This is a genomic window from Streptomyces sp. GESEQ-35, from assembly GCF_017948485.1.
In the GTDB taxonomy this organism is placed as follows: domain Bacteria; phylum Actinomycetota; class Actinomycetes; order Streptomycetales; family Streptomycetaceae; genus Streptomyces.
In genome coordinates this window covers 1-55,764 of record NZ_JAFFSX010000014.1, presented here as the reverse complement: position 1 = coordinate 55,764, position 55,764 = coordinate 1, and the positions used below count along the sequence as shown (strand labels likewise).

Below are 55,764 nucleotides of genomic sequence, written 5' to 3'. Positions count from 1 at the left end.
GCCGTCCCGAACGGCCGTGGCCTCGGCGTCTTCTACTGGGAGGCGACCTGGACCGCGGTGACCGGCAACGGCTGGGACCCCACCGACGCCTCCTCCGGCAACGGCTGGGAGAACCAGGCCCTGTTCGGCTACGACGACAGGCCGCTCCCGGCGATGGCATGGTTCAGCCACCGCTGACCCCGTGACGGAAGGGCCCGGCCGCTGTGTGCGGCCGGGCCCTTCCCCGTCCCTGTGCGGCTACGTGCCGAGCGCACGGACGTTCGATATCGGACAAAGGTGGCGAAGTCCCGGACGTGGCGGTCTGAACTGCGGAAGAGTGGGAACACGCGGTCCGAGGAGGCCCGGACGGAGGGGGCGAGATGTTGAGGACTCCCGTCAGTGAACGGCGGCTGGACATCCTGGAGTGGCTCAAGGACCCGGCCGCGCACTTCCCGCCGCAGCGGCACGGAAACCCCGTCGAGGACGGAGTCAGCGCGGCCGCCGTCGCCGCGAAGCTCGGCGTGTCCCGTCAGGTAGCGGAAACCCACCTCGGCCTGCTCGCCGCCATCGGCCTGCTGCACACCAGGAGGATCCGGCTGCGCACCTACTACCGGCGGGACGAGGTGCGGATCGCCGAGGTGGCGCGGATGTTCGAGAAGGGCTGGTAGCGGCGCACAGCTCCGACGGCGAAGGGCAGGAACGCATGGACCGTCCCACTGCTCTCGTCCCCCGCCACTACGTCGCGATCGGCGGCCGCGGCCCCGAAGACGTGGTGGCCGACGCCCGCGGCCGCGTGCTGACCGGCGTCGAGGATGGCCGTATCCTGCGCCTCGACGGACTCACGGAGCCGTTCGCCGCGCGCGTCGAGGTCCTCGCCGAGACCGGAGGCAGGCCGCTCGGACTCGAACTCCTCCCGGACGACGCCCTGTTGGTGTGCGACGCCGTACACGGGCTGCTCCGCGTCGGACTCACCGACGGTGTCGTCCGTATCCTCGTCGACTCGGTGGCGGGGGAGCGGCTGCGGCTGTGCAGCAATGTGATCGCCCTGTCCGACGGCAGCGTCTTCTTCACTGTCTCCAGCCGCCGTTACCCCTTGGAGCACTGGATCGGCGATCTCGTCGAGCACACCGGAACGGGCCGCCTCCTGCGTCTCGCCCCGGGCTCGGACGCGCCCGAAGTGCTCCTTGAGGGCCTCCAGTTCGCCAACGGACTCGCTGCCGCCGGCGACGAATCGTTCCTGGTCGTCGCCGAGACCGGTGCCCGCCGCCTCACCCGCTACTGGCTCACCGGACCGAAGGCGGGACGCCCCGAACCGTTCGCCGAGGACCTGCCCGGCATGCCCGACAACATCTGGCGCGCCGGACCGGACGGGCCGGTATGGGTGTCCCTGGCCGGACCGCGTGTCCCTCCGCTCGACCTGCTCCACCGCGCCGGCCCCGCGGTCCGCCGCGGCGCCGCACGCCTCGCCGTGCGCGCACCGTACCGCCCGACGGCGTGGGCCGGCGTGCTGGCGTACGACGACGAGGGCACCGTCGTGCACCACCTCACCCGCCGCCACTCGCGCTTCCGTATGGTCACCAGCGTCTGCGAGACCGACGGCCATCTGATCCTCGGCAGCCTGTGGGAGCGGGGCGTGGCCGTGTGTGAGGCGCCGGTCACGAAGTGACCCCGGCGAACCGCCGGAGTTACGCTGATGGCCGGCCGCGATCACTCCTCGCGGCACGGCGGTGGGGCCCGCCGTACTCGAACCGCGGCACCGGCGCCGCCAACGGTCCCTACTGGAGACCGCAGTAGGAGACGCGCGACGTGACAGCCCCCAGGACCACAAGCCTCCGTACGCCACGCCGGACCGCCCTGCGCGGTCAGGCGCCCGTCGTCGCCGTCATCGCGCTCGGCGGAGGCATCGGCGCGGTGGCGCGCTACGCGGTCTCCCTCTGGTTGCCCGCGCACTCGGGCGATTTCCCTTGGGCGACCTTCTGGACCAACGTCGTCGGCTGTGCCGTGATCGGCGTGTTCATGGTGGTGATCACCGACATATGGGCCGCTCACCGCCTGGTGCGCCCCTTCTTCGGCACCGGTGTGCTCGGCGGATTCACCACCTTCTCGACGTACGCCGTCGACATCCAGAAACTGGTGGACACGGGCCACACCCATACGGCACTGGTCTACCTTGCCGCGACCCTGCTCGCCGCGCTCACCGCGGTGTGGCTCGCGGCCACGGCGACGCGCCGGGTGCTGAAGTGGAGGCAGTCATGACGAGGCTGACCGGCGGTGTTCTACGGGTGACCGTCTTCATCGGCGAGAACGACACCTGGCACCACAAGCCGCTCTACACGGAGATCGTGCACCGGGCCCGCGCGGCGGGCCTCGCGGGTGCCAGCGTCTTCCGCGGCATCGAGGGTTTCGGCGCGTCCTCCCTGATCCACACCTCGCGGCTGCTGTCCCTGAGCGAGGACCTGCCCGTCGCGATCGTGATCGTGGACAGCGAGGAGCGCGTCCGCGGATTTCTGCCGCAGCTCGACGAACTAGTCTCCGAAGGACTCGTCATCCTCGACGGCTGCGAGGTCATCCGGTACATCGGCCGCGACACCGGATCGGGCGAATCGGACGCGAAGGGTAAGAAGGCGTTGTGAACTGGCTGCTGGTCGTCGCGGGTGCCGTGGTCGGCGCCCCACTCCGTTACCTCACCGACCGCGCGGTGCAGTCCAGGCACGACTCGGTGTTCCCCTGGGGCACCCTCGCGGTGAACGTCGCCGGCTCCCTGATCCTCGGCCTGCTGACCGGTGCGGCGGCGGTCGGCGTCGCGAACTCCCACGTCCAGCTGCTGCTCGGCACCGGTCTGTGCGGGGCCCTGACGACGTACTCGACCTTCTCGTACGAGACCCTGCGGCTGACGGAGACCGGGGCGGGGCTCTACGCCGCCGCCAACGTCGCCGGGAGCGTGGCGGCCGGGCTCGGCGCCGCGTTCGCCGGGGTGTGGATCGCCCAGACGGTGTGGGCGTAGTCCCGCGGGATCACACCCGGGCGCGGTAAGACTGTTCACCGCACTGTCGGTCACCTCGCCAGAACTGGATCCCATGAGCGTCATCAACGTCGGTCAGGCCGTCGTCCTCGGAGCCGTCGAGGGGGTGACCGAATTCCTGCCCGTCTCCTCGACCGGCCATCTGAAGATCGTCGAGGGCCTCATGGGTATCCCTGTCGACGACGATGCCGTGGTCGGGTTCTCGGCCGTCATCCAGGTCGGTGCGATCGCCGCCGTGCTCGTGTACTTCTTCAAGGACATCGTGCGGATCATGTCCGCCTGGTTCCGTGGCCTCGCCGACCGGGAGGAGCGGTACCACCACGACTACAAGTTCGCCTGGTGGGTGATCGCCGCGACCATCCCGATCGTGGCGGTGGGTCTTGCCGCGAAACCGCTCATCCAGGGGCCGCTTGCCTCCCTCTGGGTGGTCGCGGGCTCGCTGATCGTCGGCAGCGGCGTGATGTGGGCGGCGGACCGGATGGGCCGGCACAAGCGAGGCGAGGACGACACGTCCTTCAAGGACGCGATGCTCGTCGGAAGCTCGCAGATCCTCGCCCTGCTCTTCCCCGGCTTCTCGCGCTCCGGCGCCACCATGTCCACCGCGCTGATGCTCGACCTGGACCGCGTGGCCGCCACCCGCCTGTCGTTCTTTCTCGGCATCCCCGCCCTGACCGGCGCCGGCATCTACGAGCTGAAGGACGCCCTCGGCACGGGTGCGGGTGCGGCCCCGCTGGTCGTCGGCACCCTGGTCTCCTTCGTCGTGGCGTACGCGTCGATCGCCTGGCTGCTGAAGTTCGTCGCCAAGCACTCGTTCAACGCCTTCGTCATCTACCGCATCGCCGTCGGTCTGCTGCTGTTCGGTCTGCTAGGCACAGGCGTCCTGAACAGCTGACGGCAGCGGCCTGAGCGGCCTCGGGCAAATGGGGCGCGGCAACGCACCCCATTTCCCCGAGCCCGCTTAACGACCGGTGGCAGCCGGTCGCGCCGGGGTGTGAGGTGGTATTCGGGCCTCACACCCCGTGATCTTCTGCTTTCACCCGCCTTGACAGCACCCACCCGCCGACCGGAGTATCTCTCCCGTGAACCTGTCAGACAGCCGGACAGCCAGTCAGCCTCCGCGACGCGTCAGCGCCATGGAAGCGGTGCTCGGCCACCTCCGCGACGCCATCGAGCGCGGCGAGTACGCCATCGGCGACAAGCTCCCCTCCGAGGCGGAGCTCTGCCGCACCCTGGAGATCAGCCGCCCCGTCCTGCGCGAGGCCCTGCGGGCTCTCCAGACGATGGGCCTGACCGTCTCCAAGACCGGCAAGGGCACCTTCGTCGTCGCCAACGCCGTCGAGGACCCCACCTTCGGCGACTACGCGGCCAGCGACCTCCTGGAGGTGCGCCGCCACGTGGAGATCCCGGTCGCCGGGTACGCGGCGGCGCGCCGCACCCCGGAGAACCTCGATCATCTGGCCCACGTCCTCGACCGCATGGAGCGGGAGACGGACACCACCGCGTGGGTCGCGATGGACACCCTCTTCCATCTGGCCGTCGCCGAGGCCGCCCAGAACCCGGTGTTCCGCCGGGTGATCGAGGAGATCCGCGACGCCCTGGCCCGCCAGTCGGCGTTCCTCAACGAGTTGGGCGGCCGCCGGGAGCAGTCCAACCGCGAGCACCGGGCGATCGTCGAGGCCCTGATCGACGGCAGTGAGCACGACGCGGTGGAAGCCATGGCCCACCACCTCGACCGGGTCGAGACGACCCTCACCGACATCGTGCGCTCCGCGCGCACGGACACCCCCACGGAAGGCGGACCCGAGGCGTGAGCGAGCAGTCCCTGCACGAGGGCATGCAGAAACGTTCCGTCCATGTCGATGCCGGAGACGAGGGCTACAGCAAGTCCCTGAAGTCCCGGCACGTCAACATGATCGCCATCGGCGGCGCGATCGGCACCGGCCTCTTCCTCGGCGCGGGCGGCCGCCTCGCCGACGCCGGACCGTCCCTGTTCATCGCCTACGCGGTCTGCGGAGTCTTCGCCTTCCTCGTGGTGCGGGCCCTCGGTGAACTCGTCCTGTACCGGCCGTCGTCGGGCGCCTTCGTGTCGTACGCCCGGGAGTTCCTGGGGGAGAAGGGTGCGTACACGGCGGGCTGGATGTACTTCCTCAACTGGGCGACGACCGGCATCGCCGACATCACGGCGGTGGCCACCTACACGCACTACTGGGGCATGTTCTCCGACGTCCCGCAGTGGTTGATCGCATTGATCGCCCTCGCGGTCGTGTTGACCGTCAATCTGATCTCGGTCAAGATCTTCGGCGAGCTGGAGTTCTGGTTCGCGATCGTCAAGGTCAGCGCGTTGGTGATCTTCATGTGCATCGGGATCTTTCTGCTGGTCACCCAGCACCCCGTCGACGGTGCCGCCCCCGGCCCGTCCCTGATCACCGACCACGGCGGCATCTTCCCCAACGGCCTGCTGCCCATGCTGCTGATCATCCAGGGCGTTGTGTTCGCCTACGCCTCCGTCGAACTGGTCGGCGTCGCCGCGGGCGAGACCGAGAACCCCGAGAAGATCATGCCGAAGGCGATCAACTCGATCATGTGGCGCGTGGGCCTGTTCTACGTCGGCTCGGTCGTCCTGCTGTCGATGCTGCTGCCGTGGAACAAGTACTCCGCCGGTGAGAGCCCCTTCGTGACCGTGCTGTCCAACATCGGCATCCCGGCGGCGGGCGGCGTGATGAACCTCGTCGTCCTCACCGCGGCCATGTCCTCGCTCAACTCCGGCCTGTACTCCACCGGCCGCATCCTGCGCTCCATGGCCATGAGCGGCTCCGCGCCCAAGTTCACCTCCGTGATGAGCCGCAGCCAGGTGCCGTACGGCGGGATCCTGCTGACGAGCGGTATCTGTGTCCTCGGCGTCGGACTCAACTTCGTCGTCCCGGCCGACGCGTTCGAAATCGTGCTGAACTTCGCCGCGATCGGGATCCTCGCGACCTGGGGCATGATCATGCTCTGTCACCTGCTCTTCTGGCAGAAGACCCAGAAGGGCGAACTGACCCGGCCGGGCTTCCGTCTGCCCGGCTCTCCCTGGACCGAACTCGTGACGCTGGCCTTCCTGGCCTGCGTCCTGGTCCTCATGTACGCCGACGGCGGCGCCGGACGCACCACCGTGCTGTGCCTGCCGCTGATCGCCGCAGCGCTGGTCACGGGGTGGTACGCCATCCGCGGCCGGGTCGCTCGCGCGTCGAGCGAGACCGAATCCACCAGCGCCGACGCGTGACTCGCGCGGCGCTTTGAGAGAAGCAGGAAGTGATGTTCAGCAGTTCCGTCGCGGCCGCACCCCTGACCCGCGAGCCCCTCCACGCCCCCGTCGCCCACCTGATACGCGGCGGGATCGTGGAGGGCATCCACTACGGCTCCGTCGTCGTCCTCGGCTCCGACGGACAGGTCCGGTTCCAACTCGGCGACGTAGAGGCCGCGTTCTATCCGCGCTCGGCGCTCAAGCCGGTCCAGGCCGTCGCCATGGTCCGGGCCGGGCTCCCGCTGGACGGCGACCTCCTCTCGCTCACCGCGGCCAGCCACTCCGGCGAGGAACGCCACCTGGCCGGGGCCCGGCGGATCCTGAAGCTGGCCGGGCTCACGGAGGACGCGTTGCGCAACGTCCCCGACATGCCGTACGACCCGGATGTGCGGGACGCCTGGATGCGGGAGGGGCGGCTGCCCTCGCGGCTCGCCCAGAACTGCTCGGGCAAGCACGCGGCGATGCTCTACACCTGCGTGCTCAACGACTGGCCTCTTGAGGGGTACCTCGATCCGTCGCATCCGCTTCAGCAGGCGATCGCCGAGATCGTCGAGGACCTCACGGGGCAGCGGATCGCGCGGGTGACCGTCGACGGGTGCGGTGCGCCGCTGTTCTCCGTCTCGTTGCACGGCCTTGCCCGTGCCGCCGCCCGCATCACCACCGCGGCGCCGGGTACGCCCGAGGCGCGGGTCGCCGACGCGATGCGTGAGCATGCGGAGATGGCCTCCGGCTCGGGGCGGGATGTGGCCGCGTTGATGCGGGCCGTGCCGGGGCTGCTTGCCAAGGACGGGTTCGAGGGCGTTCAGGTCGCCGCGCTGCCGGACGGCCGGGCCGTTGCCGTGAAGATCGCCGACGGGGCGAGTCGGGCGCGTGTGCCGGTTGCTGCGGCGGCGCTCGCGTGGGCCGGGGTTTCGCCGGATCTGCTCACGGAGTTCCAAGGAGAGGCGCTTCTTGGGGGCGGACACGAGGTCGGGTGTGTGCGGCCCGTTCGTTCGCTGGAACCGGTTGCTGTTTCGGCCTGCGCCTAGGGATTTGCCGGTCATCTCGTTCGGCGACTGCGGGCCGTCTGTGGCTGGTCGCGCAGTTCCCCGCGCCCCTGAAGGGGCGCTCACCCTCACCCCCTCAGAAAGAGGACCTGCACCTCATGAACGCCGCCACCCGTAGCGAACACGACCTCCTCGGCGACCGGGACGTCCCCGCCGACGTCTACTGGGGCATCCACACGCTGCGCGCCACCGAGAACTTCGCGATCACCGGCACCCCCATCTCCGCCTACCCACACCTCATCGAAGCCCTCGCCGCAGTCAAGGAGGCCGCCGCTCTCGCGAACGAGGAACTCGGGCTGCTGGAGCCGAAGAAGGCCGCTGTCATCGTTGAGGCGTGCCGTGAGATTCGTGAGGGGAAGCTGCATGACCAGTTCGTCGTGGATGTCGTGCAGGGCGGCGCCGGCACCTCGACCAACATGAACGCCAACGAGGTCGTCGCGAACAGGGCGTTGGAGCTGCTGGGGTACGCCAAGGGCGAGTACGGGCATCTGCACCCCAACGAGGACGTCAACCTCGGCCAGTCCACCAACGACGTGTATCCGACCGCGGTCAAGATCGCGACGGTGTTCGCGGTGCACGGGTTGCTCAAGGCGATGTCCGTGCTTCAGGACGCCTTCGCGCGCAAGGCCGTCGAGTTCCGCGATGTGCTCAAGATGGGCCGTACACAGTTGCAGGACGCGGTGCCCATGACGCTCGGCCAGGAGTTCTCCGCATATGCGGTCATGATTGACGAGGACCGCAGCCGCCTTGACGAGGCGGTCGAGTTGATCCATGAGATCAACCTGGGCGCCACGGCCATCGGCACCGGCCTCAACGCACCCGCCGGATACGCCGAGTCGGCGCGCCGCCACCTCGCAGAGATCACGGGACTCCCGCTCGTCACGGCCGCCAACCTGGTCGAAGCCACCCAGGACTGCGGCGCGTTCGTCCAGATGTCCGGCGTGCTCAAGCGGATCGCCGTGAAGCTCTCCAAGAGCTGCAACGACCTCAGGCTGCTGTCCTCGGGCCCGCGCGCGGGCCTGGGCGAGATCAACCTGCCGCCGGTGCAGGCCGGTTCGAGCATCATGCCCGGCAAGGTGAACCCGGTGATCCCCGAGGTCGTCAACCAGGTCGCCTTCGAGGTGATCGGCAACGACGTCACCATCACCATGGCCGCCGAGGCCGGACAGCTCCAGCTCAACGCCTTCGAGCCGATCATCCTGCACTCACTGTCGGAGAGCATCACGCACCTGCGCGCCGCCTGTCTCACCCTCGCCGAGCGCTGCGTGTCGGGCATCACCGCCAACACGGAGGTGCTGCGCGCGAGCGTGGAGAACTCCATCGGCCTCGTCACAGCCCTCAACCCGCACATCGGGTACACGGCCGCGACCGACATCGCCAAGGAAGCCCTCGCCACCGGACGCGGAGTGGCCGAACTCGTCCTGGAGAAGGGCCTGTTGCCCGCCGAGCGGCTCGCCGACCTGCTGCGGCCGGAGGTCGTCGCGGGCAGCGGCACACCTCTCGTCTGACCTGCGAAAGCGCACCAGGACCAGCCCGGAGGCACAATAGTGATCATGACGTCCCCGACCTTCGCACCGGTCCTGGAACGCATCGCCGACGAAATCCGGCGGCTGCCGGGCCGCGGCCGCCCCGCCGACTACATCCCGGCGCTCGCCGCCTGCGACCCGCGCAGCTTCGGCATGGCCGTCGCGGAGCCGGACGGCACCGTGTACGGCGTGGGGGACTGGCGGCAGCCGTTCTCCACGCAGTCCATCACCAAGGTCTTCACCCTCGCCCTGGACCTCGCCCGCGAGGGCGACGAGCTCTGGGAGCACGTGGGCCGCGAGCCCTCCGGCAACCCCTTCAACTCCCTTGTGCAGCTGGAGTACGAGAACGGCATCCCACGCAACCCGTTCATCAACGCGGGCGCGCTGGTCGTCACCGACCGCCTCCACACCCGTACCGGCGACGCGGCCGGCGAGTTGCTCGCCTTCCTGCGCGCCGAGAGCGGCAATCCGGACCTGAACTTCGACAAGGACGTCGCCGCCTCCGAAACCGCACACGGCGACCGCAACGCCGCCCTCGCCCACTTCATGGCGTCGTACGGCAACATCGACAACCCCGTACCGGTCCTCCTCGACCAGTACTTCCGCCAGTGCTCCGTCACCGCCTCCTGCGCCGACCTCGCCCTGGCCACCGCCTTCCTCGCCCGCCCCGGCATCCGCGCCGACGGCACCCGCCTTCTCACCCGCAGCCAGGCCAAACAGGTCAACGCGGTGATGCTGACCTGCGGCACGTACGACGCGGCAGGCGAGTTCGCCTACCGGGTGGGCCTGCCCGGGAAGAGCGGCGTGGGCGGCGGCATCATCGCCGTCGTGCCGGGCCACTGCACGTTGTGTGTGTGGAGCCCGGGTCTGGACGAGCGAGGCAACTCGGTGGCAGGCGTGGCGGCGTTGGAACGCTTCACGACACTGACGGGCCTGTCAGTGTTCTAGGAGGGGTTTGTGCAGCGCCGGTGAAGGGTGCGGTCGGTCCTCACCCACCCGCAGACGACCGACGACCTGCAACAATCACACACCGGTAACACGTCGGCCCCCGCCCCGTGGGCGGCTCGTCGCTTTCCGGCCACCCGACGTTGACACGCTTTCCGAGTGTTGGCCATGGCTTTCCCCGTCGATCTCCGTCGCTGCCAGGCTCTCGGTCTGGCCGGTACCGCCTTTCTCGCGCTGGGAGGTGAGACGGCGGGAGCCCTGCCGGTCCGTGAGCTGATCGCGCCCTCGTCCGCGCACGCGGCCCTGGGCGTGGTCGGCGTGTACTTCGGCATCATTCTGCTGATCGCCGCCTGGGCGCTGCTCGGACGGCTGATCCGCAGCGCGGAACCGCCCACCCCGCGCTCCCTGTTCCTCGTCCTCGCCGTCTGGGCGGCCCCCCTGCTGCTGGCCCCGCCGCTGTTCAGCCGGGACGTCTACAGCTATCTCGCACAAGGCGCGATGGTCGACGCCCATATGGACGTCTACGCGCACGGCCCGGCCCGGCTCGGCGGTCCGCTCGCGGACGAGGTGTCCCCGCTGTGGCAGCAGACCGGTGCGCCGTACGGCCCGGTGTTCCTCGCCGTCGCCTCCGCGCTGTCGGGTATCACCCGGGGCGAGATCCCGGCGGGGCTGTTCGGTATGCGGCTGGTCGCGCTGCTCGGTGTGGCGTTGATGGCGGCCGCGCTGCCCCGCCTCGCCCGGCACAGCGGAGCCGACCCGGCGGCAGCGCTCTGGCTGGGCGCCCTCAACCCGCTGGTGCTGCTGCACCTGGTGGCCGGCGCCCACAACGACGCCATCATGCTCGGACTGCTCGGCGTCGGACTGGTCGCCGCCCTCGGCCGGTGGCCGGTGCTTGGCGCGGTCCTCGTCACGCTCGCCGCGTTGGTCAAGGCGCCCGCCGTGCTCGGCCTCGCAGCGGTCGTGGCCCTACAGATCCGCGCGGGCCGCAATCCCGTACGGGCGGTGCTCTCCACGGGAGCCGCGGCGGCCGTCACCACCGTCGTGGCAACCACCCTGGCCGGAACGGGGTACGGCTGGATCGGAGCCCTGAAGACGCCGGTGTCCCCGCAGAACTGGGCGCTCACCAGCCTCCTCGGCCGTGCTACCGGCGCCGTGCTCACCAAGCTGGGCCTCAGCGATCTGGCTGCCCTCGCCGTGCCCGTCTGGCATGTGCTCGGACTCGTGGCCACCGCTGTGGCCATCGCCGCCATATGGCTGCACCGCCCGCGCTTCACCCCGGTCTACGCACTGGGCCTCAGCTTCGCCGCGGTGGTCCTCCTCGGTCCGGCGATCCGGCCCTGGTACGCCCTGTGGGGGTTGTTCCTCCTCGGCGCGGCGGCGCCCAGCACATCGCTACGGCACCGGCTGGCAGCGGTGACCGGAGTCGTCGCGCTGCTCGCCATGCCGAGCGGTCTCCCGGCGGGTACCGAGGAACTGGTGCTGGCCGTCTCCGGCGGAGTGCTCGCCGTCGTCGTCCTCTGGCAGGCCCATCAAGCGGCCCAGGCACCCTTGCGGGAGAGCACCGTATGAGACTGCCCCGCACGGACCGCGGGCGCGCGCTGCTCGTGGCCGCCCTCGCCGCCGTCGTCATCGTCTTCACCGCGACGGTTCCGCTGCTGCGCGACTGGTTCGACCTGCGGGTCTACTACGGGGCCGTGGACACATGGGTCCACCACGGCGGCCGGCTCTACGACTACCGGGTGCCCGGAACGACGTACGGCTTCACGTATCCGCCGTTCGCGGCCGTCTCCATGCTGCCGATGTCACTGCTCGGCCTGCACGCCGCGATCGCCGTCGCGCTGCTGCTCAATCTGGGGGCGCTCGCGGTCGTCGTGCGTGTCCTGGCCGGACGGTCCTGGCGGAAGTACGGCTGGTACGGCTGCGCGCTCGGCGTCTGTGCCCTGGCGCTGTTCGAGCCGCTGCGCGACACCTTCAGCTTCGGCCAGGTGAACATTCTGCTGCTGGCCCTGGTCCTCTTCGACGCATGGCTGCTGGCCACGGGGCGGGGACGCCTGGCGGGTGTGGGGATCGGCCTCGCGGCGGCGATCAAGCTCACTCCGGCGCTGTTCATCGGTCTGCTGCTGCTCGCCGGCCGCTGGCGTGCGGCCGCCGTCGCGACGGTCGTCACCGTCGCGGCGACGGGGGTCGCCGCCCTGGTGGCGCCGAACGCGTCGCGGTTCTACTGGACCGAGGCGATGTGGGACACGACCCGGATCGGCCGCCTCGACTATGTGTCGAACCAGTCGGTGCAGGGGATCCTGGCCCGGCTCGGCGAGACGGACCGCGCGGTCTGGGCCGCCGTGGTCGTGCTGCTGCTGGGCGTGTGGGTGGCTCGGGCGCGCCGGGCGGTCGCCGCCGGGGACTGGGCGGCGGCGTTCGCCCTCACCGGGCTGACCGCGTGCCTGGTCAGCCCGATCACCTGGGTGCACCATCTCGTCTGGCTGCTGCCGGCCTTCGCCGTGCTGGTCCGCGCCGGGCACGTCCGGGTCGCGGCCGGCTTGTACGCGGTGCTGTGCACCAGCGTGGTGTGGCTGTGGTTCGACGACGCGTCCGGCATCGACGGATTCCTCGGCAGCAACACCTACGCCTGGATCACGCTCGGTCTGCTCCTGTGGCTGCCGGTGGGTCAGTCCCGCACGATCCGGACGCCCATGAGCCGGAGCAACAGCGCCACCGCGGCGGCGCCCAGCACGGCCGCAGCGGTGATCACGCCGGTCGCCGCCCAGCCCAGCCCGGTGTCCGGGGCTGCCGCGGCGGCCACGGGCCCGGCGTCCGGAGCCGGCCTCGGCCTGACGCGCAACGCGTCGAGCGACCCCACCGGATCGACCCGCCCGGCGGCGTCGAACCCCCAGTCGAGCAACGATCGCGCCTCTTCGTAGACCGCGGTACCGCCGCCCGTCTGAGGGTTCATCACCGTGACGACGACGGCCTGCCCGCCGCGGCGGGCGGCGGCGACGAGCGTGTGGCCCGCGTTGCTGGTGTAGCCGTTCTTGATGCCGACCAGACCGGGGTACGGGTCCACGCCGTCGGTGCCGGTCAGCAGCCGGTTGGTGTTGTGGATGTCGTACGACCATCCGCCGCCTCCGGGGAACCGGGCCTCGGCCGTGGCGCAGTACCGCGCGAAGTCCCGGTGGCGCAGCCCCGCCCGGCCGAACACCGCCAGGTCGTATGCCGAGGACACCTGGCCCGGAGTGTCGTAGCCGTCCGGCGACAGGACGTGGGTGTCCCGGGCGCCGAGGGCGCGCGCCTTGGCCTGCATCCGCCGGGCCGTGGCACGCCAGCCGCCGTTGAGCCGGGCCAGGACGTGCACGGCGTCGTTGCCGGAGTTGAGGAAGACGCCGTTCCACAGGTCGCTCACCCGGTAGGTGCGGCCCTCGGCGACGCCGACCAGGCTGCTGCCGGGGCCGAGGTCCGACAGCTCCTCCTCGTCGACCGTGTGGCGGATACCGCCGGGCAGCGCGGGCAGCACGGTGAGGGCGAACAGGGTCTTGAGGGTGCTGGCGGGCGGCAGTTTCCGGTGCGCGTCGTGCGCGGCGAGGATCTCGCCGGTGCGGGCGTCGGCCACCACCCAGGACAGCGCGGAGACCTCCGGCACCTCGGGTACCCGGGGGTGCGGCCTCGCCTGTGTGCCGGAGCGGTAGAGCAGGGACGGCTGCGGTGCGGCCGGTCGCGACCCGGGCGTGTCCGGGTCCGCGCCGGGGTGGGCGGCGGTGCCGACGGGCGCGAGGGCGAGCAGGCCCGCTGTACAGAGCACGCAGGTCGACACGGCGACACGGGACGTAAATCCGAAAGTCATACCGGCAACCTAGGAACGCACCTGCCCTGAGCTGCGCTGCCCGGGCCGAGCGCGGCGTGTGAGCACCCGGATGCCGCACACGCCGGATCAGGCGGCGGGCAGCGTCGGCTGGATCCGGCGCAGGAACGTCGCGTTGTCCGGGGTGTCGCGCATCCGCTCCAGGAGCGTCTCCAGGCCGGCCTGACCGTCCCGTGACTGCAGGACCCGCCGCAGCCCGTGTACCGCCGTCAACTCGGCCTGGGGCAGCAGGAGTTCCTCGCGGCGGGTGCCGGAGGGGTTGATCTCGACGGCCGGGAACACACGGCGCGCGGCGAGCTCGCGGCTGAGCCGGAGCTCCATGTTGCCGGTGCTCTTGAGCTCCTCGAAGAAGAAGTCGTCGGCGCGGGAGCCGGTCTCCACCAGGGCGGTGGCCAGGATGGTGAGGGAGCCGCCCTCCTCGGCGAGGCGGGCGGCGCCGAAGAACCGCTTCGGGCCGATCAGCGCGGTCGCGTCGACACCGCCGCTGAGGGTGCGGCCACCGGCGGCGGCCGCGTTGTTGTGCGCCCGGCACAGCCGGGTCAGGGAGTCGAGGAGGATGACGACGTCCTCGCCGGCCTCGACGAGCCGCTTGGCCCGCTCAATGACGAGTTCGGCCAGAGCGATGTGCTGTTTGGGCGTCTTGTCGAACGTCGAGGCGTACACCTCGCCGTGCACGGAGCGCCGCATGTCGGTGACTTCCTCGGGGCGCTCGTCGAGCAGTACCACCATCAGGCGGGCCTCGGGGTGGTTGCCGGCGACGGCGGCGGCGATCTGCTGGAGGAGGACGGTCTTGCCCGTCTTGGGCGGGGCCACGATGAGCCCGCGCTGGCCCTTGCCGACGGGCGCGATCAGGTCGGCGACGCGTCCGGTGAGGCCGGCCGCCGGGTGTTCGAGGCGGAGCCGCTCGCGCGGGTGCAGCGGCGTGAGGTCACGGAAGTGACGGCGGCCGCGCAGCTCCTCGGCGGGGCGGCCGTTGACGCGTACGACTTCGGTCAGCGCCCGCTGTGTGCCGCGCACGCCGTCCACGAGGTCGCCCTTGCGCAGGCCGTGGCGGCGGATCAGCGCGGCGGGGACCTGGAGGTCGGAGGGGGAAGGCAGGCAGCTCTCGGCGCGCAGGTGGCCCTTTCCGCCCGCGTCGATGTCGAGGACGCCGGTGGCGGCCCGGGCCGGGAGTTCCTGCTGGAGGGGAGGGTGTTCGAGTGTGGTGGTCATGGTGGTCTGTCCTTTCACGGACGGAAGGCATGGGACATGCGGAAGGAAGGGGGGGAGAAGCCGCGAGCTGGAGGGCGTACGACGCGCCTCGGGGCGGCGGAGAACATCACCTCGGGTACGGCAGACGAACGCTGCTGCGAGGTGGTGTCAGGAAGCCGATGCACCGGTCCCGGAACGGGCGGGTGGTTCGGCGAACTGAAGAGAAGAACTGGCACCGGCGCCCATAGAGGGGCGAACACGAGTGCTGACGGCAGCGTACCACCCGGTGCGTCGCCGTGTCTGTGAGCTGAGACTCAGCGGCCGGCCAGCAGGCCGTACAGGAGAGGGATACGCGGCTCGGGCAGCCGCCACCAGCCGGAGGCTGTGCGCACCATCTGCGGCCAGCGCTGCCAGGGCAACTCGTCGCTCTCCCGCAGTCGCCGGACGGTCAGTCCCGCATCGGTCAACGCGTTGAGGACCTCGTCCATTCCGTGCATCCACTCGTAACTGTCGGTGGCGCCTTCGACCGCCGGACCGTCCGTGTAGGTGCGCGTCGCGTCCCGGTGCACGGGGCCGTCGCCGCGCAGGTAGTCGTGGCGCAGCAGCAGCTCGGGACCCTCGCCCGGAGCGGGCTTGGGGCCGAGGGAGTTGAGCAGCGGATGGAACTCGACCACGTACAACCGGCCGCCGGGCCGCAGGAGTCGAGCGACCACATTCGCCCAGCGATCGAGGTCGGGCAGATAGCACAGGGCGCCCTTTCCCGTGTACACGACGTCGAACTGCCGTCCCTCCAGGGCTTCTACGGCGTCGTACACATTCGCCTGTACGTAGGCGACGTCGAGGCCGGCCTTAGCCGCGATGCCGGTCGCCGCGGCCACGGACGCCTCCGAGAAGTCGAGGCCGACGGCCCGTGCGCCGCGCCGGGCGAACGCCAGTGTCTCGGTGCCGAGGTGGCACTGGAGATGGAGCACATCTTGGCCCGCCAGTTGGCCGAGGTCCTCCCACTCGAAGGCGGCGAACCAGCGGTCGGGGTCGAGGTCCTGGTCGAGGCCGTAGAACCGGCTGGCGAGGTGGACGGGGGTACGGGCGTCCCAGTTGGCCTGGTTGGCCCGCATCAGCCGCGTGGACTCGTCGGTGGTCATGGGGACATCCAACCGTGCACGCGCCCCGCATACCAGCCATACGAACCCCCGATGGCCATTCGGCGACGCATTTCTTGTTCTCGCCAAACAGCGCTCCCTACGCTGCCACCACCGCACTCCGGCGGCACGGGACAAGGGACTTCGTCAACATGGGTCGACTGGCCGGGAAAATCGCGTTCATCAGTGGAACCGGGGCCGGAATAGGTCGGGCCGCGGCACTCGTATTCGCCGAGGAAGGCGCCCGCGTATTCGGCTGTGACATCGACGGGGACAGTGCCGCCGAGACCGTGGAACTCGTCGGGAAGGCCGGGGGAGTCATGCGCTCCCTCGCGCCCGTGGACCTGTCCACCGAGGCGGGCGCGCGGGAGTGGATCGAGGCCGGGGTCGCGTCCTTCGGCGGCATCGACATCCTCTACAACAACGCGTCCGCACTGCGGAACGGGCCGTTCGGCACCATGCCCGCCGAGGACTGGTACTTCACCATCAGGAACGAGCTCGACATCCCGTACTTCTGCACGCAGGCGGCCTGGCCGCACCTGATCGCACGCGGTGGCGGGGCCGTTCTCAACGTCGCCTCCGTGGCCGCGGTGCGGGGAGCGGTCTTCATGCCGATGGTGCCGCACGGCGCCGCCAAGGGCGGTGTGCTGGCGATGAGCAAGCACCTGTGCGCGGCGGGCGCCCCGCATCGCATCCGGGTCAACACGATCGCGCCCGGCATGACCCGCACCTCGGCCACCGCCCCCTTCCTCGACGCTCCGGACGGTCCGAAGGCGCAGCTGGAGGCGCGGATCCCGGCCGGCAGGGTCGGCGAGCCGGACGACATCGCGCGCGTCGCTGCCTTCCTGTGCTCCGACGAGGCGGCGTTCGTCAACGGCGCCAATCTCATGGTCGACGGCGGCGACAGCGCGATGGCGGGCTGAGCGGACATGACCACTCGACTCGACCACGTGGGCGTCAACGTACGCGATCTGACCGCCCAAACCGCCTGGTATCAGCGGGCGTTCGGGCTGACGACCGTTTTCGACTTCCACCTCGAAGGCCCCGGCCTGACCGGCGTCGTCCTGGCGCATCCGCACGGCTGGCGTATCGAGCTGCTCGCCCGGCCCGGCTCCACACCGGGCCTGCGCGGGCCGGACCCGCTGACCGCCGCCCTCACCGAGGGATACGGCCACTTCGCGGTCACCACCCCCGAACTCGACCCCGTCTACGAGGCTCTGGCGGCCCAGGGGGCGGGCGAGGTCATGAAACCCGGGCCGTCCCCCGAACCAGGTGTGCGCATGGCCTGGGTCAGTGACCCCGAGGGAAATCTCATCGAACTCATAGAGAAATCGAACTCATAGAGAAGAAGTCACGATGACGCAATCGATCTCCCTGAAAAGACTCGACAAGGGAACACTCATAGCCTGTTGCCTCGCGGTCGCGGCGGCGCAACTCTGCATTACGGTCCCCTCGCCGATCAACGGAGAAATCCAGGCCGCATTCGGTGCCTCGGGTTCCCAAGTTGCCTGGGTCACCTCCGCCTTCATTCTGCCCACCGCGATTCTCGAGCTGAATTTCGGTGTGGTCGGTGACCTCTTCGGACGCAAGCGCCTGCTGGTGCTCGGCGGGCTCGTCCTGGCGCTCGGTGAACTCCTCAACGCCACCTCGCAGAACATCACCATGCTCTGGACGGGCCAGGCCCTGGCCGGTATCGGTGCCGCCGCCCTCTTCCCCAGCTCCCTCGCGGTCATCGCGGCGGCCACGCCCGACCAGAAGGACCGGGCGAAGGCGGTCTCCACCTGGGCGCTGAGCATCTCCCTGGCCTCGGCCGTGGGACCGCTGTCCTCCGGTCTGCTCGCCACCTGGGCCGACTTCCGCTGGGCGTTCGTGCCGCCGGTCGTGCTCGGTCTGGTGGTCGCGGTCACCTGCTGGAAGCTCGTCACCGACTCCAAGGCCCCCGAGGGGCGCGCGCTGGACTGGCCCGGCCAGATCACCATCGCCGTCGGACTCACGGCTCTGCTCTGGGGCATCATCGAGGGCGGCGAGCGGGGCTGGAGCAGCGCGGCGATCGTCGCGTCGCTGACGCTGGCCGCGGTGGCGCTCGTCGCGTTCGCTGTCGCCGAGCGGCGTGCCGCGTCGCCGATGTTCAACCTGGACCTGCTGAGGATCCCGTCGTTCGCGGCGGCGGCCGTGGTCGCGCTGGCCGGGATGTTCGGCTTCATCGGCACCGCGTACTGCGTGTCGATCCGGCTCGGCGCGGTGATGCATCTGAGCGCACTGCGGGCCGGCATGCCATTCGTGATCCTTCAGTTGATCCCGCTGCTCCTCGCACCGGTCCTGAGCAGGATGCTCACCCGCGTCGACGCCCGCTGGCTGCTGATGGGCGGTCTGCTGCCCATGGCCGCCGGACAGTTCTGGATCGCCGCCCTGCCGATCACCACGACGTCCCTGGCCGCCTTCATCGGCCCGGTGCTGCTGCTCGGCGTCGGCTTCATCTGCGTCGTCTCCTCGCTCACCTCCGCTGCCGTGAACGCCGTACCGATCCATATGACCGGCATGGCCAGCGGCGCCACCAGCCTGGTGCGCGAGTTCGGGCAGGGGCTCGGCCCCGCCGTGATCAGCACGGTCGCGATGAGTGCCGCGTCCTCCGCGCTGGTCGGCAAGCTGAGCGGCGCGGACGCGGGCATGGAGGCGGCGGCCGGCCCGCTGGCCGTCGTCAACGCGGGCAGCGACAGCGCCCGCGCCGCGGCCCAGACCGCGCTCGGCCACGGCATGGCCGTCGGCGTGGTCATCTGCGGTTGCGCCTCGCTGCTCGGCGCGGTGGTCACGCTGCTGCTGGTGCGGAAGAACACGGCCAGGTCGGCCGTCCGCGACGCGGCGGTGCAGACGGCGTCCGCGTGATGTGTACGGCGCGGCGAAAAAAATAGAAGGAGGCGATGTCGATTCGGCAGCGGTGCGTTCGTCGGTGGGGTGTAGGAAGCTCATGAGCACCGGGAGGACCCCATGAAGTACATGTTGCTCGTCTGCGGCGACGACACCGCTGACGCCTCCGGCATGGCCCCTGTCGAACCCTGGGTGGAGGACCTCGGCGACCGCGGCATCCGTCTGCACGGCCACCGCCTGGCCCTCCCCGCCGACGCCGTCACCGTGCGGGTGCGCGGCGGCGAGGTGCTGCGCACCGACGGGCCGTTCGCGGAGACGAAGGAGTACGTCGCCGGATACGACATCCTCGAGTGCGACAGCCTGGAGGAGGCGATCGATGCGGCCGCGAGGCACCCCGTGGCCACCATTGGAGCCATGGAGGTGCGCCCCTTCTGGCCGATGTCGGACGAGGAGGACGCCGAGACGTCGGTCCGCCGGCTCGACGCGGAACTGACCGACGCGGTCCGCGAGCGGGACATCGCACGCATGCTCGCCTGCTACGCCCCGGACGTCGACGTGTTCCACCCCATGACCGGGCTGGACCAACGGGGCATCGACGGCTTCCGTAAGGCACAGGAGTGGTGGTTCTCGACCGTGACCGGGCCCGTGGAGCGTGAGGTGCTGGAGTTCCGGGTGCGGGTGGACGAGAGCGTCGCGTTCAGTCACGCGCTCGTCCGCATGCGGGCGACGCTCACCACGGGGGAGCCGCTGGACAGCACCCTGCGGGTGACCACCGGCTACCGGATCCCGGCCGACCGGTGGCTCATCGTCCACCAGCACACGTCGGCCCCGTTCGACGCCGGAATCGAGGAGGCCCGGTCATGAAGTACGTGCTGTTGATCTGCACCCCCGTCGACGGCGAGGAGCTCAGCCCCGAGGAGCTCGCCGTGGACCCCCGTTTCACCGAGTACATCGACCTGGTGCGCAGCCGCGACATCGTGAAGGGCGGCGCACGTCTGCGCCCCTCCTCCGACGCGACGACCGTCCGCGTGCAGGGCGACGAAGTCCTGCTCACCGACGGGCCGTTCGTGGAGTCCAAAGAGTACGTCGCGGGGTTCGACATCATCGAGGTCGCCGATCTCGACGAGGCCATCGCCCTCGCCTCCCGGCACCCCGCCGCACTGGGCGGCGGCTCGGTCGAGGTCCGGCCGGTCTGGGAGTGAAGTCCACGGACGGCGTCGAGGAGGCGGTCGCGGCCGCCTTCCGCGAGGAATGGGGTCAGGTCGTCGCCACCCTCATCCGGGTGACCGGCGACTGGGACCTCGCCGAGGAGTGCGCGCAGGACGCCTTCGCCCAGGCCCTCGACCGGTGGCGGCGCGACGGAGTGCCGCGCCGCCCCGGCGCCTGGCTCACGACCACCGCCCGCAACCGCGCCCTGGACGTGCTGCGCCGGGAGGCCGTGGGGGCGGCGAAACTACGGGAGGCGGCGGTGCTGACACGCGACGGGCACGACGAGTACGACGAGAGCGGCGTCGAGGACGACCGGCTGCGGCTGATCTTCACCTGCTGCCATCCCGCACTCCCCATCGAGGCCCGCGTCGCCCTGACCCTGCGCACCCTCGCCGGACTGACCACCCCCGAGATCGCGCGCGCCTTCCTCGTCCCCGAGGCGACGATGGCGCAGCGCCTGGTGCGCGCCAAACGGAAGATCCGCAACGCCGGCATCCCCTATCGCGTGCCGCCCGCGCACCTCCTCCCCGAACGCACCACGGGCGTGCTCGGCGTGCTCTACCTGCTCTTCAACGAGGGGTACGCCGCCACGTCCGGCGCCGACCTCATGCGCACCAACCTCTGCGCCGAGGCGCTGCGCCTCACCCGTCTGCTGGCCCGGCTCATGCCCGACGAACCCGAGACGCTCGGCCTGCTCGCGCTTCTGCTGCTGCACGACGCCCGCCGGGAGACCCGGGTGGACGCGGCGGGCGAGCTGGTGACGCTGGAGGACCAGGACCGTACGGTGTGGGACCGCGCCGAGATCGACGAGGGCACCACGCTGCTGGAGAGCGCTCTGCGCCGGGGCGGTCCGGGGCCCTACCAGATCCAGGCCGCGATCGCCGCCTGTCACACCACCGCGGCCACGGCCGAGGAGACCGACTGGGCCGACATCGCCGCGCTGTACGGCGAGCTGACCCGTTTCGTGCCCTCCGCCGTGGTCCGGCTCAACCGTGCGGTCGCCGTCGGCATGGCGGAGGGAACGGACGCGGGCCTGACCCTGGTCGCGGAACTGGAGTCCGAGGGCGAGCTGGCCGGATACCACCTGCTGCCGGCCACCCGTGCGGATCTGCTGCGCCGCAGCGGTCGTACGAGCGAGGCGGCAGAGGCGTACGAGCGGGCTCTGGAGCTGGTGGAGAACGACGCCGAGAGGCGGTTCCTCGAAAGGCGGCTGGCGGAGTGTCGATCGGCGTAGGGGCCGTTCGTCGGTGGGGTGACAGCACCTCACCGACACCGGAGGTTCCGATGAACGCCCTTGTACGCAAGCTCCTGACCTGGCTGCGGCAGCCCGTCGCCCCACGTGAAGAGACGCCTCCGGGCACCCCGGACGTCTGGCTCGCCGGGCTGCGCCTTGGCGGCTGACCACGACCGCCGCCGCGCAGTGGGTCATGAGCGCCTGTCGGCCGAGGCCCTCAGGGCGAGTCGAGTGCGTTCGTGATCGCCTTCACGCCGCCGTGCGCCGCATACCCGCCGTCGACAGTGATCTCCGCGCCGTTGACGTACGACGACTCGTCGGAGAGCAGGTACACCACCAGCGGGGCGACCTCGTCGACGCTGCCCGGTCGGCCCTGCGGAGTCATGGAGAGGTGCGCCTGCACGAACACCGGGTTGGCCGTCGCCATCAACGGGGTCTCGATGTAGCCGGGGTGGATCAGGTTCGTCCGGATGCCGCGCGGCGCCAACTCCAGCGCCGCCACCTTCGACAGGCCCCGCAACGCCCACTTGCTCGCCGTGTACGCGACCGCGTGATGGGCCGTCAGACCCGCGACCGAGCCGACGTTCACGATGGAGGAGCCGGCCGGCATCAGCGGGGCGAGGGCCTGGACGCCGAGCATCGCGCCCGTCGTGTTGACGGCGAACGCCCGGTTCCAGTCGGCGAGTTCGACCTCGCCGAGCCGCGCCCGCATGGGGATCCCCGCGTTGTTGACCAGCCCCTGCACGACATCCAAAGACGCCGCGAGGCCCGCCCAGTCGTCCGGCGACGACACGTCGAGATGCCGATAGCGCACATCCAGACGGTCCGCGCGCAGGGAAGCGGCCAGCTTCTCGCCGGGCTCGTCGAGGACGTCGGTCGCCACCACCGTCGCGCCCTCCCGGGCTGCCGCCGCCACCTCGGCGGCTCCCTGGCCCTGCGCTGCTCCGGTGACGACGACGGTACGGCCCGCCAGACGTGTACGGCTCACGGCTTCCTCCACTGGGTGCGGGACTCCTCCCCTCCACGCTAGGAAGCCGGGCTCAGCTCCGGAAACACGCGATCGGCATGGGTGCCATCCGCGGCCGCGATCTCCCGCGGCACGGGCTCGTCGTCCAGTGCCGCACCCACCGCCCGCACGGTCTCCCGAAGCCAGCGGTGTGCCGGGTCGGCGTGCCGGTTGTGATGCCAGTGCATGGCCTCGACCAGCGGTACGTCCGGGAACGGCGTCGGTACGACGGCACAGCGCGCGAAACCCTCGTAGCGCCGGGCGAGCCGCTCTGGCACCAGGGCGACCAGGTCGGTGCCGCCCACCAGGAACGGCAGCACACTGAATCCCGGCGCGCTGACCTGCACCCTGGGCACGATGCCCAGGGTCTCCAGCTGGCGGTCCGCGGGCGTGAGGCTCTTGCCGAACGCGGACGCGGCGTGCGGCATCTCGGCCAGATCGCCCAACGTGAGCCGACCCTCGGCCAGGCGCGGATTGTCGGGGTCGACGATGCACACGAACCGGTCGTGCATCACGGCCTCGCTGATCCCGGGCAGCCGGTAGCCGAGCGGCACCACCATCAGGTCGTGGCAGCGCAGATGCGTCTCGTTCTCCGGCTGGCCGTGCACGAGCGGGTGGAAGTCGATCCGTACGCCCGGCGCCTCGCGTGCCAGGGCCCGCAGCAGCGGTTCGACGAGCACCGTCATGACGTAGTCGGACATCACGATCGAGAAGCGCTGCCTGCTCCGGGCCGGTTCGAAGTGCCGGGTCAGCGACAACGCCTCCTCGGCCTTGTGCAGGGAGGCCTGGACGACGGGCAGCAGTCGTTCCGCGAGCGGGGTGAGCTCGTACTCGCGGCCCACGCGCACCAGCAGCTCGTCGTTGAAGTGCCGGCGCAGCCGGGCCAGCGAACCGCTCATCGCGGACTGACTGGTGGAGAGACGGACACCCGCGTGCGTGACGTTCTTCTCCTCCAGAAGTGCTTCCAACGCCACCAGAAGATTGAGATCGATCGCTCCGAGACCCATACAGGTTCCTTCCGGCTGCGTCCTTGAAGCTCGGTGGAATCGGAGCGTAACGACCGGGTTCCGTCCGAGGAAGACTCCGGGAAGCAACACACAGGGATCCGATGGCAGCCATCGGATCCCCGGATATGAGCAGGTCACGAAGCTATGGGCGGGCTGTGCGCCCGCGCTTTCGGGCCCGCGGCAGATACACGTCGCTCCGCCCCGGGACGACCCGGTTGGAGAGGGTGCCCAGCCGCTCGACGGTCAGCGTCACCTCGTCCCCGGCCCGCAGCGGCGGCGGAGTGCGCTCGCCGAGGCGGCCCCAGAACTCCGCCAGCGCGCCCCATCCGCAGGTCCCCGAACCGAGAATGTCCCCGGGCCGCACCCAGGTGTCCCGGGCGGCGTAGGCGACCATCTCCTCGAACGTCCACGACACGTTGGCGAGCGTGTCCCGCCCGATCAGCTCGCCGTTCAGGGTGACCGTCATCTCCAGGTCGAGGAAGCCGTCCGCGTCCCGCCGGTCGTCCACCTCGTCCGCGGTGACCAGGTACGGGCCGAGCGTGTTGGCGAAGTCCTTGCCCTTGGAGAAGCCGAGCCCCAGGTTCTTCTCCGGCTTCTGCAGGTCCCGTGCCGACCAGTCGTTGAAGACCAGGTAGCCGACGATGTGCTCGCGTGCCTGCTCGGGGGTGAGGTCGCGGCCCTCGCGTCCGATGACGGCGCCGACCTCCAGCTCGAAGTCGAGCACCGAACAGCCCGCCGGGATGGGCACCTCGTCGTGGGCGCCGCATGCCGCATGCGGGTTGGTGAAGTAGAAGTTGGGCGCCCGATACCACTCCTCGGGCACGTGCTCCAGCCCGTCCAGCGCCTTCGACACACCCTCGATGTGTGCCTCGAAGCCGACGAAGTCACGGATGGCCGGGGGCCTGAGCGGCGGCAGCAACCGCACCTGATCCACCGTCAAGTCACTGTGCCGGCGCAGCGCTTCGGTGCCCGCGGCATGCAGCACATCCTGTTCGAGGAGGGTCAGGACGGTGATGCCCTCGGGCAGCGGATGGATCACGCCGTCCCGCACCGTACCCGCGCGCTCCACACCCTCGTACTCATACGTCGCGAAACGCATCGGCTCAACGCTCCCAGTGGTTGGTGTTGGTGACGTTCCCCGTGCTCAGACAGCCCGCGAACAGACCCTTCGGGTCACGCACGGCCCGGATCTCCTGGAGCCGGCGCCACTGCGCGTCCCCCATGAACTTCAGCTGCCGGACCGTGAAGTCCGAGTCCCCGAGGTACTGGCCCGCCGTCACCGGCTCCATCGCCGCCATCGCCCCGTCGAGCCAGGCACGCAACTCGGCGTCGCGCTCCGGCTCGTCGTGCACGACGTAGGTGGCGCAGTAGATCTCCGACTGCAACGAGAAGGCCATGTCGGGCAGTTCGCGCAGCGGGGCCATGGAGAACCAGATCGTGAAGGTCTGCCGGGTGGGGTGCTCGGTGAACGCCTTGCGGATCGCCGGGACGACCTGGTCGGCGGGCCCGGTCAGCCAGGCGTTGTCGACGAGATAGCGGTGGTCCTCCGGATTGGCGGTCCGCTGGCCCTGCAACTGCTCGGCGAGGGTGGTCGGTTGGGCCTCGACGCGGAAGAGGGCACGGTCCGCGTACGGGTTGGCGTGCAGCGGGGCCAGCGCCTCGGCGGCCTGCTCCGGAGTGTCGGTCATCGACACTCCCGTGACCAGCAGCACCGGCCCGTCGAAGCCGGGCAGCGGCGGTGTCTGCGTGAGCGCGACGATCTCCACCAGGTCGGAGACCGTGTGGTGCATTCCGTGCAGCCATGTCATCACCTCGTCGAAGAGGTCGAGCGGATACGCGTGCACGGTGTGCGCCAGATGCCCCGGCAGCGGACGTGTCCGCAGATGGAAGCGGGTGACGACGCCGAAGAATCCGGGCCCCGCGCCGCGCGCCGCCCAGAACAGGTCGCTGTTCCGCGTCCCGTCGGCACGCACCAGCTCGCCCTCGGCGGTGACGACGTCGATCGCGACGACGCTCTCCGCCGCCCAGCCCCAGCCGCGCGCGTTCCAGCCCTGCCCGCCCTGGAGCAGGAAGCCGCCGATGCCGACGGACGGACAGTGGCCGGCGTTGAAGAAGCGCCCGAACTCGCCGAGATACGGGTTGAGTTCGTCGCCTCCCTTGACGCTGGGGGTCGCCGTCGCCAACCCGGTCCGTGGGTCGTACGCCATCTCGCGGAAGTCCCCGAGGTCGATCAGCAGCGCCTCCTCGCGCACCGACCAGGCGGCCCAGCTGTGCCCGCCGGAGCGGACGGCGACCTGCCAGCCGCGCTCCAGGGCGAGCCGTACGCCTTCGACGACGTCCTGCTCGGTCGCGGCTTCGAGGACGGCGGCGGGCGTACGGTCCGACGGGCGGCGCGCGTTGAAGACCCGCCCGAAGCAGGCCTCCTCGAAGCTCTGGTCGCCGGGGAGGTGGAGGGTGCCGGTGAAGTTCATCGTCGTACTCACTTGACCGCGATCGGGTTGACCGGGGCTCCCACCGCTCCGGTCACCGGAAGCGGCGCCGCGACCAGCAGGAACTCATGGACACCGTCGGCCGCACAGTCCTCCGCCAGTGCTTCCAGGTCCCACATCTCGCCCAGCGGGAGGCCCATGTTCGGGATGGCGATCTGGTGCAGTGGCGACATCGCGGGCTCGGCGAACTCGTACGGCCGTACCTCGAGTCCCCAGGTGTCGGTGGCGATCGCCGCGATCTCCGTGCGGTGCAGCCAGCCGAGGGTGGTGAAGGAGAGGCCGGGCGCGTCACCGGCGGCGTAGCCGCCCCAGTCGCCCAACCGCCGTACCCGGCCGAGCTGTCCGGTCCTCACGAGCACGAGGTCGCCGCGGCGGACGGTCGAGGTGGCGCCCTGCGCTTCGATCGTGGCCCGCAGGTGTTTCTCCAGAATAGGGAAGCCGTCCGGGAGTTCGCCGTCGCCGACGGCCCGGCCCACGTCGAGGAGGACTCCGCGGCCGGTGAAGGCGTCCTTCATGTGCTCGATGCCGGTGACCGAGTCGCCGTTGCCGTTGACGATGGTGCACGGACGGCCGTTCCAGGCCTGCTTGTTGTCGTAGATGTGGCCGAGCCCGTCCCACTGGGTGGAGGCCTGTAGCGGCATCACGATGTGGTCGTCCGCGCCGCCGAAGCCGTGCGGGAAGCCCTGTGTGCCGGCGGCCGCGTCCGAACCGGTGTCCTTCATGTAGTGGACGGGGTTGATCCGGCCGCGGAAACCGCGCTGCGGACCGTCCTCGTTGAACTCCTGGGACAGCGAGAAGGCCCGCCCACGCCGGACCAGGCCCGCCGCGTGCGCCCGTATCGCGTCATCGATGAAGTTGAGCGTGCCGAGCACGTCGTCCTCGCCCCAGCGTCCCCAGTTCCGGTACGCGGAACGGGCCTTGGCGAGCTCCTCCTCGATAGGGCCGAGGCTCATCGGATACGTCCTTTCAGCAGCAGTTCGAGGGCATTGCCCCCGGCGACGGCGGCACGGTCGGCCGGGGACAGCCCGGCGGCGTCCAGACGGGCCAGCGGGTCGTCGACGCCCATGTCGAAGGGGAAGTCCGTACCGAGCACGACCCGGTCGGCGCCCACCTCCTCGACCAGGTGGCGCAGGGCGCGCGGGGTGTAGACCAGCGCGTCGAACCACATGCGCCGCAGATACGCACTCGGCGGTTCGGCGCAGCCGTGCGCGTCCTCACGGACCTGCCAGGCGTGGTCGGAGCGCCCGATGTACGTCGGCAGATAGCCGCCGCCGTGCGCGGCCACCAGTTTCAGGTCCGGGAAGCGGTCCAGGACGCCGGTGAAGATCAGATGGGAGAGCGCGACCGTGGTCTCGGCCGGCTGGCCGACGGTGTTGCCGAGGTAGTGGGTCGCCAGTCGCTCGCCGAGTGAGCAGCCCCACGGGTGCACGAACACCACCGCGCCCAGTTCTTCCGCCTTCCGCCACACCATGTCGTGGGCGGGGTCGGCCAGTTCGCGGCCGTCCACGGTCGTGGAGACGCTGATGCCGTACAGGCCGTAGTCGGAGACGGCCTTGTCCAGCAGGTCGACCGCCAGGTGCGGGTGCTGGAGGGGCACCGTGCCGAGCCCGTACAGGCGGTCCGGTTCGGCGAGGCAGTGCACGGCCACCGCCTCGTTGACCGTGCGGGCGAAGCGGTGCGCGAGATCCGGGTCGGCCCAGTAGTGGTGCATCGGCATGGGGCCGACCACCTGGATGTCGATGCCCATCGCGTCGAGGGCGGCGAGCCGGGCGGTCGCGTCCGTCAACATCGGCGCCAGGCGGTGGAGTTGGGCACGGTTGACGTTCAGCGAGGCGGGGGAGTGGGCGCGCTGTTCGGCGGCACGTTCCGCGGCGAGACCCTGAGCGCCCGCGACCAGCTCTTCGGCGGCGGGCACGGCCAGGTGACCGTGGAAGTCGACCGTTGGTGTACTCATGCCGCCGCCGTCAGTGAGTCCAGCGTCTCGGACATGATCCGCGCGGGGTCGGCGCCGGGCGTACCGGGGTTGATCTCCCACTGGGCCAGCTGGAGCGAGTTCTCCAGAACCATGCGGACACGGGGCAGCCGCCGGTCCATGAAGTGGTCGAGGGCCTTCTCCACCGGCTCGCCCCCGCGCACCAGTTCCGCCAGGAGCACCGCGTCCTCCATGCACATGGCGGCACCCTGCGCGATCAGCGGCGGACAGGCGTGCGCCGCGTCGCCGATGACCATCACGCGGCCGCGGTGCCAGGGCTCGGCGACCAGGATCGACTCGATCCACCGGTAGTCGACGGCCGTGTCCTCGGGCAGCGAGGCGAGGATCCGGCCCCAGGTGCCGCCGTATCCGGCACCGCGTTCGCGCAGCAGGGAGAGGGACGCGCGGGGGCCGACGAGGGAGGCGTCGAGGTTCTCGTCGAGGAGGTACGCGTAGCACTGGTCGGCGGAGATGGGGCTGTAGCCGGCCTTGAAGCGGGGGCCGCCGTAGTACACCTCGGCGCAGTCCATCTCGGCGGGCCTTCCGGCCACGACCCGGAAGATCGACATACCGACCGGGCGGGGCCGGACGTCGATGCCGATCAGCGCCCGCATCCGCGAATGGATGCCGTCCGCGCCCACCACCAGGTCGTACGCGCCCGCGGAGCCGTCGGTGAAGGTCACGTCCACGCGGTCGGGCGACGGGTCGAGGCGGTCGACGGTCACGCCGAGGCGGACGGTGACGCCGTGCGCGTGGACCGCGTCGCACAGCGCGTCCTGGAGGTCCGAGCGCAGGGCGCCCGCCGTCGACGGCAGATCGGGACCGCCCGTGTGCGGGGTCGGCAGCTCGGTGATCAGCCCGCCGTCGGCGCGGCGCAACCGCATCCGGTCGAAGGGCACCGCGCGGTCCAGCACCCGGTCCAGCACGCCCACCGAGCGCAGCGCCTTGAGTGCGTTGCCCTGGAGCGTGATGCCATGGCCGACACCGAACCACTGGGATGAGATCTCGACGAGCTCGACCTCGGCGCCCCGCTGGGCGAGCGCGAGACACAGCACGCTTCCGGTGATGCCGCCGCCGACGACGAGCACCTTGTGTACGGGCATGGGGGATCCTTGCGAACGTAGAAGAGGACGTCAGGGTCAGCCGCCGAAGCGCGGGCCGAGCTCGTGGTAGTGCTCGACGGCCGGCGGCTCCGCGAAGAACGGGCCGACCAGGGCCCGCCAGCGCTGGAAGCGCCCGGACTCCCTGAAGCCCACGGTGTGCGCCTCGACCGACTCCCAGCCGACCAGCAGCAGAAAGGTCCGCGGCCGCTCCGCGCAGCGCAGCAGCTCGGCCCAGCGGAAGCCGTCGGCCTCGGCGAGCACCTCGCGGGCCTTGCCGAAAACCTCCTGGAACTCCGCCTCCCGACCGGCTTCGACGGTCAGCTCGGCATGCTCGACAACCACGGTGATCTCCTCGGGACGGCGGTGCTCCGAGCCTGCGTGGCGGCCGACGCGAGGGTCAACGGATCGAGGCATCGGCAAGGGGGACGTCATCCATCCCGTAGGGCGATGGAGCAGCCGTCGAGGGCCCGGGCGGCGGGTGATGGCAGGCATCGCGGATGTCCATTTCCGCCCGCTCCACAGGGTGCCTAGCGTCGGAGCCGAGCAACCCACCCGTACGAGGAGAGCGCCCGTGTCCGATCCCCTGCCCACCCACGCCGGACCGTTCGCGCTCGGCACCTTCAGCAGCAGCGCTGGCGTCTTCCCCGGCCTGGTCGCCGGGACACGCGTGCGTGATCTGTCCCCCGAAGTGGCGTCCGTCCGCGCCCTGGTGGAGGACTGGGACACCTGGCTGCTGCGGCTGCACGACCTCACCCGGTCCGCGGAGGGCACCTGGCACGACCTGGCCTCGCTGCACGTCCACGCACCCCTCGAACCGGGCCAGGTCCTGCAGAGCGGCGCCAACTACCGCAAGCACGTGGTCGATCTGGTCGCCGCCGAGAAGGAGAGCGTGCACGGCGCCACCCCCGAGGAGGCCCGCGCCGACGCCGAGCGGATGATGGACGAGCGGATCCGGAACGGGGTGCCGTACGTCTTCCTGGGCTCGCCGCGCGCGATCTGCGGTCCGTACGACGACATCGTGCTGCCCGCGCTCGGCGAACAGCACGACTGGGAGCTGGAACTCGCCCTGGTCATCGGGAAGTCGGGCAAGGACATCTCCGTCGACCGGGCGATGCAGCACGTCGCCGCGTACACCGTCTGCAACGACCTCACCACCCGCGACCGTCTCTACCGGCCCGACCTCAAGGCCATCGGCACCGACTGGTTCACCGCGAAGAACGCCGACACCTTCCTGCCGACCGGCCCCTTCCTCGTCCCGGCCGCCTTCGTCGGCGACCCGTCCGGCCTGCGGATCACGCTGCGGCACAACGGGGTCGTACGGCAGGACGAGACGACCAGGGACATGATCTTCGACATCCCCAGGCTCATCGCGTACGTCTCCACGACCACCACCCTGCGCCCCGGAGACCTCCTGCTCACCGGATCCCCGGCGGGCAACGGCGCGCACTGGGGCGTCTTCCTGAAGCCGGGGGACGTGGTGGAGGCGGAGATCACGGGACTGGGCCGGCAGCGCAACACCGTCAGGAGCGGACAGTGACCCCCTTCCAGCCCATCACCCATCTGCGCCATGTCGACCTCGCCGTACCGGATTTCGACACCCAGCGCGCCTTCTTCACCACCACCTGGGGTCTGACCGAGGTGGTGAACGACACCGGGCTCGCCTTCTTCGCCGCCGAGGGCAGCCCCGAGCAGTACATCGTGCGGATCCGCAAGGACGAGCGGAAGCGGATGGACCTGGTGGCCTTCGGGGCGGTCTCGCCGGCCGCGGTGGACGAGCTGGCGGTGCGGCTCGGCCGGGCCGGAGTCCAACTCATCGACGATCCCGCGGAGTTGGAGACTCCGGGTGGCGGCTACGGCTTCCGTTTCTTCGACCCCGACGGGCGCGCCGTGGAGGTCTCCGCTGACGTCGCCACCCGCACCCACCGCAGGGTCGAGGAGCGCGAGGCGATTCCCGTACGGCTCTCGCACTGCGTGGTCAACTCCCCGGACCCGGAGGCGCTGCGGGACTTCTACGTCCGGCATCTGGGCTTCCGGCTCACCGACACCCTGTACTCGACGCACATGGGCGACCTCATGTACTTCCTGCGGTGCAGCCCGCTCCACCACTCCTTCGCCATCGCGCGCGGGCCACACGTGGCGCTGCACCACGCGTCGTTCGAGATGCGGGGCGTCGAGGAGTACATGCGGGGCACGGGGCGTGCACTGCGTGCCGGGACCCGGCTCACCTGGGGGCCGGGCCGGCACCTCGCGGGCGACAACACCTTCTCGTACTTTCACGACCCGCACGGCAATACCGTCGAGTACACCACCGAACTCGCCGTCCTCGAAGAGGACCTGTGGCACCCGGGCCGCCATGACGTCGCCGACCCGATGACCCAGGACCAGTGGGGCACCGCCGACCCGATGAGCGAATCGGTAGCCAAGGAGCAGTTCAACGACCCCGACGTGCTCTTCGAAGCGCCCCCCGTCTGAACCCACCTCACCGAGAAGGGCCGTATCCGTGGCAAGGACCCTGAAGCACGCCGTGTCCAAGGCGGAGGTCACCGCCTCCCGCGTCGAGCTGTTCGAGGGACACGCACGCTCCGGCGACGTACGGGCCGCGAAGGCCGCGGGCGACGAGCTGCCGTGGAACCGCGCATGACCCTGCGGGGGCGTACGGCACTGATCACGGGCGGGGGAGGACCGCTGGGCCGGGCGTTCGCCCTGGCCCTGGCGGACGCCGGGGCCAGGGTGCTGCTGGTCGGCCGGAACGAACGGGCTCTCGCGGAGGCGGCGGCCAAGGTGGGCGGAGCGGCCCGTACGGCGGTGTGCGACGTCTCCGACCCCGCCTCCGTGCAGGCGCTGTCCGTCGAACTCGCCGACGAGGACGTGTCGTTGCTCGTCAACAACGCGGGCGTAGCGGGCCCGGTGAAGCCGCTCACCGACATCGAACCGGACGAGTGGGACGACGTGTTCGCGGCCAACGTCCGCGGCGTCTACCTCATGTGCCGGGCCTTCCTGCCGCCGATGATCGCGGCCGGACGAGGAGACATCGTCAACGTCGCCTCGGTCAGTGGCAAGCGGCCCCTGCTCAACCGCACCCCCTACACCGCCTCCAAGATGGCGCTGCTCGGCCTGACACGGACCCTGGCAGGAGAGGTCGGCCCGCAGGGCATCGCGGTCAACTCCCTTTCCCCGGGCCCGGTGCGGGGCCCGCGCATGGACCGCAATTTCCGGCTCACCGCCGAATTGACCGGCTGCACCGTCCAGGAGGCCGAGCACGACTTCGCCTCCCGCGCCGCCCTCGGCCGGCTCGTCGAGGGACACGAAGTGGCCCGCGCCCTGGTCGCGATGCTCGCCATGCCCGGGTTGTGCGGGGCCGACATCGACCTGTCGGCGGGCATGATCGCGCCCGCCTGACCACTCTGTGTGTTCGCCATGAAGCAGGCGCCGTGATCCGAGGCATCGGGAAGCGGTATGTGTGTGCGCACCGCCTATTCCCTGCTGGGAACCGCTGATTCACTCCCTCGTGCGCACCATCGGTGCCTGCGCCGACCCGCTTCTATGACGGTCGGTCGTCACTCTGCGCGACGGCGCACTCAACCCCTGGGAAGGCATGCCATGACGCTGTTCACCCGACGCTCCGTCCTCATCGCCGGCACCGCCACGGCCGGCGCCCTGCTGATCCCCGCGGCCCCCGTGACCGCAGCGCCGGGCAGGACGATCACGGTCGGCTCCGGTGAGGCGTACGAGATTTCCGCGACGACCCGGGTGGCCCGGCTCACCATCGCCGACGGCGGCAGGATCGTCGCCCCCGAGGGCCACAGCCTCACCCTCACCGTCGACGGTGTCGAGACCGGCCAGCTCCTGACCGAGACCGGCGGTACCGCCACACTCATCCAGGCCGGGACCTACCGCGGTGCCGTCGTCCTCACCGTCGCGGAGGCCAACGAGGTGACGTACGAGACGCTCACCTTTCCCTTCCGGCAGGCGGTGTACGTCAGCGGCGACGGCATCGTCCGTGAGAAGTCCGTCCTCGCCGCCGCGCTCGGCGGACGCCTCACCGACTCCCTCGCCCGCAACGTGTCGATCACCTCGACCGGCGAGTGCTTCGACGGCGTGTATGTGCAGGATGCCGCGTACACGCTGGAGCGGCCCACCATCTCCCTCACAGGGAACGGACGTTGCGACTTCGCCGGCTACGGTGCCGCGGTGGTCGGGAACGGCTCGGCGACCAGGCTGACGGTGGACGGGGCACGGATCGGCACCGAGGGTGTCGTCCGCACGGCCGTGATCGCCGACGGCGGCGCCAGCGTCGTCGTCAAGAACTCCGTGCTGCGCACCCGCAACGGAGTGCTGCCCGCCGACTACGAGGCCACCGTCGAGACCCCCTACATGCAGTCCGTTCCGTGGATGCTCGGCCTGGACGGCAACGTCCGCGCCACCAACCTCATCGGCGCGAACAGCAAGGCCACCTACCTCAACTCGACCGTCTTCTCCGAGACGTGGGGTGCCCTGTCGGTGGAGGGCGGCAGCGGCCTCCAGCTGGCTGCGATCAACAGCCACATAGGGAACACGGGGGAGTACGGCTACGGCACCTACGCCATCGGGGACGCGATCGTCCGGGTGCTCGGCTCGCGGTTCGAGGTGGGCAGCTACGCGACGATCATCGCGGGCCCGGCGGCCGTCGTGCACTACGGCGACAGCACCCGCGAGGCGGTCGCCGATCTGAACACGGAACTCGAACTCGGCCTCGGCGTCGCCGAGTTGGCCGCCCTTCCGGTCCGTACCACGACCGTGAACTCCGGCCACTTCGGCTATATGTTCTTCGGCGCCGGCTCGCTCACTGTCGACGGCGGCACCGTCGTCAACTCCGAGCGGGCCACCTTCCTCAACAAGGGCCAGCAGACCACGATCACCGTCGACGGCTCGCGCGGCGCCCGTCTCAACCCGCGCGACGGGGTCATCCTTCAGATGATCGAGCTGGACGACCCGGGCCCGGTCGACGTCGACGGCAAGATGATGAACGTCGGCGTCTACACCGAGCCGGCCGACGACCCGGCCAAGGACGCCTCCTTCGACGTGAGCGCCGTGCACACCGCGGACGGAGCCGCCACCTTCACCTCCATCGAGCTGAAGGGGGACTTCCACAACGGAATGCGCACCGGCAAGAACATGGTCCTCACCTTCGAGGACTCCACCGTCCAGGGCGTCATCTCCGCGACGAAGGCCGTGCACCGGGTGTCGACCATCGACTCCTCGAACTTCTACGAACTGGGCATCGTGACCAACACCGCGCGGGCCGCGATCAACAACGGTGTGATCGTGACGCTGGACAGCGGCTCCACCTGGACGGTCACCGGCACGTCGCACCTGACCGGGCTCGTCCTCGCCGCCGATGCCGTGGTGCAGGCCCCGAACGGCAGGGAGCTGACCATGACCGTCGACGGCACCGAGACCCCTGTCACCGCCGGGCGGACCTACACGGGGGCGATCACGGTCGGCATCGTCTGAAGCCTCGCAGCGCCGGGAGCGCCTTCCGGTAGGACACTGGTGAGTGTGTTGTCGGCGCTGGCAAGGGGGTGTCGACCGATGGCGAGGACAGAGCGTCTGACGGTGCGGATGTGGCGGTGGCGGCGCAATCCGCTCCGGCGGCGAATCGATGTGGTCGAGGCCTGGCTCGTGCTCTGCGCGTGGATCCTGGCCGGCGTCTGTGCGGTGCCGGCGGGTCTGGCGATCCGGGCCGTCATGCAGCACGACCTCGACCAGCAGCGGGCGGAGCGGCAGGAGGTCACCGCCGTCCTCGTCGAGGACGCGGGAGACAAGCCGACCGCGAGCGAGGCCGACGGTGACCTGGTGTGGGCCGAGGCCCGCTGGACAGCGCCGGACGGTCAGCCCCGTACGGGCCTGACCAAGGTACGGCCCGACTCCCCCGCCGGGTCCCGGGTGCCGGTCTGGACCGACCGGTCCGGGATCATGGTGGCCCAGCCCGTGTCCCCAGGTGAGGCCAGGCTCCAGTCGGCCCTGGCGGGCGTCCTGGCCGGGGTGGTCGTCGGCGCGGTCGTGATCGGCGGTGCCTATGGGGCTCGCGTGGTGCTGGACCGGCGGAGGATGGCGCAGTGGGAGGCCGAGTGGGAGCGTGTCGACACCCGGCGGGGCGGCAGGACGGGCTGAGAGGGGCGTCATGGACGAGCGCCGCCGGCTCCTGTGCCGGGCGTTTCCCGCTGTCCCGTTCGCCTAAGCTGACGCGGATGTTCAGCCCCGAAGGCCCCAGTCTCCGCGAACTCGCCGTCCAGGCACTGTCGTCCGTCGAGCGCGGCTACGACCTGCTCGCCCCGAAATTCGATCACACCCCCTTCCGGACCCCGGATTCGGTGCTCGACGCGGTCGTGCGGGCGCTCGCCCGGATCGGCCCGTTCGACGCCGGACTCGACCTGTGCTGCGGCACCGGAGCGGGCGTCGGCGTGCTGATGCGGGTGTGCCGGGAGAGCGTCACCGGGGTCGACTTCAGCGCCGGGATGCTCGCCGTGGCACGGGAGCGGACGCGGTCTGCCGGGCCGCGTGTCGACTGGGTCCGCGGGGACGCCCGTGCGCTGCCGTTCGGCCCCGTCTTCGATCTTGCGGTGAGCTTCGGGGCGTTCGGGCACTTCCTGCCCCGTGAACTGCCCGGACTGTTCGCGCAGGTCCACTCCGTGCTGCGGCCGGGCGGCTGCTTCGCCTTCCCGGTGGTCGCGCCGCCGCCTCCGGCCTCCCGCGCCTACTGGATGCTGCTGGGCTTCGACGCCGTGATGCGCGTGCGCAACGCCGTGTGGCGGCCGCCGTTCGTCATGTACTACCGGGCCTTCCGGCTCGGGGACGTACGGCGGGAACTGGAATGGGCGGGGTTCGAGGTCGACCTCCAGACCCTGCCCGAATTCGGGAGGCGACCGGATGGCAGCCCGCGCGTGCGGATGGTCGTGGCGCGACGCAGGGCGACCTAGTGGGTTTGAATTTCCCATCCATGGGTTTGTTTTTCAAACTCACCTGGTTATGGTGAGGACGTGACCATGACGACCGACACCGACGTCCGTATCGACCCTCTGTGGTGGTCCTGGGAGGGAGCGCACGGCGGCCACGCCGCAGCCGTCGCCCTGGCCGCCGTACGCGACAGATTCGCCGGCGGAGCCCAAGCCGTCCGCACTCTGACCACGCACTTCCTGGCTCCCGTCGACACCCGCCCGCTGCACTTCTCCGGCACCTCGCCCGCCGCGGGCCGACGCACCGCCACCTGTGTCTTCACCGGTCACCAGGGCGGGCAGCCGGTCCTCCTCGGCTCGGCGCTGTTCGGCCCGGGACGCGAGGGACCGTCGTACGACGGACAGCCCGCCCCCGACGTGCCGGGACCGGACGAGTGCGCGCAGGTCGAACTCCCCGGCCATCTCGCGCCGTTCGCCAAGCAGCTGGAGATCCGCCCCGCCACCGCGGACCTCCCTCTCGCCGGAGGCGACCGGGCCGAACTCGTCGCCTGGGTGCGCTTCTCCGACCACCGGCCCCTGGACGCAGCAGCCGTCCTCACCCTCACCGACGTGCTGCCGCCCGCCCTCTACGCGCGCTGGCGCACGCCCCGACCCGTGCCCACGGCGGAACTGACCGTGCACTTCACCGACGCCCTCGACCAGGGCGTCACGGAGGACTGGGCCCTGGTCCGCATCCGCACCGACCACGCCGGCGCCGGCTGGGCGGTCGACGACGGCGCGGTCTGGTCGGCGGACGGCCGGCTGCTCGCCCTCGGCCGCCAGTCCCGCGTCGTCCGCGCGGCGGTCAGCGCCGGATGAGGGCCGGGAGCGGTGACACCGATCGCCTCGGTCGCCGAGCTCTGAGGCGCGAGGGCGCCACACCACCCGAAGATCCGCGCCGGTCGCCGTCTGTGCCTCAGCTTTCTGGCGTGACCGTAGTGGCGCGCTTCTCGAAGGGGACATGTCTGCGCTGGTCGGCGTCCGTGCCTCAGCTTTCTGGCGTGACCGCAGTGGTGCCGCGCCTCTCGATGGAGACACGTCCGCGCTGGTCGGCGTCCGTTCCTCAGCTTTCTGGCGTGACCGCAGTGGTGCCGCGCCTCTCGATGGGGACACGTCCGCGCTGGTCGCCGTCCGTTCCTCAGCCTTCCGGCGTGACCGCAGCGCGCAACGCGCGCCCCTCGACCGAGACGAACCCGCGCTGATCGCCTCCGACTCTCAGCCCCGTCACGATGGCGCCGAAGTGTCCGGCCCCAGAAGTCACAGGTCCAGTCCCTCGGACATGCCGCCCAGCGCCAGCGCCAGTGCCGCGCCAGGGTCCAGTTCCCGGCCCTCGCGCACCGCGGTGGCGAAGCGGGCGTCGCCCAGGGCCGCGCGCAGGCGGCGCTCGTACTCCCGGTGGAAGACGGTCGTGTCGGGGCTGCCCAGCTGCGGCAGGCCCGCGGTGTGCCAGAGGCTTCTGCTGATGCCGAGGAGGCGGGCGGCGAGTTCGTCCTCGCCGCGTGCGGCCTGAGCGGCGACCAGGAGATCGGCCACGGCGGCGGCGCCGAGCCGGTCGTGCACACGCCATTTGGCGGCCAGTGCCTCGCGGGCCGTGCTCACCGCCTCGTCGGCGTTGCCCAGGCCGATTCCGGCCAGCGAGACGAAGAAGTCGCCCCAGGCCCGCATCCACAGCTCGCCCCGCTTGGCGCAGTCCTGGCGCAGCCGCTCACCGACCGTCGCACACCGCTCGAACGCGGCCTGGCCGGCCAGCAGGTATGCCTGCACGGCCAGCGTCAGCAGCTGGAAGAACTCGGCGCCGCCGTCACCCACGGGCGCCCGCCCGGCACTCCCGTACAGCACCGCGGACCGCGCGGACTCGCCCCGCACGGCCAGGCTCGCCCCGGTCAACGGCAGGGCGGGCACGGGCAGTCGGCGTTCCTCGGCGAGCCACACATACGCGGCGCTCACCGACTCGGCCGCCTCCAGGTCTTCCGGGACGACGGTGACCAGCCGGTGCGCCCAGACGGCGAGCGTGTGCTCGGGCCCGCCGTCGCGGGTGGCGCGGCTCAGCGCCCGCTCCAGGTAGGCGCGCCCCTCCTCGGTGAAACCGCAGGCGAACCAGAAGTACCAGAGGCTGCCCGTCAGTTCGAGCGCCGGCTCGGAATCGGGCGCCGCGAGGCACTCCTCGATCGCCAGGCGCAGGTTCGCGTGCTCGGCGCTCAGCCGCTCGGCCCACATCCGCTGACCGGGGCCGAGCCACTCCGCCTCGCCCTGACGGGCGATCCAGCGGTAGTAGTCCCGGTGGCGGTGTCTGAGCGCCTCCTCCTCACCGAGTCCGGTGAGCCACTCGGCTCCGAACGAGCGGACCGTGTCCAGCATGCGGTAGCGCACCGCCGCCCCGTCGTCCTCACGGGTCACGATGGACTTCTCGGTGAGCGAGGCGAGCAGCGCGAGGATCTCCTCGGCGTCCAGCGGACCGCCGTGGCACACGAACTCGGCGGCCTCGACATCCCAGCCGCCCGCGAACACGGACAGCCGCGCCCACAGCAGCCGCTCCAGCGGTGTGCACAGCTCGTGGCTCCAGCCGATGGCCGTGCGCAGCGTCTGGTGCCGGGCGAGCCGCGGCCGCGCGGGCGAGACCAGCAGGTCGAAGCGGGAGTCGAGGGCCTCCAGCAGCCGGTCGAGCGGGAACCCGCGCAGTCGTACGGCGGCGAGTTCCAGGGCCAGCGGGATCCCGTCCAGACGGGCACAGACCGCGGCCACATGGCGCCGGTTGGCCTCGGTGAGCGCGAAGGAGGGCACGGCCGCCGTAGCCCGAGCCGCGAACAGCGCCACCGCGTCGTCGCGTTCGCCCAGGGGCAGCGGCGCCACCGTCAGCAGATGCTCGCCCGGCATGCCCAGCGGCTGCCGGCTGGTTGCCATCACCCGCAGTTCCGGGACGCTCGCCAGGAGTTCCTGCACCACACGCGCGCACTCGTCCAGCACATGCTCGCAGGTGTCCAGGAGGAGCAGCAGCGGTGCCCCCGCGAGATGCTCGCCGACCGCTTCCAACAGCGGTCGCAGCGTCTGCTCGGACAACCGGGTCGCCTGCGCCATGGCGTTGACCAGCAGATCCGGATCCCGCAGCGCCGACAGCTCCACCAGCCACGTCCCGCCCGGGAAGCCGGACTGTGCGGCATACGCGGCACGCAGCGCCAGCCGGGATTTGCCGACCCCTCCGGGTCCCGTCAGCGTCACCAGTCGCTCGGCCCCCAACAGCCCCGCGATCGTGGCGAGTTCGGTCCGGCGGCCGACGAACGCGTTCGCCTCGGCGGGCAGGTTGCCGGTCCTGCCGCCCTGCACAGAGGCAGCCATCGTCCCCCCTCACCGGAACCGATGGCGGTCACCTTAACCCCTCACGGGACGGCTGCTTCCGGCGTAGCGTGGAAGCGGTCCCGGCCCACCCAGGGAGGTGCGGGATGACGGTCGTACCCGCTCTGACAACCGTGGGACAGATGCGCCACGGCGACCATCTGCTCCTCGGCTACGACACGGACGAGGAACGCGAGACCGTACTCGCCGCGTTCCTGCTCGACGGCCTGGCCAGCGGCCACCGCGGGCTCCTGCTGCCGCCCGCCGACATCCCGGCCGGCGTCGCCCTGTCCTTTCTGGAGGTGCACGGCTGCCGGGTCGACGAGGAGGTCGCGATGGGCAGGCTGTGCGTCGACGGACACCTGGCCGGCCCGGAAGGCCTGTGGGACCTCGACGAAGTGATCCGCCGCGAGGCACGCCGCGCGGTCGGCGACGGCTTCCTCGGTCTGCGGGTGGGCACGGAGACGCTGCGCGCCCAGGCCGGCCAGGCGCTCAAGACGCTGCACGACAGCGAGTTGCTGCTGGACTCCGTGTTCGCCTCGCTGCCTGTGCTCGGCATCTGCCAGTACGACCGCCGGGTCTTCGACGAGGCCGAACTCGCCCCGATCGTCGGACTGCACCATGGCCGGGTCGGCGCCGACGACATATGGCGCGACGACCTCCTCTCCATCACCCGTACCTTCGTCCCCCCGGGCCTCGCCCTCACCGGTGAGATCGACGACTCGAACGTCACCGCCGTCGCCCGCGCCCTGCACGCCGAGCGGAACCGTGCCCTGGCCCGCACCGCGCACGGGATCCGCACCCGGCTCGACCTCGGCGGCCTGCGCTTCATCGACGTGGGTGCCCTGCGCCTGCTGGTGTACTGCGCGCTCGACCTGTCCGCGGCCGGCGGCACGCTCGAACTGTCCGGCGTCGCCCCGCACATCCGCCGGGTGATGCGGGTGACCGGCTGGGACCGGGTCCCCGGCCTGCGTATCGAACCCGGAGGAGAGCTGAGATGACCCGTACGGGCTTCGTGCACCAGGCACTGTGCTACGGCTCCGACCGGGAATTCCTCACGGGCACGGCCGACTTCGTCCGCGACGGTCTCGACGCCGGCGACGCCGTCCTCGCGGTGCTGAGCGGCCACCACATCGCCCTGCTGACCGAAGCGCTCGGCAGCCGGGCGGGGGGCGTCGAGTTCGCCGACTCCCGCGACTGGTACGACTACCCGTCCCGCACCCTGGGCCGCTACCACGCCTACTGCCTCCGGCAGGGCGAGGCCCGCAGGGTCCGCGTCGTCGGCGAACCCGTCTGGAGGGGCCGCACCGACTTCGAGACACAGGAGTGGATGCGCTACGAGTCCCTCGTGAACGTCGCCTTCGCCGGCACCGCCCACTGGATCCTGTGCCCGTACGACACCCGGTCACTCGCTGCCACGGTCCTGTCCACGGCGCGACGTACCCACCCCGAACTCGCCCTGGGCGCCCGCGCGTCCGCGCCCAGCGGTGACTACGCGGACCCGGCGGCCTTCTCCGCGGAGGTCACCGCACAGCGCCGCCCGGACCCGCTGCCCGCCGGACCGGACGACATCCGCTTCTGCCGCGGCCGTTCGGCGGCCGTCCGCCACGCCCTCGCTGCGTACGCCCGCCGCCACGGCATGTCGGAGCAGCGGACGTACGACTTGGTGGCGGCGGCGCACGAGGCCGTGGTCGACGCGGTGCGCTACGGCGGTGGACAGGGCGTGGTCCGACTGCGTAGCGATCCCGACCACGTCGTCTGCGAGATCCGGGACGGCGGGGCCCACACCTCGCTGCCCCGCCCCACGTTCCCCGGCCACATCCCACCCGAGCCGCGCGCCGCGAACGGCCACGGCATGTGGCTGGTGCGGCAGTTGAGCGACCTGGTCGCCGAGCACCTGGATCCCACGGGGTCCGTGGTGCGACTGTACTTCCGGCGCTCCTGCGTGGTCAGCCCGCCGCCGGCAGTGTGAACTCGTAGACGAGGGCGTCCTGGTGGGCGTCCACGACGAGGTCGGTGATCTCCAGTGGCCGGGCGTACTGGTCGCGCACCTGTCGCGTGACCCGTACCGACGGCGTGTCCGGGAGGCGGGTGATCGAGTCCCGGTGGTGCAGGGACAGTCCCGCCTTGCGCATCCAGTCGTAGACCCGTCTCAGCTGTGCCCCGGCGGCGCCGTCGGCCCGGTCGCGGTAGCGCCCCAGCTCCTCCACCTCGGTCAGGGCCACGGCCGAGAAGGACGTCACGGCCGTGCGCAGTCCGTGGCCGTCGGCGGTGGCGGACTCGTAGCGGTGGACGAGGGTCGGCCGGTGCGGGGCGAGCCCCAGGGCCGCGGCGTGATCGGGCGGGGGAGCCTCCCAGGTGACGGTGGCCCGGCCGACGGCCGCCGGATCAGCGGTCCGGGCGCCGACCGGGAAGGCGAGCGAGGGCGGGGTCTCGACCGGCAGGCCGGGCAGCGCCGCGTGGCTGCCGCGGCGGTCGGTGGCGACCAGGCCGCCATGGCGGAGCACTTCCAGTGCCTGTCGTACGGTCTCCCTGCTGACGCCGAAGTGTCCGGCCAACTGCCGTTCTCCGGGCAGCCGTTCGCCGGGCGGGATGGTGCCGTCGCGCAGCTCGCCGAGCAACTGCGTCGCGATGCGCCAGTAGAGGGGCTGTCCTTCGCTGAGCGGATGGTCATGGGGGGTGGTGCGGGCCATGCCGCGCCTCCTGTGAGGTGACGTTCCGTAGCCGTGCGGGCTCATTGCGCCACCAGATCTAGCATTGGTCTAAACCACCAGGGAAGACCGGCTCGCCGGTTCGGCCGAAACCGTTCGGCCGCCTCGGGGGTAGAGGCCGCGGTGGCCGTCGGCCCGCCACTCGGGTGTGTCGGTCCGCGTCGCCCCCACCAGGGGTTGGCCGGCGAGGCGAGGGCCTCGGGCGTCAACTGGCCGAAGATCGCGGCCCGGCCTCCTTCTCGGGCACCCTGACGGTGAAGTCGGTGCCGGCGGCTCGTGCTCGGGCATGGGCTCAGCCGACTGGTCGGACCGGAGTGAAAGGCGCCGGGCGGAGTCTCAGGCGTGCGACCGCAACCAGCGCAGCTGGGCCGCCTGCTGGTAGGGGCCGCCGCCCTCATGGTCGTTGAAGTCGTACACCTCGATCGCCTTGTCCTCGTGCGCCCAGGCGTTGAAGGCCGCGAAGACGGTGGACGGCGGGCACGTCTGGTCCTCCAGGGCCGTCGAGAACAGGGCGGGAGCGCTCCCGCGGGGCGCGAAGTGCACGGCGTCGAAGTAGGAGAGCGTGCGCAGGACGTCGGCACTGCGGCCGCGGTGCGTCTTGAGGTAGTTGCCGATCTCGCGGTACGGATTGCGGTCCGTCAAGGCCGTCGCGCGCGGGAAGTCGCACAGGAACGGCACATCCGGCGCCACCGCGGCGAGATCCGGGACCAGCCCGCCCACCGCGAGGGTGATGCCGCCGCCCTGGCTGCTGCCGAGCGCGACGGTGCGCGCCGGGTCGGTCAGCGGGTGCGCGCGGGCCGCGTCAACGGCACGCACGCCGTCCGTGAACACCCGGCGGTAGTAGTAGTTCTCGGGCGCGTCGATGCCGCGGGTCATGAACCCGGGATACGCGGGCGCGCCCGCCACCGGATCCGCGGTGCCCCCGCCGCCGCCCCACGCGCTGCCCTGCCCGCGGGTGTCCATCACGAAGTGCGCCCGGCCGGTGGACGCCCACAGCAGATGCTCGTGCGGCAGACCGCGCCCGCCGCCGTAGCCCACGTACTCCACGACCACCGGAACCGGCGCGTCGACCCGCGAGGGAAGCGTCAGCCAGCCCTTCACCGGGTGACCGCCGAACCCGGCGAACGTCACGTCGTACACCTGCACCGTCGTCAGCCCCGTATCGACCGGATCGAAGCGGACGTCCAGATCGTGCTCGCGCGTCTCCTCCAGGGTCTGGGACCAGAACGCGTCGAAGTCCTCGGGCTCTGCGGAGGCACTGCGGTACGCGCGGAGCTCCTCCAGGGAGAGGTCGAACAAGGCCATGGACAACCACCTTTGTGTCGAGTGCCTGCGAGTGATCACACCGTACGTGCGTGGTCCGACGACTGACCAGGTCTTTGATCCGGCCGGCGCCTACCATGAGGCCATGTCGTTCGCCGATGATCCGCCCGTCCAGGACACCGAACTACTGGTCAGGGACGCCAAACTCCTTGTCGTGGACGGGGACCTGGAGATCCCGGGCGGCTGGGTGGCCGTCACAGGTGGTCGGGTCACCGACGTGGGCGCCCCCGGAAGCGAACCCGAGGCCCGTACGACCGTCTCCGCTGCCGGACGGATCGTCACCCCCGGCCTGATCAACACGCACCACCACATCTACCAGAACCTCACCCGCTCCTACGCCCCCGCGGTGAACGGCTCCCTGTTCGACTGGCTGACCACGCTCTACCCCCTCTGGTCCGGCCTCGACGAGGAGGCCGCGTACGTGTCGGCGTACGTAGGGATGGCCGAGCTCCTGATGGGCGGCTGCACCACTTCCTCCGACCACCTCTACGTCCATCCGCGCCCGCGCCTCGTCGACGCCGAGATCCGCGCCGCCCGCGACATCGGCTTCCGCTTCCACGCGACACGCGGCTCGATGACCCGTTCCGTGGACGACGGAGGACTGCCGCCCAGGAGCGTCACGCAGACCACCGACGAGGTGCTCGCCGACAGTGAGCGGCTGATCAAGGCGCATCACGATCCCGCGCCGGGTGCGCTGGTGCGGGTCGCGCTCGCGCCCTGCTCGCCGTTCTCGGTCACCAAGGAGCTGATGACTGCCACCGCCGAACTGGCCGAGCGGTACGACGTACGGCTGCACACCCATCTCGCCGAGGACCACGACGAGGACATCTACTGCCTCGAGACCTACGGCTGCCGGCCCGTGGAGTACTTCGAGGACACCGGCTGGATGAGCGACCGCACCTGGGTCGCGCACTGCATCTACCCGAACGGCGACGAGCTGCGCCGCCTCGCGGCCGCGGGCGTCGGTGTGGCGCACTGCCCCAGCTCCAACATGCTCATCGGCGGCGGCACCGCGCCGGTGCGCGAGATGCGCGAGCTCGGGCTGCCTGTCGGCATCGGCTGCGACGGCTCCGCCTCCACCGACCACGCCTCCCTCTGGATGGAGACCCGGGGGGCGTTGCTGCTGGGCCGCTACCGCGGCGGGCCCGGGGCGATGACCGCGCGGGATGCCCTCGACATCGCGACCCGCGGCTCGGCGCGCTGTCTGGGCCGCGCCGACGAACTGGGGCATCTTCGCCCCGGGGCCTGCGCCGACCTGGTCGTCTGGGACCTGCACGAGGTGGCGCTGGCCGGCGCGCTCAGCGACCCCGTGGAGGCATGGCTGCGCTGCGGACCCGCCCGGGCCTGGACCACGGTCGTCGGCGGCCGGATCCTCGTCGACCGCGGCGAACCGGTCCTGCCGGGGCTGGCGGACGCGCTGCGGGACCACCGGCGAATCGCACGCCGGATGCAGAAGGGCCAGGTGTAACCGGTCAGGCCGACCGACGCGTCCACTCCGGTTCCGTACGGGCCCACTCCCGTTCCCACTCGGTCAGCCGGTGGTGCGTTGCCACATGGCGTGTGACCACATGTCCGAGGAGCACGACGGCGACCGCACCGCCCGTGGCGCACAGGCCCATGACGAGCGTGTGCTGCCAGGCCGCGAACCCGTCCGGCGGCGGCGCGACGCCGCGGCCCCGGGAGTCGAACCACACGTCGACCGTGTCACCCGGCCGCGTGCCCGGTGACACAGGCGCACTCGCCGTGCGCTCTCCCTCGCCCGGCTCGGTCCAGCGCACGGTCGCCCGGCGCGTGAACGTCCGGCCGCCCTGCACCGGGAGTGAGCCCGAAGTGGCGCCGACCACCTCGGCTCGCACCTGCCGGCGGTCGGCGCGCTGGGCCGCGGTGATCGCCTGTGCCTCGGCATGGGCCCACAACGCCGCGGCCACCCCGGCCAACGGCGCGCCCACGAACAGCAGGACGGCCACGACCACCACCGTCCACGCCTCGACCACGTCAGACCGGCGTCGCAGCGGATTGGGTCGCCAGCGCCAGCCGCGCACCCGGGTTCGCATGTCGACCTCCTCGCCGTCACGCGTACGAGTGCCCACATCGAGTGACCTAAGCGGGGGGTTTGCGTCAGCTGTAGAGACCGATGTGCGTCAGCCGAAGCGTTCGATCCGGATGCGGTCGACCGGCTGGCCGGCCGCGACGAGCAGGCGTGAGGCGTGTTCGGCGAACCCGTTGGAGCCGCACACATAGGCCTCCCACCCACCAGGAGGCTGCTCGGCCAGGAGCGGGGCCACATGTGCGGCTGCCATACGTCCCACCGGTACGCCATGTGGCGCGCTCCGCGTGAACACGGGCGTCGTCTCGGTGCCGTACTCGCGCCCGTAGATGAGCTCCTCGGGGCCGCGTGCGGACACCAGCAGCCGCAGCGGCACGGTCAGGCCGCGCGCCCGGTGGTGCCGCAGCATCGACATCAGCGGTACGACGCCGGACCCGGCGCCGATCAGCAGCGCGGGCCGGTCGCCGGGCCAGGCGAAGAAGCCGCTGAGCGGCCCGCGCACCTCGAGCCGGTCACCGGGCCGGGCCACGGTGTGGAACCAGCCCGAGACCTCGCCGCCCTGGACGTGGTCGAGGGTGAGCTCGATATGCCCGGAGTCGTCGGGCGCGGACGCGATGGAGTAGTGGCGCTGGGCCGCATAACCGTCCCCGGCGGTCAGCCGCAGCATCAGGTGCTGGCCGGGCAGATGCCCCTGCCAGCCGGGCACGGCGAGCCGGAAGGTGGCCGCGTGCGGGGTCTCGCGGCGGATCTCGGTGATCGTGGCGGTCTGCCACACCACGGCGGTCTGGTTGCTCACGGCGATCCGCCCGGGCACGGCGAAGCGCGACGGGGGAGTGAAGGTCTCAGTCACCGGAGTACCGCTGCTCCTCCCAGGGGTTGCCGCGGCCGTGGTAGCCGTTCTGCTCCCAGAAGCCCGGCTCGTCGTGGTCGAGGAGCCGGATGCCCGCGATCCACTTGGCGCTCTTCCAGAAGTACAGGTGCGGCACGAGCAGTCGCGCCGGACCACCGTGCTCGGGCGCCAGCGGCTGCCCGTCGTACTCCCAGGCGATCCAGGCCCGCCCGCCGGTCAGGTCGGCGAGCGGCAGGTTCGTGGTGTATCCCGTGTGCGAGTAGGCGACGGCATGTGTGGCGGCCACATGTGGGCGCACCATATTCAGGAAGGCGTCCAGCGAGACGCCCCCGAACCGGACGCCGAACTTCGACCAGCTCGTCACACAGTGGATGTCACCCTCGTACGCCGATGCCGGCAGCTCGTGTGCCTGCTCCCAGCTCCAGGTGCGGTCCTCCTCGACCAGGCCGTCGATACGGAAGGTCCAGTCGGCGGGTGCCAGGTCGGGGGTGACCTCCGCGGACAGGACGGGCCAGTCGTCGCCCGCGTCGTACTGGCCGGGCGGGAGCCCCGGGTCGTCGACGCGCGGGCGTCCGGTGAAGCCTCGGGTGACATTCATGCGGGTGCTGCCTCCAGGCCGCCGCGCGTGACGGCCCGTGGATCGGACGTGATCGGTGCTTACGCAGTCAACCGTACGTGGCCCGCGGGGCTGCCCGGACCAGGGGCGGCCCCGCGGTCATTGAGGCCGCATGAAGTCCGAGGAGCCCAGGGAATAGCCGCCCGCCGATCTTCCTTCACATCGGTGCCCCCCCGCACATCGGTGTCCCACGACCGCGAAGGAGAGCAGCAGCGATGGCCCAGGCGTACGAGCCGGTGCAGTCCGAGGCCGAGGCCCCGACGCGGCATGTCCTCGACCACCCCGCGCTCGCCGCACTGACCGGCCCGCATGCCCACTTCGCCGAGCGGCGCGGCCGGGTGCTGCGCTATCCCGTCGACGTGACGCCATGGCTGGCCCTGCCCGATGAGCCCGACGCCGCCGACTGGGCGGATGTCGCGGCGCTCGCCGGGCCCGGGACCGAAATACCGCTGCTCGGTTTCCGGGGGCGGGTCCCGGACGGCTGGGAGGTCACGTTCCGGATCGAGGGCGTACAGCTCGTGGCCGACGGGCCGGCCGCCGCCCCCGACCCGGAGGCGGTCCGGCTCGGTCCCGCCGACGTGCCCGAGATGCTCGACCTCGTCGCCCGCACCAGGCCCGGCCCTTTCCTGCCCCGCACCATCGAGCTCGGCACCTACCTCGGCATACGCAGGAACGGCGCCCTCGTCGCCATGGCGGGGGAGCGGCTGCGTCCGCCGGGCTGGACGGAGATCAGCGCGGTCTGCACCGACCCCGCCGTCCGCGGCGAGGGCCTGGCGACCCGGCTGATCCTCGCCGTCGCCCACGGCATACGGGAACGCGGAGAGACCCCGTTCCTCCACACCGGCGCCGGAAACACGGGTGCCATCCGCCTGTACGAGTCCCTGGGCTTCCGCCTGCGCCGCACCACGGCGTTCCTCGCGGCCCGTGCGCCCGAACTGCCGGCGGAAGAGCGGACCGTGACCGGGGCGCACGCGTGAACGCGCAGTGGACTGCCGAGCTCAGCGTCCTGTCCCGGGCCACCCGTTGTACCGCACGAGATACGCCGCGAACCGTTCCAGATCCTCCTCCGGCCACTCAGCGAGCCGCTCCCGGAACGCCGCCCGGCGACTCTCGGTGACCTGGGCGAGGATGTTCCGGCCGGCCTCCGTCAGGTGCAGCACCTGCACGCGGTGGTCCTCCGGGGCGAGGCGTCGCTCGATGAGTCCGGTCCGCTCCAGGGCGGCGACCTGACGGCTCACGGTGGACTTGTCCAGGGCGTAGTGCGTGGCCAGGTCGGTCGCACGGCAGCCGCCGCTCTCCTCCAGGTGCCCCAGCAGCGTGTACGACACCAGCGACAGCTCGGGGTGCATTCGGCCCGCCGAGGCCCGCGCGCGGCGGGCGAAGGCGGTCATCTCGCGCTGGATGGTCTCCACGGCCGTGTCCGCGCCGGCCCCGCCGGCGGTGGCAACCGTCCCATCGGTCACTTCGGCTGTATTCACGGAACCTCCCTCACCACTCCTGGTTGCAGAATACAACTTCAAGCGGGAGAAGCTGAGGTCACCGCCGCTGCGAGGGGCACCCGGCACGTCCGCGGGAGCACCATGTCGCGGAGCGGAAACGAGGAGACAGCCGCCGTCCGATCCGGGTAGTGTGCCGTCCGGCCGCGGAGTGTCCCGGCAGTGAGTGCCAGAGGAGGTGAGACCCATTACCGCTGTGTCAGCTCGGGTGCTCGCCCCTCGAACCGGCGCGGATCGCCGACGCTAGGTGGCCGCGAGAGCGCCCTTCGGCTCCCGAAAGGCTCTCGGCTTTCATGCCCCCTCTTTCTTCTCTGACCTCCTCCCACGACACCGTCGTCGCCGCCCTTCGCGCCGCGGGCTGCGTTTTCGCCGAGGACGAGGCCCAGTTGATCCTCGGCGCCGCCCGTAGCTCCGACGAACTGGCCGCCATGGTGCACCGTCGCGCCGGTGGGCTGCCCCTGGAACTCGTCCTCGGCTGGGCGGAGTTCCATGGACTGCGGATCACGGTCGAACCCGGCGTGTTCGTGCCCCGCCGCCGTACCGAGTTCCTCGTCGAACAGGCGCTTGCCCAGGCCCCGGGCGCCTCCGTGGTCGTCGACCTGTGCTGCGGCTCGGGCGCGGTCGGCGCAGCTCTGGCCGCGGCGCTCGGGCCGATCGAACTGCACGCCGCCGACATCGACTCGGCGGCGGTGCGCTGCGCCCGCCGCAACGTCGCCTCGGTCGGCGGGCATGTGCACGCGGGCGACCTGTTCGAGGCGCTGCCCGGTGAACTGCGCGGCCGCATCGACATCCTCGCGGCCAATGTGCCCTACGTCCCCACCGGCGAGGTCGGGCTCCTGCCCGCGGAAGCGCGCGACCATGAGCCGTTGGTCGCGCTGGACGGCGGCGCGGACGGACTGGACGTCCTGCGCCGCGTCGCCGCGGAGGCGCCACGGTGGCTCGCGCCGGGTGGTTGTCTGCTGGTCGAGACGAGCGAGGCCCAGGCGCCGGCGGCCGTCGAGGCCTTCACCGCCGGCGGTCTGACGACCCGGCTGGCCGTGTCGGAGGAGCTGTACGTGACTGTCGTGACAGGCATCCGCTGACGTGAGGTCAGGTCGTCGTGCCGCTCTTCGAGGGCTCCGGGGCCTTCCAGTCCCGGTGACCGGGGAGCTGGAAGTGCCAGTCGCCCGGACCTCGGTCGTCGTCCTTGTCCTCCCAGGCGCCCGAGAGAACGCGGGTGGCGGTCCGGGTGTCGTCGGAACGGGTGCCGGCCAGGTACGACGTCTCGCCCTTCGCCAGGTCACCGGCCCCAGAGCTCGACGAGCCGTCGCGCCAGACGTTGGTGTCCTCGTTCACCGTCCAGGTCCACTCGGCCCCGTCCTCGCTCTTCACCGTGACCTGGTCGCCGTCCACGTCCTCGATGGTGCCCAACTGCCAGACGCGGACGAGCCAGTCGCCGGTGTCGCCGTCCTTGACGGTTGCCTCGCCGTGCACAGCTCCGCTGCCGAGACCGAACCACGTGCCGGGGCCGCGCCAGGGGCGGCGGTCGTCGGGGGAGGAGGACTCGGAGCCGGTCCCGCCGGCCGCGGGTGTGGCGCTGTCGTTCGAGCCCGACGAGGAGGTGGTGGCGTAGGCGACCGTGCCGCCGAGAGCCAGGACGACGACCGTGGCCGCCGCGGTCAGGGCGCGGGCCCTGGCCGACTGGCGGTGCCACCGCGCGCGCAGGGCCGCTCCCGGCGGTGTCCGCTCCGGCTCGGGTCCGCCCGGCCCCATGAGTACTTCCCAGTCCGGTCCCTGCTGGGCGGGAACAGTCGGCGGCTCGGCGGGCCGGTCCGGCGGTTCGCCGCCGGCGGTGGGTTCCTGGTCCGGATTCTGTGTCACGGCTCGCTCTCCTCGGGAGGGCGCCCGGCATCCGTATGCCATGGCTTGCTGTGATTGTGGTGTGCGGCCGGTAAGACGCAGGTAATCGATTCCTGTGAATGCGGACCACCGGTCCCCGCCGTCCCGTACGGCTACCCCGGTTTCTGCGCACGGGCGATGAGCAGGGCCACGTCATCGGAGTTGTCGGGCTGGTGCAGTGTGCGCAGGAGGAGGTCGCAGAGCTCCTCGAGGGGCCGGTCGGGGCCGTCGAGGAGATCCAGCAGCGCGTCCAGCCGTTCGTCGAGGGGGTGTTGGCGGGTCTCGACCAGACCGTCGGTGTAGAACACCAGCCGGTCGCCGGGTTCCAGGTCGACGGTCGTGGTGGAGAAGGCGACACCGCCGACGCCCAGCGGTGCTCCGGTGGGCAGTTCGAGCAGCTCGGGGGCGCGGCCGGCGCGTACGCGAACCGGCGGCAGATGGCCGGCGTTGGCGATCCGGCACTGCCGCAGATGCGGGTCGTGGATGGCGTACTGGCAGGTCGCGATGGAGTGGTCCAGGTCCTGGGTGATCCGGTCCAGGTGTTCGAGCAGCACCGCCGGGTCGAGATCGAGGGAGGCCAGCGTGTTCGTCGCGGTGCGCAGCCGGCCCATCGTCGCGGCGGCCGTGATGCCGCTGCCCATCACGTCGCCGACGACGAGCGCGGTGTTGCCGCCGTCCAGCGGGATGACGTCGAACCAGTCGCCGCCGACCTCGCTGGTGGCGCCCGCGGGCTGATAGCGGGAGGCGACCTCGAGGCCGCCCGTCACGCGCGGATGACTGGGCAGCAGGCTGCGCTGAAGGGTCAGGGCGGTGTCGCGGGCGTTCTGGTACCAGCGTGCGTTGTCGATCTGCACGGCCGCGCGGGCCGCCAGTTCACGGGCGAGCAGGAGGTCGTCCTCGCTGAACGGCAGTGGATTGCGGGTGCGTTTGAGGTCGAGGGCGCCGAGTACCTCGCCGCGTGCGATCAGCGGAACGGCCAGATAGGAGTGCACGCCCGCCCGCGCCAGCAGGTCCGCGGCCTCCGGTGAGCGGGCGATGCGCGGCAGGTCCTCGTCCTTGACCTGCGCCACCATGACCGGCCGGCCGGTGCGTACGCACTCGGTGACGAGGCGGTCCGGGCCGTATCGCGCGACCTGCCCGGGCGGGTCGGCCGCGCCGAGGGCCTCGGTGTCGTGCTCCGCCCGGACCGCCAGGGCGCGGATCACCGCCGCCTGACGGGGGCCGAGGATGCTGCGTCTGCCTTCCACGACGGCGTCCAGCAGGTCCACGGCGGCGATGTCGGCGAGTTCGGGAACGGCGACATCGGCCAGTTCGCCGGCGGTGCGGTCCAGGTCCAGCGTGGTGCCGATGCGGGCGGAGGCGTCGGCGATGAGCGCCAGCCGGCGCCGCGCGGCCTCGGCCTCGACACCCGCCCGGTACTGCTCGGTGATGTCCACGACCGAAGCGGCCACCCCCAGCACGGTCCCGACGGCGTCCTCCAGCCGGTACATCGAGACGGACCAGGCGTGGTCCTCCTCGGGGTCTGCCGGGGTCCGGCCGAAGGTGGGCTGGTCGACGAGCGGTATCCCGGTTTCCAGGACTCTGCGCGCCGCCCGCTCCATGGCCTCGGCATCCACTCGCGGCAGCATCTCGTGGACCGTGCGGCCGAGGTGCTCCTCGGCCCGGATGCCGTTGATGCGCTCCAGTGCCGGGTTGACCGAGAGGTACTTCAAGTCCGTGTCCAGGACGGCCAGTCCGATGGGTGACTGCGCGACCATCCGCGTCGACAGCGCCACGTCGCGCTCCAACCCGCGCACGGTCTGCTGGTCGGCCGCGAGCCCCAGCGCGTAGACCTCGCCCTGGTCGTCCAGGAGCCGCTGATTGCGGAACTCCACGAGCCGGGTGCCGCCGTCCTTGCGCCGTACCGGAAAGGCCCCGGCCCAGCCCTCACCGGTGTCCATCACGTCGGCGAACAGCTTGACGACCAGCTCGGCGTGCTGCTCGTGCACCATCAGACGGGCGGCGTACTGGCCGAGCGCCTCCTGCGCCGAGAACCCGAACAACTCCTCGGCCTCGGGGCTCCACAGCACGACGCGCCCCTGGGCGTCGAGCAGCACGGAGGCAACGCCCAGCACGTCGAGCAGTCCGCTCGGCCGCACCGGTCCGCCGCCCTCGGCCACCGGAGGCCCGGCTGCACCCATCGCACGCACCGCCTTCGTTCTTTGCCACGGCACGTCGTCCCCCGTGCCGACTCCCCTTGTTCTACCGCGTTCAACCGTTTCTGTAATGCCACGGTCGCGCTCCTCCACCATCCCTCAACACGGCGGTGGCCGTCCGGTGAAGTCATCAGGAAGCGATCGAAGTCGTCAGGAAGCGGTCTGTCGTCGAACGGACAGCTCCTGTTCCGTTCATTGGTCTGTACATGTCGACCGGGCTCAGGCCACACTGTCCGCCGAGCGCCGCCCCCACCCCCCACCGAGGAGCCGTCCCATGCGCCTGCCTGCCCGGCAACGTTGTCACGCAGCCCTGACCGGTGTCGTCGCCCTCGCCACGGCCGTCGTGCTGTCCGCCGCCCCGCCCGCCTCCGCCGCCGACACCTGGACCGAGGTGGGGTCCGACCGCGCCGATCCGCTGACCGAGAGCCAGGGCCTGACCTCGGTCGAGGTTCCCGCGAACAGCCCCAACCGCTACACCGGCATCGGCACCATCCCCGCCGACGTCAGCAGCCGTGGCTGGAACCACGTCGGCGACCCCGACGCCTCGTACAACGGGTACTACATCGAGCCGTACCAGGCGGACTCGGGCAGCTCGAAGATGTTCCGGGTGCAGAAGCCGGACGGGAGCTGGGCGGAGTACGTCCACAGCCTCAGCTCCGGAGAGGCGCTGAACAACTCCTGGGTGGCCATCTCGCCCGACGGCCAGTGGATGCTGGCCGGTGAGTACGGCACGATGAGCCGGCTCCTGGTCTTCCCGACCCCCGGTGTCAACTCGAGCACCTCGCCGTCGGCGAACCTCCCGCAGGCCTCGACCGTCAATCTCGACCACGCGGTGCGGGACGTGCAGGGCTGCGACTTCTCCGGCCCGACGACGCTGCTGTGCTCCTCCGACGACCCGGCGGGCACACTCTTCGGCATCACCAAGCCGCTGCTCCAGGTCGACCTCTCCGCCGCGCCGGGCGGGTCGGGGGATGTCTCCGGCCATGTCACGGCGCTGCGCCAGCTGCCGTTGCGCAGCTCATGCTCGGGCACGTTCGAGACGGAGGGCATCGACTACGACCGCCGGACGGGCACTCTGCGCGTGATCGTCGTCTCCCCGGGCTTCTGTGTGCTGACGGACAGCAAGACGTATCGGTTCACGCGGAGCTGAGGCCTCGCACGTGGTGCGCTTCGGCGGGATGGTGGTTTGCTGAAGGTGGGCGCGGACACTCGGGGCCCGCGCCCCCGCAGCGCGGCCACGAGAGGAGCGGTCATGATGATCGGCGAGCGATCGCACCCGGAACACGTCTCGGTGGAGATCAGCGGGTGCTCCAAGGACGACGCCCGGATCGTGTTCGACACCCTGTGCGCGTATTTCACGTCCGACCGGTGCGCCGACGACGTACCGGAGGAGGCCTCGGACACCCGCCCGACCGTGTGGCTCGGCACGTTCGATGTCGCCGATGCCCACGAGGGCACCCGTCCGGCCCGGCTGGAGTCGTCGGTCGAGGCCGATGTGCAGGGCGGCTACTGGGCGGTCGACCGGTTCCGCGTCACCCTGGACTCCCTGTTCACCGTGCATGAGGCCACCGGTGCGTCCGGCGACCAGGAGACGGAGCTGCACCTGCGGCTGGAGAACCGGTAGCCGGACCCGCTCCGGGCGGTCGTACGGCCGCTTCCGACCTCGCGAGGGCATGGCGGCGGGCCGTCCGCCCGGCACCCGCCGGGCGGACGGCCCGCCGCATCCCGGGTCAGAGCCGGTAGGGCTTCGAGCGGCGGCGCAGGAACCAGACCGTGGCGGCGACCCCGGTGCCCACCAGCGCCCCGCCCGCCACCAGGGTGAGGGTGCCGTAGTCCGTGGCCCCTCCGCCCACCCCGCCCATCACGCCGCGTGACGGCGAGGCCGTGGCGGAGATCGTGGGCCTCGTGGCCGCCGAGACGATGACGGACTGGGTGCCCGCGGTGGCGTTGTTGGAGCACATGACGATGACGGTGTAGGTGCCGGGACTCACACTGGACCAGGCACCCGTCTGAAGGGAACTCGTCCCCGACAGTGCCACCTGCCGTCCCTGGGCGAAGTTCGCCTGGCTGCTGTTGAGGAGTGAGGCGGTGCCCCAGCTGCCGTTGATCTGGCTGCACGCGCTGGTCGTGACGGAGACCGTGGACCCGCTGGTGCTCACGGAGATCCCCGAGGCGGCGGACGATCCCGCGGCCAGAGGAAGCGGAAGTGCGGCGGCGGCTGTCACGGTCAGGCCGGTGCGGAGGAGTAGCGATCTGTTGCGCATGTTGACTGCCCTCCGGCGGCACGGTTGGCGGTACATCCCTTGCGCCGCCGAGGTCGGGAATCGCCCGTGCTGCCTCAGAGGAAGCCAACGCGCCCCCGGGCCGGTCCGCATGCGGACCGCCCCCGGTCAGGTGACGGCTTCCTTCGTACGGCGGTGACGGCTGCCTTCCTGTGGCGGCCGAGTGAAGCGCCGCCGACGCCCTTGGTCCTGCCCGACAAGGCCTATGTGCAGGAGAGCACCAGGACCCCCGTGGCCATCACCACGGCCCAGCCCAGCAGGCAACCGGCCAGCAGTCGCCGGCGCAGGCCGCGGTACGCCTCCTCGTACTCGCCCCGCAGCCGCCCGGCACGCACCGCCGTAAGTTGCCAGGCGTCGCGTGCGAGCAGCAGGTACTCCGCCTCGAACCGGCGCTCAAGCTCCTCCCGCTGCCCTGTCGTGAGCCAGTCGAGCGGGGCGGTGATACGGGCTGCGGCCGCCCGCCCCTGCTCACGAGTGGCCGCGATGAGCAGGTGGCCCTCGATCTCGTTGATCAGCGCGCGGGTGTCCATGGCGGTCACCTTGTCGTCAACTCCCGCTCAGGGGCCGGTGCTTGGGTGCCGTGGAGGGGGTGGTGGAGGTCGAACGCCGGGGATTCGCTGCGGATGCGGGGGAGTGCGACGAAGTTGTGCCGCGGCGGCGGGCAGGACGTGGCCCATTCCAGCGAGCGGCCGTAGCCCCACGGGTCGTCGGCCTCGACCTTCTTGCCGTACTTGGCCGTCTTCCAGACGTTGTAGAAGAACGGCAGCAGAGACAGCCCGAGGACGAACGAGAACACGGTCGACAGCGTGTTGAGCGTCGTCAGCCCCTCCACCGCCAGATAGTCGGGAATCCGGCGCTGCATTCCGTTCACGCCGAGCCAGTGCTGGACGAGGAAGGTGCCGTGGAAGCCGATGAACAGCGTCCAGAAGGTCATCTTTCCGAGGCGCTCGTCGAGCATCCTGCCGGTGAACTTCGGCCACCAGAAGTGGAAGCCGGAGAACATCGCGAACACCACCGTGCCGAAGATGACGTAGTGGAAGTGCGCCACCACGAAATAGGTGTCGGACGTCGGGAAATCCAGCGGCGGCGAGGCGAGCATGACGCCGGTGAGACCGCCGAAGACGAAGGTGACCAGGAATCCCATGGCTCAGAGCATGGGTGTCTCGAAACTCAGTGAACCGTTCCACATGGTG

56 protein-coding genes and 2 pseudogenes (1 of these 58 only partly in view) are annotated in these 55,764 nt (G+C 71.1%); 35 read left to right on the top strand and 23 right to left on the bottom strand.

The genetic code is table 11. The features are described from left to right. The 14 genes from KCH87_RS26145 to KCH87_RS49265 all read left to right on the top strand — a co-directional run. Positions 1-177 carry the final stretch of an arabinogalactan endo-1,4-beta-galactosidase gene (locus KCH87_RS26145; RefSeq protein WP_210588702.1) on the top strand. Its footprint begins 1,383 nt before the window's first position, so 177 of the gene's 1,560 nt are visible here — the last part of the coding sequence; its start codon lies off the left edge, out of view; it ends in the stop codon at positions 175-177. A gap of 182 nt (positions 178-359) precedes the next feature. Next, the gene (locus tag KCH87_RS26140; RefSeq protein WP_210588701.1) at positions 360-647 is read left to right on the top strand and encodes a helix-turn-helix domain-containing protein; all 288 of its coding nucleotides are present in this window, start codon (positions 360-362) and stop codon (positions 645-647) included. Between the two features lie 35 nt (positions 648-682). Further along, positions 683-1,645, top strand: coding sequence for an SMP-30/gluconolactonase/LRE family protein (locus tag KCH87_RS26135; RefSeq protein ID WP_210588700.1), 963 nt, complete (start codon positions 683-685; stop codon positions 1,643-1,645). Positions 1,646-1,785: 140 nt separating this feature from the next. After that, positions 1,786-2,235 (top strand): fluoride efflux transporter CrcB, encoded by a 450-nt coding sequence (crcB, locus tag KCH87_RS26130; RefSeq protein ID WP_210588699.1) that lies wholly within the window; start codon positions 1,786-1,788, stop codon positions 2,233-2,235. Further along, entirely contained in the window at positions 2,232-2,612 is a 381-nt protein-coding gene (locus KCH87_RS26125; RefSeq protein ID WP_210588698.1) for a DUF190 domain-containing protein, read from the top strand. The genes crcB (KCH87_RS26130) and KCH87_RS26125 overlap by 4 nt, the downstream gene beginning before the upstream one ends. Continuing rightward, a complete protein-coding gene (gene crcB, locus KCH87_RS26120) occupies positions 2,609-2,983 on the top strand; it encodes a fluoride efflux transporter CrcB (RefSeq protein WP_210588697.1) in 375 nt (124 codons plus the stop codon). The genes KCH87_RS26125 and crcB (KCH87_RS26120) overlap by 4 nt, the downstream gene beginning before the upstream one ends. Before the next feature lie 73 nt (positions 2,984-3,056). Continuing rightward, positions 3,057-3,893, top strand: coding sequence for an undecaprenyl-diphosphate phosphatase (locus KCH87_RS26115; RefSeq protein ID WP_210588696.1), 837 nt, complete (start codon positions 3,057-3,059; stop codon positions 3,891-3,893). Positions 3,894-4,134: 241 nt separating this feature from the next. Then, positions 4,135-4,812 carry a FadR/GntR family transcriptional regulator gene (locus KCH87_RS26110; protein WP_210588695.1) on the top strand — a complete coding sequence of 226 codons (678 nt, stop codon included), beginning with the start codon at positions 4,135-4,137 and terminating at the stop codon, positions 4,810-4,812. Beyond that, complete coding sequence (locus tag KCH87_RS26105; protein WP_210588694.1) at positions 4,809-6,263, top strand: amino acid permease; 1,455 nt, start codon at positions 4,809-4,811, stop codon at positions 6,261-6,263. Before KCH87_RS26110 ends, KCH87_RS26105 begins: the two co-directional genes overlap by 4 nt. A gap of 32 nt (positions 6,264-6,295) precedes the next feature. Continuing rightward, positions 6,296-7,312, top strand: a complete 1,017-nt coding sequence (locus KCH87_RS26100) for an asparaginase (protein ID WP_210588693.1) — start codon at positions 6,296-6,298, stop codon at positions 7,310-7,312. Between the two features lie 116 nt (positions 7,313-7,428). Continuing rightward, positions 7,429-8,838 (top strand): aspartate ammonia-lyase, encoded by a 1,410-nt coding sequence (gene aspA / locus KCH87_RS26095; RefSeq protein WP_210588692.1) that lies wholly within the window; start codon positions 7,429-7,431, stop codon positions 8,836-8,838. Positions 8,839-8,883: 45 nt separating this feature from the next. Continuing rightward, positions 8,884-9,804: a glutaminase gene (locus KCH87_RS26090; protein ID WP_210588691.1), complete on the top strand. Its 921-nt coding sequence runs from the start codon at positions 8,884-8,886 to the stop codon at positions 9,802-9,804. Between the two features lie 165 nt (positions 9,805-9,969). Beyond that, positions 9,970-11,370, top strand: a complete 1,401-nt coding sequence (gene mptB / locus KCH87_RS26085; protein ID WP_210588690.1) for a polyprenol phosphomannose-dependent alpha 1,6 mannosyltransferase MptB — start codon at positions 9,970-9,972, stop codon at positions 11,368-11,370. Further along, the gene (locus tag KCH87_RS49265) at positions 11,367-12,719 is read left to right on the top strand and encodes a glycosyltransferase 87 family protein (protein WP_247196845.1); all 1,353 of its coding nucleotides are present in this window, start codon (positions 11,367-11,369) and stop codon (positions 12,717-12,719) included. The genes mptB and KCH87_RS49265 overlap by 4 nt, the downstream gene beginning before the upstream one ends. Positions 12,720-12,751: 32 nt before the next feature. On the opposite strand, the pseudogene KCH87_RS26080 reads toward KCH87_RS49265, so the two are convergent. From KCH87_RS26080 to KCH87_RS26070, 3 genes and pseudogenes are all read right to left on the bottom strand, one after another. Continuing rightward, positions 12,752-13,636, bottom strand: a pseudogene (locus tag KCH87_RS26080) (D-alanyl-D-alanine carboxypeptidase family protein); the annotation flags it as partial. Positions 13,637-13,723: 87 nt separating this feature from the next. Then, positions 13,724-14,866, bottom strand: coding sequence for a transcription termination factor Rho (gene rho / locus KCH87_RS26075; protein ID WP_210588688.1), 1,143 nt, complete (start codon positions 14,864-14,866; stop codon positions 13,724-13,726). A 293-nt stretch (positions 14,867-15,159) separates the two neighbouring features. Continuing rightward, positions 15,160-15,987, bottom strand: coding sequence for a class I SAM-dependent methyltransferase (locus KCH87_RS26070; RefSeq protein ID WP_210588687.1), 828 nt, complete (start codon positions 15,985-15,987; stop codon positions 15,160-15,162). Positions 15,988-16,136: 149 nt separating this feature from the next. Between KCH87_RS26070 and KCH87_RS26065 the strand changes: the two genes are divergently transcribed. The 6 genes from KCH87_RS26065 (at position 16,137) to KCH87_RS26040 (ending at position 21,292) form a co-directional block, all read left to right on the top strand. Continuing rightward, a complete protein-coding gene (locus tag KCH87_RS26065) occupies positions 16,137-16,907 on the top strand; it encodes an SDR family NAD(P)-dependent oxidoreductase (protein WP_210588686.1) in 771 nt (256 codons plus the stop codon). A gap of 6 nt (positions 16,908-16,913) precedes the next feature. After that, the gene (locus KCH87_RS26060) at positions 16,914-17,327 is read left to right on the top strand and encodes a VOC family protein (protein ID WP_210588685.1); all 414 of its coding nucleotides are present in this window, start codon (positions 16,914-16,916) and stop codon (positions 17,325-17,327) included. Between the two features lie 13 nt (positions 17,328-17,340). Continuing rightward, on the top strand, positions 17,341-18,867 hold the full coding sequence (locus KCH87_RS26055) for an MFS transporter (RefSeq protein WP_210588684.1): 1,527 nt from the start codon (positions 17,341-17,343) through the stop codon (positions 18,865-18,867). A gap of 102 nt (positions 18,868-18,969) precedes the next feature. Further along, a complete protein-coding gene (locus KCH87_RS26050) occupies positions 18,970-19,713 on the top strand; it encodes a nuclear transport factor 2 family protein (protein ID WP_210588683.1) in 744 nt (247 codons plus the stop codon). Continuing rightward, on the top strand, positions 19,710-20,051 hold the full coding sequence (locus tag KCH87_RS26045) for a YciI family protein (protein ID WP_210588682.1): 342 nt from the start codon (positions 19,710-19,712) through the stop codon (positions 20,049-20,051). The genes KCH87_RS26050 and KCH87_RS26045 overlap by 4 nt, the downstream gene beginning before the upstream one ends. Continuing rightward, entirely contained in the window at positions 20,048-21,292 is a 1,245-nt protein-coding gene (locus KCH87_RS26040; protein ID WP_210588681.1) for an RNA polymerase sigma factor, read from the top strand. Before KCH87_RS26045 ends, KCH87_RS26040 begins: the two co-directional genes overlap by 4 nt. A gap of 217 nt (positions 21,293-21,509) precedes the next feature. On the opposite strand, the gene KCH87_RS26035 is transcribed toward KCH87_RS26040, so the two are convergent. The 8 genes from KCH87_RS26035 to KCH87_RS26000 form a co-directional block, all read right to left on the bottom strand. Next, a complete protein-coding gene (locus tag KCH87_RS26035; RefSeq protein WP_210588680.1) occupies positions 21,510-22,280 on the bottom strand; it encodes an SDR family NAD(P)-dependent oxidoreductase in 771 nt (256 codons plus the stop codon). Between the two features lie 38 nt (positions 22,281-22,318). Continuing rightward, a complete protein-coding gene (locus tag KCH87_RS26030; protein ID WP_210588679.1) occupies positions 22,319-23,305 on the bottom strand; it encodes a LysR family transcriptional regulator in 987 nt (328 codons plus the stop codon). 142 nt (positions 23,306-23,447) lie between these two features. After that, positions 23,448-24,404 (bottom strand): fumarylacetoacetate hydrolase family protein, encoded by a 957-nt coding sequence (locus KCH87_RS26025; RefSeq protein ID WP_210588678.1) that lies wholly within the window; start codon positions 24,402-24,404, stop codon positions 23,448-23,450. 4 nt (positions 24,405-24,408) lie between these two features. After that, positions 24,409-25,776: an FAD-binding oxidoreductase gene (locus KCH87_RS26020; protein ID WP_210588821.1), complete on the bottom strand. Its 1,368-nt coding sequence runs from the start codon at positions 25,774-25,776 to the stop codon at positions 24,409-24,411. A gap of 8 nt (positions 25,777-25,784) precedes the next feature. After that, entirely contained in the window at positions 25,785-26,747 is a 963-nt protein-coding gene (locus KCH87_RS26015; protein ID WP_210588677.1) for a cyclase family protein, read from the bottom strand. Next, positions 26,744-27,748 (bottom strand): amidohydrolase family protein, encoded by a 1,005-nt coding sequence (locus KCH87_RS26010; protein ID WP_210588676.1) that lies wholly within the window; start codon positions 27,746-27,748, stop codon positions 26,744-26,746. Before KCH87_RS26010 ends, KCH87_RS26015 begins: the two co-directional genes overlap by 4 nt. Next, the gene (locus KCH87_RS26005; RefSeq protein WP_210588675.1) at positions 27,745-28,869 is read right to left on the bottom strand and encodes an FAD-dependent monooxygenase; all 1,125 of its coding nucleotides are present in this window, start codon (positions 28,867-28,869) and stop codon (positions 27,745-27,747) included. The genes KCH87_RS26010 and KCH87_RS26005 overlap by 4 nt, the downstream gene beginning before the upstream one ends. A gap of 36 nt (positions 28,870-28,905) precedes the next feature. Continuing rightward, positions 28,906-29,211 carry an antibiotic biosynthesis monooxygenase family protein gene (locus KCH87_RS26000; RefSeq protein ID WP_210588674.1) on the bottom strand — a complete coding sequence of 102 codons (306 nt, stop codon included), beginning with the start codon at positions 29,209-29,211 and terminating at the stop codon, positions 28,906-28,908. Between the two features lie 229 nt (positions 29,212-29,440). Here KCH87_RS26000 and KCH87_RS25995 point away from each other — a divergent pair, with 229 nt between their 5' ends. From KCH87_RS25995 to KCH87_RS25960, 8 genes are all read left to right on the top strand, one after another. Continuing rightward, a complete protein-coding gene (locus KCH87_RS25995) occupies positions 29,441-30,406 on the top strand; it encodes a fumarylacetoacetate hydrolase family protein (RefSeq protein WP_210588673.1) in 966 nt (321 codons plus the stop codon). After that, on the top strand, positions 30,403-31,341 hold the full coding sequence (locus KCH87_RS25990; RefSeq protein WP_210588672.1) for a VOC family protein: 939 nt from the start codon (positions 30,403-30,405) through the stop codon (positions 31,339-31,341). Before KCH87_RS25995 ends, KCH87_RS25990 begins: the two co-directional genes overlap by 4 nt. Before the next feature lie 28 nt (positions 31,342-31,369). Next, positions 31,370-31,510 carry a hypothetical protein gene (locus tag KCH87_RS25985; protein WP_210588671.1) on the top strand — a complete coding sequence of 47 codons (141 nt, stop codon included), beginning with the start codon at positions 31,370-31,372 and terminating at the stop codon, positions 31,508-31,510. Next, positions 31,507-32,268 (top strand): SDR family NAD(P)-dependent oxidoreductase, encoded by a 762-nt coding sequence (locus tag KCH87_RS25980; protein ID WP_210588670.1) that lies wholly within the window; start codon positions 31,507-31,509, stop codon positions 32,266-32,268. The genes KCH87_RS25985 and KCH87_RS25980 overlap by 4 nt, the downstream gene beginning before the upstream one ends. A 201-nt stretch (positions 32,269-32,469) precedes the next feature. Continuing rightward, positions 32,470-34,362, top strand: coding sequence for a hypothetical protein (locus tag KCH87_RS25975; RefSeq protein WP_210588669.1), 1,893 nt, complete (start codon positions 32,470-32,472; stop codon positions 34,360-34,362). A 78-nt stretch (positions 34,363-34,440) separates the two neighbouring features. After that, on the top strand, positions 34,441-35,022 hold the full coding sequence (locus tag KCH87_RS25970) for a hypothetical protein (protein WP_210588668.1): 582 nt from the start codon (positions 34,441-34,443) through the stop codon (positions 35,020-35,022). Between the two features lie 77 nt (positions 35,023-35,099). After that, entirely contained in the window at positions 35,100-35,828 is a 729-nt protein-coding gene (locus KCH87_RS25965) for a class I SAM-dependent methyltransferase (RefSeq protein ID WP_210588667.1), read from the top strand. A 66-nt stretch (positions 35,829-35,894) separates the two neighbouring features. After that, complete coding sequence (locus KCH87_RS25960) at positions 35,895-36,662, top strand: thioesterase family protein (RefSeq protein WP_247196857.1); 768 nt, start codon at positions 35,895-35,897, stop codon at positions 36,660-36,662. A 438-nt stretch (positions 36,663-37,100) separates the two neighbouring features. Here KCH87_RS25960 and KCH87_RS25955 read toward each other — a convergent pair whose 3' ends face one another. Next, positions 37,101-39,176, bottom strand: coding sequence for a hypothetical protein (locus KCH87_RS25955; protein ID WP_210588665.1), 2,076 nt, complete (start codon positions 39,174-39,176; stop codon positions 37,101-37,103). A 104-nt stretch (positions 39,177-39,280) separates the two neighbouring features. Here KCH87_RS25955 and KCH87_RS25950 point away from each other — a divergent pair, with 104 nt between their 5' ends. Further along, positions 39,281-40,174, top strand: a complete 894-nt coding sequence (locus tag KCH87_RS25950) for an MEDS domain-containing protein (RefSeq protein ID WP_210588664.1) — start codon at positions 39,281-39,283, stop codon at positions 40,172-40,174. Beyond that, positions 40,171-41,145: a sensor histidine kinase gene (locus KCH87_RS25945; protein ID WP_210588663.1), complete on the top strand. Its 975-nt coding sequence runs from the start codon at positions 40,171-40,173 to the stop codon at positions 41,143-41,145. Before KCH87_RS25950 ends, KCH87_RS25945 begins: the two co-directional genes overlap by 4 nt. Here the strand turns inward: KCH87_RS25945 and KCH87_RS25940 are convergent. Both KCH87_RS25940 and KCH87_RS25935 read right to left on the bottom strand, forming a co-directional pair. Then, entirely contained in the window at positions 41,123-41,866 is a 744-nt protein-coding gene (locus KCH87_RS25940; RefSeq protein WP_210588662.1) for a GntR family transcriptional regulator, read from the bottom strand. The genes KCH87_RS25945 and KCH87_RS25940 overlap by 23 nt on opposite strands. A gap of 354 nt (positions 41,867-42,220) precedes the next feature. After that, a complete protein-coding gene (locus KCH87_RS25935; RefSeq protein ID WP_210588661.1) occupies positions 42,221-43,189 on the bottom strand; it encodes an acetylxylan esterase in 969 nt (322 codons plus the stop codon). 103 nt (positions 43,190-43,292) lie between these two features. Here KCH87_RS25935 and KCH87_RS25930 point away from each other — a divergent pair, with 103 nt between their 5' ends. Continuing rightward, the gene (locus KCH87_RS25930) at positions 43,293-44,675 is read left to right on the top strand and encodes an 8-oxoguanine deaminase (RefSeq protein WP_210588660.1); all 1,383 of its coding nucleotides are present in this window, start codon (positions 43,293-43,295) and stop codon (positions 44,673-44,675) included. 4 nt (positions 44,676-44,679) lie between these two features. On the opposite strand, the gene KCH87_RS25925 is transcribed toward KCH87_RS25930, so the two are convergent. From KCH87_RS25925 to KCH87_RS25915, 3 genes are all read right to left on the bottom strand, one after another. Further along, positions 44,680-45,261, bottom strand: coding sequence for a hypothetical protein (locus KCH87_RS25925; RefSeq protein WP_210588659.1), 582 nt, complete (start codon positions 45,259-45,261; stop codon positions 44,680-44,682). 87 nt (positions 45,262-45,348) lie between these two features. After that, the gene (locus tag KCH87_RS25920; RefSeq protein WP_210588658.1) at positions 45,349-46,104 is read right to left on the bottom strand and encodes a ferredoxin reductase; all 756 of its coding nucleotides are present in this window, start codon (positions 46,102-46,104) and stop codon (positions 45,349-45,351) included. After that, complete coding sequence (locus KCH87_RS25915; RefSeq protein ID WP_210588657.1) at positions 46,097-46,702, bottom strand: sulfite oxidase-like oxidoreductase; 606 nt, start codon at positions 46,700-46,702, stop codon at positions 46,097-46,099. The genes KCH87_RS25920 and KCH87_RS25915 overlap by 8 nt, the downstream gene beginning before the upstream one ends. Positions 46,703-46,935: 233 nt before the next feature. On the opposite strand from KCH87_RS25915, the gene KCH87_RS25910 reads away from it, so the two are divergent. Next, positions 46,936-47,697, top strand: a complete 762-nt coding sequence (locus KCH87_RS25910) for a GNAT family N-acetyltransferase (protein WP_210588656.1) — start codon at positions 46,936-46,938, stop codon at positions 47,695-47,697. Between the two features lie 21 nt (positions 47,698-47,718). On the opposite strand, the gene KCH87_RS25905 is transcribed toward KCH87_RS25910, so the two are convergent. Next, positions 47,719-48,111: a MarR family winged helix-turn-helix transcriptional regulator gene (locus KCH87_RS25905; RefSeq protein WP_210588820.1), complete on the bottom strand. Its 393-nt coding sequence runs from the start codon at positions 48,109-48,111 to the stop codon at positions 47,719-47,721. Positions 48,112-48,509: 398 nt separating this feature from the next. On the opposite strand from KCH87_RS25905, the gene KCH87_RS25900 reads away from it, so the two are divergent. Beyond that, positions 48,510-49,298 (top strand): putative protein N(5)-glutamine methyltransferase, encoded by a 789-nt coding sequence (locus tag KCH87_RS25900; protein WP_210588655.1) that lies wholly within the window; start codon positions 48,510-48,512, stop codon positions 49,296-49,298. 7 nt (positions 49,299-49,305) lie between these two features. Here KCH87_RS25900 and KCH87_RS25895 read toward each other — a convergent pair whose 3' ends face one another. Both KCH87_RS25895 and KCH87_RS25890 read right to left on the bottom strand, forming a co-directional pair. After that, positions 49,306-50,076 (bottom strand): hypothetical protein, encoded by a 771-nt coding sequence (locus KCH87_RS25895; RefSeq protein WP_210588654.1) that lies wholly within the window; start codon positions 50,074-50,076, stop codon positions 49,306-49,308. Positions 50,077-50,207: 131 nt separating this feature from the next. Then, positions 50,208-52,274 carry a SpoIIE family protein phosphatase gene (locus tag KCH87_RS25890; RefSeq protein ID WP_210588653.1) on the bottom strand — a complete coding sequence of 689 codons (2,067 nt, stop codon included), beginning with the start codon at positions 52,272-52,274 and terminating at the stop codon, positions 50,208-50,210. Between the two features lie 289 nt (positions 52,275-52,563). Between KCH87_RS25890 and KCH87_RS25885 the strand changes: the two genes are divergently transcribed. Both KCH87_RS25885 and KCH87_RS25880 read left to right on the top strand, forming a co-directional pair. Next, positions 52,564-53,439, top strand: a complete 876-nt coding sequence (locus KCH87_RS25885) for a hypothetical protein (RefSeq protein ID WP_210588652.1) — start codon at positions 52,564-52,566, stop codon at positions 53,437-53,439. Between the two features lie 105 nt (positions 53,440-53,544). After that, positions 53,545-53,913, top strand: coding sequence for a hypothetical protein (locus tag KCH87_RS25880; protein ID WP_210588819.1), 369 nt, complete (start codon positions 53,545-53,547; stop codon positions 53,911-53,913). Between the two features lie 106 nt (positions 53,914-54,019). Here KCH87_RS25880 and KCH87_RS25875 read toward each other — a convergent pair whose 3' ends face one another. The 3 genes and pseudogenes from KCH87_RS25875 to KCH87_RS25865 all read right to left on the bottom strand — a co-directional run. Further along, a complete protein-coding gene (locus KCH87_RS25875) occupies positions 54,020-54,553 on the bottom strand; it encodes a hypothetical protein (protein WP_210588651.1) in 534 nt (177 codons plus the stop codon). Between the two features lie 221 nt (positions 54,554-54,774). Beyond that, complete coding sequence (locus tag KCH87_RS25870; protein ID WP_247196844.1) at positions 54,775-55,101, bottom strand: hypothetical protein; 327 nt, start codon at positions 55,099-55,101, stop codon at positions 54,775-54,777. A 5-nt stretch (positions 55,102-55,106) separates the two neighbouring features. Continuing rightward, a pseudogene (locus KCH87_RS25865) lies at positions 55,107-55,764 on the bottom strand (cbb3-type cytochrome c oxidase subunit I); the annotation flags it as partial.

Bases quoted from the DNA above. Each gene is read 5' to 3' on its own strand.
- KCH87_RS26140 (WP_210588701.1), top strand. From the start codon at position 360: ATGTTGAGGACTCCCGTCAGTGAACGGCGGCTGGACATCCTGGAGTGG.
- KCH87_RS26135 (WP_210588700.1), top strand. From the start codon at position 683: ATGGACCGTCCCACTGCTCTCGTCCCCCGCCACTACGTCGCGATCGGC.
- KCH87_RS26125 (WP_210588698.1), top strand. From the start codon at position 2,232: ATGACGAGGCTGACCGGCGGTGTTCTACGGGTGACCGTCTTCATCGGC.
- KCH87_RS26115 (WP_210588696.1), top strand. From the start codon at position 3,057: ATGAGCGTCATCAACGTCGGTCAGGCCGTCGTCCTCGGAGCCGTCGAG.
- KCH87_RS26110 (WP_210588695.1), top strand. From the start codon at position 4,135: ATGGAAGCGGTGCTCGGCCACCTCCGCGACGCCATCGAGCGCGGCGAG.
- KCH87_RS26100 (WP_210588693.1), top strand. From the start codon at position 6,296: ATGTTCAGCAGTTCCGTCGCGGCCGCACCCCTGACCCGCGAGCCCCTC.
- aspA (WP_210588692.1), top strand. From the start codon at position 7,429: ATGAACGCCGCCACCCGTAGCGAACACGACCTCCTCGGCGACCGGGAC.
- KCH87_RS26090 (WP_210588691.1), top strand. From the start codon at position 8,884: ATGACGTCCCCGACCTTCGCACCGGTCCTGGAACGCATCGCCGACGAA.
- mptB (WP_210588690.1), top strand. From the start codon at position 9,970: ATGGCTTTCCCCGTCGATCTCCGTCGCTGCCAGGCTCTCGGTCTGGCC.
- KCH87_RS49265 (WP_247196845.1), top strand. From the start codon at position 11,367: ATGAGACTGCCCCGCACGGACCGCGGGCGCGCGCTGCTCGTGGCCGCC.
- rho (WP_210588688.1), bottom strand. From the start codon at position 14,866: ATGACCACCACACTCGAACACCCTCCCCTCCAGCAGGAACTCCCGGCC.
- KCH87_RS26070 (WP_210588687.1), bottom strand. From the start codon at position 15,987: ATGACCACCGACGAGTCCACGCGGCTGATGCGGGCCAACCAGGCCAAC.
- KCH87_RS26065 (WP_210588686.1), top strand. From the start codon at position 16,137: ATGGGTCGACTGGCCGGGAAAATCGCGTTCATCAGTGGAACCGGGGCC.
- KCH87_RS26060 (WP_210588685.1), top strand. From the start codon at position 16,914: ATGACCACTCGACTCGACCACGTGGGCGTCAACGTACGCGATCTGACC.
- KCH87_RS26055 (WP_210588684.1), top strand. From the start codon at position 17,341: ATGACGCAATCGATCTCCCTGAAAAGACTCGACAAGGGAACACTCATA.
- KCH87_RS26050 (WP_210588683.1), top strand. From the start codon at position 18,970: ATGAAGTACATGTTGCTCGTCTGCGGCGACGACACCGCTGACGCCTCC.
- KCH87_RS26045 (WP_210588682.1), top strand. From the start codon at position 19,710: ATGAAGTACGTGCTGTTGATCTGCACCCCCGTCGACGGCGAGGAGCTC.
- KCH87_RS26030 (WP_210588679.1), bottom strand. From the start codon at position 23,305: ATGGGTCTCGGAGCGATCGATCTCAATCTTCTGGTGGCGTTGGAAGCA.
- KCH87_RS26025 (WP_210588678.1), bottom strand. From the start codon at position 24,404: ATGCGTTTCGCGACGTATGAGTACGAGGGTGTGGAGCGCGCGGGTACG.
- KCH87_RS26020 (WP_210588821.1), bottom strand. From the start codon at position 25,776: ATGAACTTCACCGGCACCCTCCACCTCCCCGGCGACCAGAGCTTCGAG.
- KCH87_RS26015 (WP_210588677.1), bottom strand. From the start codon at position 26,747: ATGAGCCTCGGCCCTATCGAGGAGGAGCTCGCCAAGGCCCGTTCCGCG.
- KCH87_RS26010 (WP_210588676.1), bottom strand. From the start codon at position 27,748: ATGAGTACACCAACGGTCGACTTCCACGGTCACCTGGCCGTGCCCGCC.
- KCH87_RS26005 (WP_210588675.1), bottom strand. From the start codon at position 28,869: ATGCCCGTACACAAGGTGCTCGTCGTCGGCGGCGGCATCACCGGAAGC.
- KCH87_RS25980 (WP_210588670.1), top strand. From the start codon at position 31,507: ATGACCCTGCGGGGGCGTACGGCACTGATCACGGGCGGGGGAGGACCG.
- KCH87_RS25975 (WP_210588669.1), top strand. From the start codon at position 32,470: ATGACGCTGTTCACCCGACGCTCCGTCCTCATCGCCGGCACCGCCACG.
- KCH87_RS25970 (WP_210588668.1), top strand. From the start codon at position 34,441: ATGGCGAGGACAGAGCGTCTGACGGTGCGGATGTGGCGGTGGCGGCGC.
- KCH87_RS25965 (WP_210588667.1), top strand. From the start codon at position 35,100: ATGTTCAGCCCCGAAGGCCCCAGTCTCCGCGAACTCGCCGTCCAGGCA.
- KCH87_RS25960 (WP_247196857.1), top strand. From the start codon at position 35,895: ATGACGACCGACACCGACGTCCGTATCGACCCTCTGTGGTGGTCCTGG.
- KCH87_RS25955 (WP_210588665.1), bottom strand. From the start codon at position 39,176: ATGGCTGCCTCTGTGCAGGGCGGCAGGACCGGCAACCTGCCCGCCGAG.
- KCH87_RS25950 (WP_210588664.1), top strand. From the start codon at position 39,281: ATGACGGTCGTACCCGCTCTGACAACCGTGGGACAGATGCGCCACGGC.
- KCH87_RS25945 (WP_210588663.1), top strand. From the start codon at position 40,171: ATGACCCGTACGGGCTTCGTGCACCAGGCACTGTGCTACGGCTCCGAC.
- KCH87_RS25940 (WP_210588662.1), bottom strand. From the start codon at position 41,866: ATGGCCCGCACCACCCCCCATGACCATCCGCTCAGCGAAGGACAGCCC.
- KCH87_RS25935 (WP_210588661.1), bottom strand. From the start codon at position 43,189: ATGGCCTTGTTCGACCTCTCCCTGGAGGAGCTCCGCGCGTACCGCAGT.
- KCH87_RS25930 (WP_210588660.1), top strand. From the start codon at position 43,293: ATGTCGTTCGCCGATGATCCGCCCGTCCAGGACACCGAACTACTGGTC.
- KCH87_RS25925 (WP_210588659.1), bottom strand. From the start codon at position 45,261: ATGCGAACCCGGGTGCGCGGCTGGCGCTGGCGACCCAATCCGCTGCGA.
- KCH87_RS25915 (WP_210588657.1), bottom strand. From the start codon at position 46,702: ATGAATGTCACCCGAGGCTTCACCGGACGCCCGCGCGTCGACGACCCG.
- KCH87_RS25910 (WP_210588656.1), top strand. From the start codon at position 46,936: ATGGCCCAGGCGTACGAGCCGGTGCAGTCCGAGGCCGAGGCCCCGACG.
- KCH87_RS25905 (WP_210588820.1), bottom strand. From the start codon at position 48,111: ATGACCGCCTTCGCCCGCCGCGCGCGGGCCTCGGCGGGCCGAATGCAC.
- KCH87_RS25900 (WP_210588655.1), top strand. From the start codon at position 48,510: ATGCCCCCTCTTTCTTCTCTGACCTCCTCCCACGACACCGTCGTCGCC.
- KCH87_RS25890 (WP_210588653.1), bottom strand. From the start codon at position 52,274: ATGGGTGCAGCCGGGCCTCCGGTGGCCGAGGGCGGCGGACCGGTGCGG.
- KCH87_RS25885 (WP_210588652.1), top strand. From the start codon at position 52,564: ATGCGCCTGCCTGCCCGGCAACGTTGTCACGCAGCCCTGACCGGTGTC.
- KCH87_RS25880 (WP_210588819.1), top strand. From the start codon at position 53,545: ATGATCGGCGAGCGATCGCACCCGGAACACGTCTCGGTGGAGATCAGC.
- KCH87_RS25875 (WP_210588651.1), bottom strand. From the start codon at position 54,553: ATGCGCAACAGATCGCTACTCCTCCGCACCGGCCTGACCGTGACAGCC.
- KCH87_RS25870 (WP_247196844.1), bottom strand. From the start codon at position 55,101: ATGGACACCCGCGCGCTGATCAACGAGATCGAGGGCCACCTGCTCATC.